General features: G+C 70.4%; 57 protein-coding genes (1 of these 57 cut by a window edge). 27 read left to right on the top strand and 30 right to left on the bottom strand.

Translation table 11 applies throughout. The features are described from left to right. A protein-coding gene (locus MMF94_RS37675) for a pirin family protein (protein WP_241042261.1) crosses the window boundary here: on the bottom strand, positions 1–65 show its beginning. The gene continues 679 nt to the left of window position 1, outside the view; only the first 65 of its 744 coding nucleotides appear in the window; the start codon lies at positions 63–65; the stop codon falls past the left edge of the window. 80 nt (positions 66–145) lie between these two features. Between MMF94_RS37675 and MMF94_RS37670 the strand changes: the two genes are divergently transcribed. The 5 genes from MMF94_RS37670 (at position 146) to MMF94_RS37650 (ending at position 5,041) form a co-directional block, all read left to right on the top strand. Continuing rightward, a complete protein-coding gene (locus MMF94_RS37670) occupies positions 146–1,399 on the top strand; it encodes a PucR family transcriptional regulator (RefSeq protein ID WP_241042260.1) in 1,254 nt (417 codons plus the stop codon). A gap of 151 nt (positions 1,400–1,550) precedes the next feature. Then, entirely contained in the window at positions 1,551–2,483 is a 933-nt protein-coding gene (locus tag MMF94_RS37665; protein WP_241042259.1) for an ACP S-malonyltransferase, read from the top strand. Continuing rightward, entirely contained in the window at positions 2,480–3,466 is a 987-nt protein-coding gene (locus MMF94_RS37660) for a beta-ketoacyl-ACP synthase III (protein ID WP_241042258.1), read from the top strand. The genes MMF94_RS37665 and MMF94_RS37660 overlap by 4 nt, the downstream gene beginning before the upstream one ends. Positions 3,467–3,510: 44 nt before the next feature. Next, a complete protein-coding gene (locus MMF94_RS37655; RefSeq protein ID WP_241042257.1) occupies positions 3,511–3,753 on the top strand; it encodes an acyl carrier protein in 243 nt (80 codons plus the stop codon). Between the two features lie 34 nt (positions 3,754–3,787). After that, the gene (locus MMF94_RS37650; protein WP_241042256.1) at positions 3,788–5,041 is read left to right on the top strand and encodes a beta-ketoacyl-[acyl-carrier-protein] synthase family protein; all 1,254 of its coding nucleotides are present in this window, start codon (positions 3,788–3,790) and stop codon (positions 5,039–5,041) included. 48 nt (positions 5,042–5,089) lie between these two features. Here the strand turns inward: MMF94_RS37650 and MMF94_RS37645 are convergent, their stop codons facing one another. The 3 genes from MMF94_RS37645 to MMF94_RS37635 all read right to left on the bottom strand — a co-directional run bounded on the left by MMF94_RS37645 (position 5,090) and on the right by MMF94_RS37635 (position 7,812). Further along, positions 5,090–5,578 (bottom strand): DUF3145 domain-containing protein, encoded by a 489-nt coding sequence (locus MMF94_RS37645; RefSeq protein WP_241042255.1) that lies wholly within the window; start codon positions 5,576–5,578, stop codon positions 5,090–5,092. A 213-nt stretch (positions 5,579–5,791) separates the two neighbouring features. Beyond that, positions 5,792–6,706, bottom strand: coding sequence for a right-handed parallel beta-helix repeat-containing protein (locus MMF94_RS37640; RefSeq protein WP_241042254.1), 915 nt, complete (start codon positions 6,704–6,706; stop codon positions 5,792–5,794). A 65-nt stretch (positions 6,707–6,771) separates the two neighbouring features. Then, positions 6,772–7,812, bottom strand: a complete 1,041-nt coding sequence (locus tag MMF94_RS37635) for an MBL fold metallo-hydrolase (protein WP_241042253.1) — start codon at positions 7,810–7,812, stop codon at positions 6,772–6,774. 201 nt (positions 7,813–8,013) lie between these two features. Between MMF94_RS37635 and MMF94_RS37630 the strand changes: the two genes are divergently transcribed. Together MMF94_RS37630 and MMF94_RS37625 are read left to right on the top strand one after the other, a co-directional pair. Then, positions 8,014–8,268 carry a helix-turn-helix domain-containing protein gene (locus MMF94_RS37630; RefSeq protein ID WP_241042252.1) on the top strand — a complete coding sequence of 85 codons (255 nt, stop codon included), beginning with the start codon at positions 8,014–8,016 and terminating at the stop codon, positions 8,266–8,268. Between the two features lie 302 nt (positions 8,269–8,570). Next, entirely contained in the window at positions 8,571–8,954 is a 384-nt protein-coding gene (locus MMF94_RS37625; RefSeq protein ID WP_241042251.1) for a VOC family protein, read from the top strand. A 29-nt stretch (positions 8,955–8,983) separates the two neighbouring features. Here the strand turns inward: MMF94_RS37625 and MMF94_RS37620 are convergent, their stop codons facing one another. From MMF94_RS37620 to MMF94_RS37610, 3 genes are read right to left on the bottom strand one after another with little or no spacing between them, the layout of a single operon-like run. Then, entirely contained in the window at positions 8,984–9,637 is a 654-nt protein-coding gene (locus tag MMF94_RS37620) for a methyltransferase family protein (RefSeq protein WP_241042250.1), read from the bottom strand. Further along, entirely contained in the window at positions 9,634–10,350 is a 717-nt protein-coding gene (locus MMF94_RS37615; RefSeq protein ID WP_241042249.1) for a cation diffusion facilitator family transporter, read from the bottom strand. Before MMF94_RS37615 ends, MMF94_RS37620 begins: the two co-directional genes overlap by 4 nt. Next, positions 10,347–10,724, bottom strand: a complete 378-nt coding sequence (locus MMF94_RS37610; RefSeq protein ID WP_241042291.1) for an ArsR/SmtB family transcription factor — start codon at positions 10,722–10,724, stop codon at positions 10,347–10,349. The genes MMF94_RS37615 and MMF94_RS37610 overlap by 4 nt, the downstream gene beginning before the upstream one ends. Positions 10,725–10,904: 180 nt before the next feature. Here MMF94_RS37610 and MMF94_RS37605 point away from each other — a divergent pair, with 180 nt between their 5' ends. The 4 genes from MMF94_RS37605 (at position 10,905) to MMF94_RS37590 (ending at position 13,436) form a co-directional block, all read left to right on the top strand. Then, positions 10,905–11,288 carry a hypothetical protein gene (locus tag MMF94_RS37605; protein ID WP_241042248.1) on the top strand — a complete coding sequence of 128 codons (384 nt, stop codon included), beginning with the start codon at positions 10,905–10,907 and terminating at the stop codon, positions 11,286–11,288. A 344-nt stretch (positions 11,289–11,632) separates the two neighbouring features. Beyond that, positions 11,633–12,049, top strand: a complete 417-nt coding sequence (locus MMF94_RS37600) for a TlpA family protein disulfide reductase (RefSeq protein WP_338104414.1) — start codon at positions 11,633–11,635, stop codon at positions 12,047–12,049. A 34-nt stretch (positions 12,050–12,083) separates the two neighbouring features. After that, positions 12,084–12,752 (top strand): DsbA family protein, encoded by a 669-nt coding sequence (locus tag MMF94_RS37595; RefSeq protein WP_241042247.1) that lies wholly within the window; start codon positions 12,084–12,086, stop codon positions 12,750–12,752. 12 nt (positions 12,753–12,764) lie between these two features. Continuing rightward, entirely contained in the window at positions 12,765–13,436 is a 672-nt protein-coding gene (locus MMF94_RS37590) for a vitamin K epoxide reductase family protein (RefSeq protein WP_241042246.1), read from the top strand. Between the two features lie 9 nt (positions 13,437–13,445). Here the strand turns inward: MMF94_RS37590 and MMF94_RS37585 are convergent, their stop codons facing one another. Then, positions 13,446–13,835 carry a hypothetical protein gene (locus MMF94_RS37585; protein WP_241042245.1) on the bottom strand — a complete coding sequence of 130 codons (390 nt, stop codon included), beginning with the start codon at positions 13,833–13,835 and terminating at the stop codon, positions 13,446–13,448. Between the two features lie 190 nt (positions 13,836–14,025). On the opposite strand from MMF94_RS37585, the gene MMF94_RS37580 reads away from it, so the two are divergent. Next, entirely contained in the window at positions 14,026–14,406 is a 381-nt protein-coding gene (locus tag MMF94_RS37580) for a hypothetical protein (RefSeq protein WP_241042244.1), read from the top strand. Between the two features lie 39 nt (positions 14,407–14,445). Here the strand turns inward: MMF94_RS37580 and MMF94_RS37575 are convergent, their stop codons facing one another. Beyond that, the gene (locus MMF94_RS37575; protein WP_241042243.1) at positions 14,446–17,019 is read right to left on the bottom strand and encodes a Pls/PosA family non-ribosomal peptide synthetase; all 2,574 of its coding nucleotides are present in this window, start codon (positions 17,017–17,019) and stop codon (positions 14,446–14,448) included. Positions 17,020–17,534: 515 nt separating this feature from the next. Between MMF94_RS37575 and MMF94_RS37570 the strand changes: the two genes are divergently transcribed. Beyond that, on the top strand, positions 17,535–17,861 hold the full coding sequence (locus tag MMF94_RS37570) for an ATP-binding protein (protein ID WP_241042242.1): 327 nt from the start codon (positions 17,535–17,537) through the stop codon (positions 17,859–17,861). Here the strand turns inward: MMF94_RS37570 and MMF94_RS37565 are convergent. Both MMF94_RS37565 and MMF94_RS37560 read right to left on the bottom strand, forming a co-directional pair. Continuing rightward, the gene (locus MMF94_RS37565; protein ID WP_241042241.1) at positions 17,842–18,543 is read right to left on the bottom strand and encodes a response regulator transcription factor; all 702 of its coding nucleotides are present in this window, start codon (positions 18,541–18,543) and stop codon (positions 17,842–17,844) included. The genes MMF94_RS37570 and MMF94_RS37565 overlap by 20 nt on opposite strands. 180 nt (positions 18,544–18,723) lie before the next feature. Continuing rightward, the gene (locus MMF94_RS37560; protein WP_241042240.1) at positions 18,724–18,927 is read right to left on the bottom strand and encodes a hypothetical protein; all 204 of its coding nucleotides are present in this window, start codon (positions 18,925–18,927) and stop codon (positions 18,724–18,726) included. Positions 18,928–19,170: 243 nt separating this feature from the next. Between MMF94_RS37560 and MMF94_RS37555 the strand changes: the two genes are divergently transcribed. The 6 genes from MMF94_RS37555 (at position 19,171) to MMF94_RS37530 (ending at position 24,827) form a co-directional block, all read left to right on the top strand. Beyond that, a complete protein-coding gene (locus MMF94_RS37555; protein ID WP_241042239.1) occupies positions 19,171–19,725 on the top strand; it encodes a hypothetical protein in 555 nt (184 codons plus the stop codon). 55 nt (positions 19,726–19,780) lie between these two features. Further along, complete coding sequence (locus MMF94_RS37550) at positions 19,781–20,551, top strand: YcnI family copper-binding membrane protein (protein ID WP_379660511.1); 771 nt, start codon at positions 19,781–19,783, stop codon at positions 20,549–20,551. Between the two features lie 217 nt (positions 20,552–20,768). After that, on the top strand, positions 20,769–21,188 hold the full coding sequence (locus MMF94_RS37545; RefSeq protein WP_241042237.1) for a hypothetical protein: 420 nt from the start codon (positions 20,769–20,771) through the stop codon (positions 21,186–21,188). Positions 21,189–21,335: 147 nt separating this feature from the next. Continuing rightward, the gene (locus MMF94_RS37540) at positions 21,336–22,106 is read left to right on the top strand and encodes a DUF5134 domain-containing protein (protein ID WP_241042236.1); all 771 of its coding nucleotides are present in this window, start codon (positions 21,336–21,338) and stop codon (positions 22,104–22,106) included. Between the two features lie 195 nt (positions 22,107–22,301). After that, the gene (locus MMF94_RS37535; RefSeq protein WP_241042235.1) at positions 22,302–23,606 is read left to right on the top strand and encodes a PepSY-associated TM helix domain-containing protein; all 1,305 of its coding nucleotides are present in this window, start codon (positions 22,302–22,304) and stop codon (positions 23,604–23,606) included. Between the two features lie 501 nt (positions 23,607–24,107). After that, the gene (locus tag MMF94_RS37530; protein ID WP_241042234.1) at positions 24,108–24,827 is read left to right on the top strand and encodes a FadR/GntR family transcriptional regulator; all 720 of its coding nucleotides are present in this window, start codon (positions 24,108–24,110) and stop codon (positions 24,825–24,827) included. 55 nt (positions 24,828–24,882) lie between these two features. On the opposite strand, the gene MMF94_RS37525 is transcribed toward MMF94_RS37530, so the two are convergent. From MMF94_RS37525 to MMF94_RS37505, 5 genes are read right to left on the bottom strand one after another with little or no spacing between them, the layout of a single operon-like run. Continuing rightward, a complete protein-coding gene (locus MMF94_RS37525; RefSeq protein WP_241042233.1) occupies positions 24,883–25,548 on the bottom strand; it encodes an ABC transporter ATP-binding protein in 666 nt (221 codons plus the stop codon). Then, on the bottom strand, positions 25,548–26,351 hold the full coding sequence (locus MMF94_RS37520; protein ID WP_241042232.1) for an ATP-binding cassette domain-containing protein: 804 nt from the start codon (positions 26,349–26,351) through the stop codon (positions 25,548–25,550). Before MMF94_RS37520 ends, MMF94_RS37525 begins: the two co-directional genes overlap by 1 nt. Then, a complete protein-coding gene (locus tag MMF94_RS37515) occupies positions 26,348–27,205 on the bottom strand; it encodes an ABC transporter permease (protein ID WP_241042231.1) in 858 nt (285 codons plus the stop codon). The genes MMF94_RS37520 and MMF94_RS37515 overlap by 4 nt, the downstream gene beginning before the upstream one ends. After that, positions 27,202–28,296, bottom strand: coding sequence for an ABC transporter permease (locus MMF94_RS37510; RefSeq protein WP_241042230.1), 1,095 nt, complete (start codon positions 28,294–28,296; stop codon positions 27,202–27,204). The genes MMF94_RS37515 and MMF94_RS37510 overlap by 4 nt, the downstream gene beginning before the upstream one ends. Further along, entirely contained in the window at positions 28,284–29,900 is a 1,617-nt protein-coding gene (locus tag MMF94_RS37505; RefSeq protein ID WP_241042229.1) for an ABC transporter substrate-binding protein, read from the bottom strand. The genes MMF94_RS37510 and MMF94_RS37505 overlap by 13 nt, the downstream gene beginning before the upstream one ends. Positions 29,901–30,777: 877 nt before the next feature. On the opposite strand from MMF94_RS37505, the gene MMF94_RS37500 reads away from it, so the two are divergent. Further along, positions 30,778–31,401: a superoxide dismutase gene (locus tag MMF94_RS37500; protein ID WP_241042228.1), complete on the top strand. Its 624-nt coding sequence runs from the start codon at positions 30,778–30,780 to the stop codon at positions 31,399–31,401. A gap of 214 nt (positions 31,402–31,615) precedes the next feature. On the opposite strand, the gene MMF94_RS37495 is transcribed toward MMF94_RS37500, so the two are convergent. The 3 genes from MMF94_RS37495 to MMF94_RS37485 all read right to left on the bottom strand — a co-directional run bounded on the left by MMF94_RS37495 (position 31,616) and on the right by MMF94_RS37485 (position 37,051). Then, positions 31,616–35,533 carry a vitamin B12-dependent ribonucleotide reductase gene (locus MMF94_RS37495; RefSeq protein ID WP_241042227.1) on the bottom strand — a complete coding sequence of 1,306 codons (3,918 nt, stop codon included), beginning with the start codon at positions 35,531–35,533 and terminating at the stop codon, positions 31,616–31,618. A gap of 149 nt (positions 35,534–35,682) precedes the next feature. Continuing rightward, positions 35,683–36,147, bottom strand: coding sequence for a transcriptional regulator NrdR (gene nrdR / locus MMF94_RS37490; protein WP_241042226.1), 465 nt, complete (start codon positions 36,145–36,147; stop codon positions 35,683–35,685). Positions 36,148–36,331: 184 nt separating this feature from the next. Further along, on the bottom strand, positions 36,332–37,051 hold the full coding sequence (locus tag MMF94_RS37485) for a hypothetical protein (protein ID WP_241042225.1): 720 nt from the start codon (positions 37,049–37,051) through the stop codon (positions 36,332–36,334). A gap of 276 nt (positions 37,052–37,327) precedes the next feature. Between MMF94_RS37485 and lexA the strand changes: the two genes are divergently transcribed. After that, the gene (gene lexA / locus MMF94_RS37480; RefSeq protein ID WP_241042224.1) at positions 37,328–38,122 is read left to right on the top strand and encodes a transcriptional repressor LexA; all 795 of its coding nucleotides are present in this window, start codon (positions 37,328–37,330) and stop codon (positions 38,120–38,122) included. 36 nt (positions 38,123–38,158) lie between these two features. On the opposite strand, the gene MMF94_RS37475 is transcribed toward lexA, so the two are convergent. From MMF94_RS37475 to MMF94_RS37455, 5 genes are all read right to left on the bottom strand, one after another. Beyond that, complete coding sequence (locus MMF94_RS37475) at positions 38,159–39,139, bottom strand: hypothetical protein (protein WP_241042223.1); 981 nt, start codon at positions 39,137–39,139, stop codon at positions 38,159–38,161. A gap of 11 nt (positions 39,140–39,150) precedes the next feature. Continuing rightward, positions 39,151–40,632: a GTPase HflX gene (gene hflX / locus MMF94_RS37470; RefSeq protein ID WP_241042222.1), complete on the bottom strand. Its 1,482-nt coding sequence runs from the start codon at positions 40,630–40,632 to the stop codon at positions 39,151–39,153. Positions 40,633–40,709: 77 nt separating this feature from the next. Beyond that, positions 40,710–41,588 carry a diaminopimelate epimerase gene (gene dapF / locus MMF94_RS37465; protein ID WP_241042221.1) on the bottom strand — a complete coding sequence of 293 codons (879 nt, stop codon included), beginning with the start codon at positions 41,586–41,588 and terminating at the stop codon, positions 40,710–40,712. Between the two features lies 1 nt (position 41,589). Further along, a complete protein-coding gene (gene miaA, locus MMF94_RS37460) occupies positions 41,590–42,510 on the bottom strand; it encodes a tRNA (adenosine(37)-N6)-dimethylallyltransferase MiaA (RefSeq protein ID WP_241042220.1) in 921 nt (306 codons plus the stop codon). Continuing rightward, a complete protein-coding gene (locus MMF94_RS37455; protein WP_241042219.1) occupies positions 42,507–43,235 on the bottom strand; it encodes a class III extradiol ring-cleavage dioxygenase family protein in 729 nt (242 codons plus the stop codon). The genes miaA and MMF94_RS37455 overlap by 4 nt, the downstream gene beginning before the upstream one ends. 1,001 nt (positions 43,236–44,236) lie before the next feature. Between MMF94_RS37455 and MMF94_RS37450 the strand changes: the two genes are divergently transcribed. Then, positions 44,237–45,487: a DUF349 domain-containing protein gene (locus MMF94_RS37450; RefSeq protein WP_241042289.1), complete on the top strand. Its 1,251-nt coding sequence runs from the start codon at positions 44,237–44,239 to the stop codon at positions 45,485–45,487. Positions 45,488–45,538: 51 nt separating this feature from the next. Here the strand turns inward: MMF94_RS37450 and MMF94_RS37445 are convergent, their stop codons facing one another. Continuing rightward, positions 45,539–46,012 carry an Rv2732c family membrane protein gene (locus MMF94_RS37445; RefSeq protein WP_241042218.1) on the bottom strand — a complete coding sequence of 158 codons (474 nt, stop codon included), beginning with the start codon at positions 46,010–46,012 and terminating at the stop codon, positions 45,539–45,541. A 53-nt stretch (positions 46,013–46,065) separates the two neighbouring features. Then, positions 46,066–47,541 carry a tRNA (N6-isopentenyl adenosine(37)-C2)-methylthiotransferase MiaB gene (gene miaB, locus MMF94_RS37440; protein WP_241042217.1) on the bottom strand — a complete coding sequence of 492 codons (1,476 nt, stop codon included), beginning with the start codon at positions 47,539–47,541 and terminating at the stop codon, positions 46,066–46,068. 63 nt (positions 47,542–47,604) lie between these two features. Between miaB and MMF94_RS37435 the strand changes: the two genes are divergently transcribed. After that, entirely contained in the window at positions 47,605–48,573 is a 969-nt protein-coding gene (locus MMF94_RS37435; protein ID WP_241042216.1) for a TAXI family TRAP transporter solute-binding subunit, read from the top strand. 16 nt (positions 48,574–48,589) lie between these two features. Here the strand turns inward: MMF94_RS37435 and MMF94_RS37430 are convergent, their stop codons facing one another. Beyond that, positions 48,590–49,999 (bottom strand): sensor histidine kinase, encoded by a 1,410-nt coding sequence (locus MMF94_RS37430; protein ID WP_241042215.1) that lies wholly within the window; start codon positions 49,997–49,999, stop codon positions 48,590–48,592. A gap of 3 nt (positions 50,000–50,002) precedes the next feature. Beyond that, positions 50,003–50,707 carry a response regulator transcription factor gene (locus MMF94_RS37425; protein ID WP_241042214.1) on the bottom strand — a complete coding sequence of 235 codons (705 nt, stop codon included), beginning with the start codon at positions 50,705–50,707 and terminating at the stop codon, positions 50,003–50,005. 129 nt (positions 50,708–50,836) lie between these two features. On the opposite strand from MMF94_RS37425, the gene MMF94_RS37420 reads away from it, so the two are divergent. From MMF94_RS37420 to MMF94_RS37405, 4 genes are all read left to right on the top strand, one after another. After that, complete coding sequence (locus tag MMF94_RS37420) at positions 50,837–51,565, top strand: amino acid ABC transporter ATP-binding protein (RefSeq protein WP_241042288.1); 729 nt, start codon at positions 50,837–50,839, stop codon at positions 51,563–51,565. A gap of 62 nt (positions 51,566–51,627) precedes the next feature. Beyond that, the gene (locus tag MMF94_RS37415) at positions 51,628–52,527 is read left to right on the top strand and encodes a glutamate ABC transporter substrate-binding protein (protein ID WP_241042213.1); all 900 of its coding nucleotides are present in this window, start codon (positions 51,628–51,630) and stop codon (positions 52,525–52,527) included. A 72-nt stretch (positions 52,528–52,599) separates the two neighbouring features. Continuing rightward, on the top strand, positions 52,600–53,250 hold the full coding sequence (locus MMF94_RS37410) for an amino acid ABC transporter permease (protein ID WP_241042212.1): 651 nt from the start codon (positions 52,600–52,602) through the stop codon (positions 53,248–53,250). Beyond that, positions 53,247–54,128 (top strand): amino acid ABC transporter permease, encoded by an 882-nt coding sequence (locus MMF94_RS37405; protein WP_241042211.1) that lies wholly within the window; start codon positions 53,247–53,249, stop codon positions 54,126–54,128. The genes MMF94_RS37410 and MMF94_RS37405 overlap by 4 nt, the downstream gene beginning before the upstream one ends. A gap of 25 nt (positions 54,129–54,153) precedes the next feature. Here the strand turns inward: MMF94_RS37405 and MMF94_RS37400 are convergent, their stop codons facing one another. Both MMF94_RS37400 and MMF94_RS37395 read right to left on the bottom strand, forming a co-directional pair. Further along, positions 54,154–56,109 (bottom strand): S9 family peptidase, encoded by a 1,956-nt coding sequence (locus tag MMF94_RS37400; protein WP_241042210.1) that lies wholly within the window; start codon positions 56,107–56,109, stop codon positions 54,154–54,156. Positions 56,110–56,146: 37 nt separating this feature from the next. Then, positions 56,147–56,608: a hypothetical protein gene (locus MMF94_RS37395; RefSeq protein WP_241042209.1), complete on the bottom strand. Its 462-nt coding sequence runs from the start codon at positions 56,606–56,608 to the stop codon at positions 56,147–56,149. Positions 56,609–56,764 lie beyond the last annotated feature (156 nt).

Genomic DNA, 56,764 nt, shown 5'->3' with positions numbered 1-56,764 from the left:
GTCCGGGTGCGCATCCGGTCACCTGCCCGCCGCACCTCCACCGACGGGGCGAGGGGCCTGCCCATCCGAGCCTCCTGTAGCGGAACGTCTGCGCCAACGCCCGTCGGTCCCACGGTGTTCCTACCGGCGTGCGATGCTGCCGAGCGTGGCACGCGGCGGAGCGAGCACGGAGGCGGCGCGGTCCGGATCGGCCGCCGTCTCCCCGGCCACGCTGCGCAAACTCGAACTCGCTGCCGGTGACCTCGCGCTAGCGTGCCTGGTAGCGATGGAGGAACACCAGCCGTGGTTCGCCCGGCTGCCGGCCGAGCAGCGCTCGGCGGTGCTGTTGGTCACCCAGACCGGCGTGGCCAACTTCGTCGCCTGGCTCGGCGAGCGGGGGCAGTCGATCCGGCTCACCGCGGAGGCCTTCCGCATCGCCCCGCGAGACCTCGCCCGGCGGCTGAGCCTGCGCCAGACCGTCGACCTCGTCCGCATCGCCACCGACGTCTTCGAGCGGCACCTCCCGCCGCTCGCCGCCGACGAGGACGAACGGCACGCCCTCGTCGAGGGGGTCCTGCGCTTCGGCCGCGACATCGCCTTCGCCGCGGCAACGGTGTACGCGGGCGCGGCCGAGACCCGCGGCGCGTGGGACGCCCGGCTCGAGGCCCTCGTCGTGGACGCCGTGGTGCGCGGCCCGGATGCCGACGGCGGGGCCGACGACGCGCTCGTCTCCCGGGCCTCCACGCTGGGCTGGGACCCGGACGTGGCGGTGCGGGTGGTGGCCGGCAGCCCGGCCCCCGACACGGCCGCCGAGCGCCTCGGCGAGCTGCGCCGTCAGGCAGCCAGGGCGGGCCGCTCGGTGCTGGTGGGGGTGCAGGGCAGCAGGTTGATCCTGCTGCTGTCCGAGCCCCCCGCCGGGAGCGGACCGGGGAGCGACACCGGCGAGGACATCGGCGGCCTCGTCGACGCCTTCGGAGCGGGCGCGGTGGTGGTCGGCCCGGTGGCCGGCGAGCTCGCCACGGCCCATTGCAGTGCCCGCGACGCGCTCTCCGCGCTGCGTGCCGCGCCGGGATGGCCCGATGCCCCGCGGCCGGTCGCCGCCGACGACCTGCTGCCCGAGCGCGCGCTGCGAGGCGACACGGCGGCCCACCGCAGGCTGGTGGAGTCGATCGTCATCCCGCTCGAGACGGCGGGCGGCGAGCTCCTGCACACGCTCGCCACGTACCTGGAGGGCGGCGGGGCGCTCGAGGCCTGCGCGAGAACGCTCTTCGTGCATCCCAACACCGTGCGCTACCGGCTGCGCCGCATCTGCGACCTCACCGGCCGCAGCCCGTTCGACCCGCGCGATGCGCTGGTACTGCGCACCGCCGTCATCGCGGCGAGGCTGACCCTCGGGCGAGATCCGGGGGCTTCGGCGTGAGGTGCGCAACGCCTACAACACAAAGGGAATGGGCAGTGACTTACCCGACGAGTGACCGGAGCTGCGTTGGAGGAAACCTCCAAATCCCGGGGCCGGAGTTGGTGCGTGCCGGTATCCCCGCGGCGTCCGCCGCCGGTGTTCCCTGGTTCTCGTGATCGCGTTGCTCGCACCTGGTCAGGGGTCCCAGACTCCTGGCATGCTCGCCCCCTGGCTGGATGATCCGACGGCAGCGGAGACGCTCGCCAGATGGTCCGCCACCACCGGCCTCGACCTCGGCCATCTCGGCACGGACGCCGACGCCGAGGAGATCAAGGACACGGCCGTCACCCAGCCGCTGGTCGTCGCCGCTGCGCTGCTCGCCGCCGCCCGGCTCGGCGGGCGCGCGGAGCTGCCCGCCGCCGCGCCCGCCGCGGGTCATTCCGTCGGTGAGCTCGCCGCAGCCGCCGTTGCCGGGGTACTCACCGCGGACGCCGCCGTCGCGCTCGCCGCCGTGCGTGGGCGCGCCATGGCCGCCGCCTGCGCGCTCGAGCCCACGGGCATGAGCGCGGTGCTCGGTGGGAAACCCGACGACGTGCTCGCCCGGCTCGACGAGCTCGGCCTCGACCCGGCCAACCGCAACGGCGCGGGGCAGATCGTCGCGGCCGGCCCCGTGGCGGCGTTGGCGGCGCTCGCCGAGAACCCGCCGGAGCGGGCCCGTGTGAAGCCCCTGGCCGTGGCCGGGGCCTTCCACACCCGGTTCATGGCGCCTGCCGAGGAGACGATGCGCTCCCACGCGGCCGAGGTCTCCCCCGCCGACCCCACCCGCCCCCTGCTGTCCAACGCCGACGGCACGCTCCTCTCCGACGGGGCAGAGGCACTGCGTAGGCTGGTCGCCCAGGTCACGCGGCCGGTGCGCTGGGATTCCTGCATGGCCACCTTGCAGGAGCTGGGTGTCACCGCCGTGATCGAGCTGCCGCCGGCGGGCGCGCTCGTCGGGCTGGTCAAGCGCGACCTCAAGGGCACCGCGACCGTGGCCCTCAAGACTCCGGACGACCTCCAGGCGGCCGTCGACCTGATCACCGAGCACGCGGGGGCAGAAAAGTGACGAAGCTGAAACTGGCATCCACCACGGCGGGCGCCCGGATCCTCGGACTGGGCAGCGTCCAGCCCGACAACGTCGTCACCAACGACGACCTGGCCCAGCGGATGGACACCAACGACCAGTGGATCCGCGAGCGGGTGGGCATCGAGAGCCGCCGCATCGCGGAAGAGGGCACGCTGCTGGTCGACATGGCCGCAGAGGCCGGGGCCCGCGCCGTCAAGGACTCGGGGCTGACGCCGAACGAGATCGACACGGTCATCGTCGCCACCTGCACCATGCCCACCCCGATCCCCAACGCCGCCGCGCAGACCGCCGACCGCATCGGCATCCCCGCGCCGGGAGCCTTCGACATCAACGCCGCATGTGCGGGGTTCTGCTTCGGGATGGGCACGGCGGCCGATCTCGTGCGCGGGGGCAGCGCACGCAACGTCCTCGTGATCGGCGCGGAGAAGCTGTCCGACTGGCTCGACTGGACCGACCGCTCGACGGCGATCATCTTCGCCGACGGGGCCGGCGCGGCCGTCCTCGGACCGGCCTCGGACGAGGCCTCCGTCGGCGTCGGGCCGCTCGCATGGGGCAGCGCCGGTGACATGTCCCAGACGATCCACATCAAGCCGGACAACAACGCGCTCGCCCAGGAGGGCCAGGCCGTCTTCCGGTGGGCCACCACCAAGATCGCCCCGGTGGCACTACGGGCGATCGAGCTCGCGGGGCTCACCCCGGCCGACATCGACGTCTTCGTGCCGCACCAGGCCAACCTGCGCATCGTCGACGCCGTGGCCAAGCGGCTGCGCGCCAAGGGCGCCCGCGATGACATGGTGGTGGCCGACGACATCCGGCACTCCGGCAATACTTCGTCGGCGTCGATCCCTCTCGCGCTCGACCACATGCGCGCTGACGGGCGGCTGCGTTCGGGCGACACCGTGCTCCTCGTAGGCTTCGGCGCGGGCCTGTCCTACGCCGGCCAGGTCGTCGTCTGTCCCTGACCTCCGATCCGACGACTCCAGTTCCCACCAGAAGGAGAACCACCGTGGCTGACAACACCGAGATCCTCAGCGGCTTCGCCGAGATCGTCGAGGAGGTCGCAGGTATCGACCCCGCCGAGGTGACCGTCGAGAAGTCCTTCGTCGACGACCTCGACATCGACTCGCTGTCGATGGTCGAGATCGCGGTGCAGGCCGAGGACAAGTTCGGCGTGAAGATCCCCGACGACCAGCTGGCCGAGCTGAAGACGGTCGGCGACGCGGTGGACTACATCGCGAAGAACCAGTGAGGCACCTGTACGCGGCCGTTCCTGCGGAGGCAGCATGAGCACAGCTCCCGACGTCGTCGTCACCGGGCTCGGTGCGACGACCCCGCTCGGCGGTGACGTCGCGTCGACGTGGGAGGCGCTGCTCGCCGGCCGGTCGGGCGTCCGGCGCATCGACGACGCCGACCACGAGTGGGTGGAGCGCCACCAGCTGCCTGTGAAGATCGCGGCGCCGCTGGCGGTGGCACCCACCGAGGTGCTCCCCCGCGTCCAGGCGCGCAGGCTCGACCGGTGCGAGCAGGTGGCGCTGGTCGCGGCCAAGGAGGCGTGGACCCAGGCCGGTCTCGGTGATCGCGACAACATGCAGGTCGACCCCGAGCGGCTCGCCGTCGTGGTCGCCACCGGCATCGGCGGCGCGGTCACGCTGCTCGACCAGGACGACCTGCTGGAGAACAGCGGGCTGCGCAAGGTCTCACCGCTCACCGTGCCGATGCTGATGCCGAACGGCCCCGCGGCCTGGATCGGCATCGAGTACGGCGCGCAGGGCGGCGTCCACGCTCCCGTCTCGGCGTGCGCCTCCGGTGCGGAGGCACTCGCGTGGGCGCTGCGGCTGCTGCGTGGGGGCGAGGTCGACGTGGTCATCGCCGGCGGTGCGGAGGCCTGCATCACCGGCATCACCGTGGCCGGCTTCGTGCAGGCGCGCACGCTCTCGCAACGCAACGACGAGCCGGAGCGGGCCTCCCGTCCGTTCGACGTCGACCGCGACGGGTTCGTGCTCGGTGAGGGCGCCGGGATCATGGTGCTCGAACGTGCCGACTTCGCGGCGGCGCGCGGAGCCACGGTGCACGGCAGGCTCGCCGGTGCCGGGCTCACCTCCGACGCCTACCACATCACCGGTCCCGAGCCGGAGGGCATCGGGCAGTCGCGGGCCATCGCCAAGGCGGTGCGCGACGCCGGGCTGGAGGCGATCGACGTCGGCCACGTCAACTGCCACGCCACGTCCACAGTGGCCGGCGACGTGGGTGAGACGCGCGCGGTGCGCAAGGCCCTGGGCGACCACCCGGTGCTCACCGCACCGAAGTCCGCGCTGGGTCACATGGTGGGTGCAGCCGGGGCCGTGGAGAGCATCATCACGCTGCTCTCGGTCAAAGAGGGCGTGATCCCGGCGACGCTGAACCTCGAGAATCTCGACCCGGGCGTCGAGCTCGACGTCGTGGCGGGTGAGCCGCGCAAGGTCGACCTCGAAGCGGCCGTGTGCGACTCGTTCGGGTTCGGCGGCCACAACGCCGCCGTCGTCTTCACCGGAGCGTGAGCGAGAGCGTTGCCCCGCCAGAGGCGACGGCAACGCTCTTCTCCCGCCTCACCCCACCTGGTGCAGCCAGGTGACCGGGGCGCCGTCACCGGCGAACCGGAACGGCTCCAGGGCGTCGTCCCACGCCGAGCCGAGGAGGTCGTGCATCCGGGTGGGCAGCTGGCTCGCCGGCACCTCGGCGAGGAGGGCCCGCAGCCGGTCCTCCGCCACCACGATGTCGCCGTTGGCGCTCGTCCGCCCGGACCACAGACCGAGCGTAGGAACATGACAGAACCGTTCGCCGTCCACGCCGAAACTGGGCTCCTCGGTCACCTCGAACCGAAGCATCGGCCAGGCACGCAATGCGCCCGCAATCGCGCCACCGGAGCCGGCCGGACCCGTCCAGCTGCATTCCGCCCGCATCTGACCGGGCACCGCCGGTTGGGTAGCCCACTGCAGGGACACTTTTGTCCCGAGCACGCCTGATATCGCCCACTCGACGTGCGGACAAACCGCAGTCGGCGACGAGTGGACGAAGACCACGCCGCGTGCGTTCACTGCAGACCTCCAACGTCGACGAGGATCGTCTTCCCCTACGTCCTCACGCCGTGGCAGCCCGCTCATGCAACCGGATCGTTCCCGGTTTTGTTGTGGTGATCAGTCTGCACGAACCTGCGACGACACGGCCAGCACGCCGCGACGGGTGGGCGTGTCGTGCGACGAGCGACAGATCCGTGACGCTGCGCTATCGAATTACCCCCGTGCGGTAACTCATCGCTGCGGAAGAGGCCCACCATCGAGGTACATGTTGTCCTCCAGAACCGCTCGGCGTGACACCCGAAGGGGAATGTCCCCGGCCCCACGGCGGAATCGATTCCCGGTGATGACCACATCGGTCATCACCGCGGAGGGCGAATCCTGCTGCACCGTGTATCGACCGCCACCGAGGACGTTTCCCCTGATCACCACGGGGCCGTCGGCACGCCGACCCGCCTTGTCGGGCGCCAGCAGCACCGCACTCGCCCGCCCGGGGCCATCACCGAGCTCGATCCTGTTGTCCTCGACGAGGACATTGCTGCCCGTTCCCCGGAGCACCAGCGCGTGAGCATCGCCACCCGGTGTCGGCGCGAAGTCGTGCACGTTGCTATTGCGGAGCCGCGCCCCTTCGCCGAGCCGGGCGCCATCATGCGTTACACCGACGATTTCGATCCGTTCACCGCTCCACCGGTCGCCGCCTATTGCCGCCTCGGGGAAGTCGCCGGTAAGCGTCACGTCCTCGATTCGCACCGAGCCCGCCGCCGTGGTGACGATCCCGTAGGGAGTGGCACCGTCCCCGGTCACACGGCTGCGACGCACCACCACGTCAGGGGCGTCCACCACGATCCCGCCGCGCACGTCCCATCCGTCCAGCACCGCACCGGCGACGGACAACGTGATCGAACCGCCGGAACAGAGCTCGCCGATCCCGGCGGGAAGACCCACGCTGCCCCGCTCCGGCGGGTTGTAGGGGCCGGCCGCATCGCACCCGACGGCAGCCGTCGGGGCGAGGGTGACGCTGGGGCCGGGACCACCGGGGAAGGTGCCTCCCTCGGTGGCCACGATCACGGCGGACACGGCGAGCACGCACGCCGCGAGGGCGAGCCCCGCACGCACGAGAACCCGACCCTGCCCACCCAACCCCTGCACGGCGCGAAGCGTACGACCGACGCATTTCGCTGTCCCCGCCGGGTTCTACAAAGAGTGAATTGTTATCACGTTGTGTAGTGAGCGATGCCGTTCTCCTCGCCGGCTGTCACAAGACCGCGCTCAGCCAGCAGATCGAGATGGACCGAGGTCTCCAGCGTCGCGAGCATGGCGTTGAACGGGTCGAGCTCGTCCAGGCGCCGGTCACGGCGGGTCCAGGGCAGCGCCTCCGCCACCTCGTACGCCGTGGAGCGTCCGGCCTGTACGGCACTGAGGGTCGCGTCGAGTCGCTTGGCGTGGTGGGCGAGCAGTTCGTCGACGCGCTCGTGCACGCGCATGCCGACCGGACCGTGCGCCGGAAGCATCGCCGCATCCGGACGTGCCCGTACGAGCTCGAGCGAGGCGATGAAGTCGGCCAGCGGGCGGGGCGAGGTCACCGCCTCGAACCCGATCGAGGGCGTGATACGCGGCAGCACGTGGTCGCCGGAGAAGAGCAGACCGCCACCGTGGTCCGCGAAGACCACGTGCCCCTGCGTGTGCCCCGGCGTCGCGAGCGCCTGCAGCACCCGTTCCCCGCCCGCGGCGGCGTCCAGCACGAACTCCGCGCCGTCCTCGATCCAGTCGTCGGGGAACTCCCACACCGTGCTGTCGTGCGGCGCCTCCCCTTGTGCCGCGATCCTCGGGAGCAGAGCCTGGCCGCCGGCGCGCCGCAATCGCCCCAGGTGGGCCGGGCCTCGCCGATCCGGCCCGTTGATCACCTCGAGCGCGGGCTGCTCCCCGCGCCCCAGCGCCACCCGCATGCCGAACTCCCGCCGCAGCACGACGGCCTGGGTGTAGTGGTCACGGTGGACGTGGGTGACCAGGAACCGGCGCACATCGCCCAGCCCGGAGTCCAGCCGGGCGAGCGCGCTCCGCAGAAGATCGTCCGCGCGGGCCAGCGCCCATCCCGAGTCGATGAGCGTCCACCCGTCGCCGTCCGCCACTGCATAGATATTGACGGCCCGGAGCCCGTCGTTCGGGAGCGGCAACGGGATGCGGTAGACACCGGGGGCGCAGCGGAACACTCCCGGAGCGGTCCAGTCACCGTCCGGTTCATCGTCGGGGATCACGCCCGCGACGATAGGCGTCTTGGCGTCACGGTGCGCGACGCTGCCCGGCCGGCCACGTACCCCCGGTGAGAGCGCCCACTTTTTTCAAGACCACTCTTCAGTGAACCTCGACGTACCCGAAAGTGTTGCAACCGTCCGTTAGTGTCCATCTCATTGCGATCAACAGCCCCCGTTCGGGGGTCACGAAGGAGGATGCGCACGATGGCTGCTGACGGAATGCGACACCCAGATCTGATGGGGGCGCCGTTCCTCACCGTGGCCGAGATCGCCCAGCGCATGCGGGTGTCGAAGATGACCGTGTACCGGCTCGTACACAGCGGCGAGCTACCGGCGGTGCGTTTCGGCCGGTCGTTCCGTGTGCAACGGGCGGCTGTGGAGGAGCTCATCCGCGCGGCGCGCTACGAGGCCGGGCGTGACGCCGTCGACGCCCACACCGCCGCCGCCAGGGCGAACTGAGGTCCGGTCGGAACACGCCGCGTACCGAACGGCACGGGGCAGGACGCGGAGCCCGGTTCTCTGCGCACGACCCGCACCACGGGCAGTCGCCACCTGGTGGGGCGTGTTCGGCGTCCGACGGCTCCCATGCCGGTGCGCCCGCGAGGCGCTGCCGGGGCAGCACGGTGCAGTGGCGCGAGCTGGTGCGCCCAGCGGAGCCGAGGAGCGCACACGCGGGCTGACTGCACGGTCGCGGGATCTCGGTTCTCGTCGGTGGCCGTCGCTACCGTGGCCCTCCACGTGCTCACTCCCGGGAGGCCCCGTTGCTCGACCACGTCTCGATCCAGGTCACCGACGTCAATGCCGCGGCGGCGTTCTACCTGCGGGTCTTCGCGCCTGTGGGCGTCCGCGAGGCGATGCGGTTCGACCGCGACGGGCAGTCCGTGGTCGGGCTGTGCGGACCGGACGGCCTGCCGCGGTTCTGGCTCGGGCCCGCGGGCACCGCGGCGGATCGGGAGGTGCATCTCGCCTTCTCGGCTCCCAGCCGCGCCGCGGTCGACGACGTGCACCAGACCGCTGTGGCGGCCGGTGCCCAGATCCTGCACGCGCCGAAGATCTGGCCGGAGTACCACCCCGGCTACTACGGCGTGTTCCTCAGGGATCTCGACGGCAACAACGTCGAGGCGGTGCACCACGGCGCCCCGTGACACGAGCACGTTCCGAGGTCCACGGCTCGTCACGCACCGGTGTCCAGTGGAGCCTTCGCGCCGGCCGGCCGGATGCGCCCCAGGCCAGGCACGAACCGGCCGGTCCTGGCCGCGTAGCGGGTGTAGGTATCGCCATGGACGCGGTGCAGGTAAGGCTCCTCGACGACACGCACCTGGATCTGCGCCGCGCCGATGAGGCAGGCCAAGGCGAGGACCGCGACGAGGGTGGGAGCCATGAGCGCGACGCCTGCGCAGACCGCGACCATGCCGGTGAAGGTCGGGTTGCGGATCGAGCGGAACAGCCCGCTGTTGATCAGCTCGGTGCGTTCGGTGTCGTCGACCCCGATCCGCCAGGAGGAGCCCATCGCGGCTTGGGCGAGCAGCACCACCACCAGCCCGGCCAGGCCCACGACGAGCCCGGCGGCGGCGAGCGCGGGGTGCGCGGGCAGCACCGGCGCGGTGATGCCTGCGAGCACCAGCGCGGGTGCCGCGAGCCCGAGGAGGAGCGCGATGGGGAACAGCACCCCACCCCACCAGGCCGGCGATCCTGGCCGGCCGGAGATGCCACGGAATCCGCTCGTGCCGGTCCGGCGGATCTGCAGCCAGGAGCGGACCCCGAACGCGAGCACCAGGCCGGCCAGGTAGAGCAACAAGGCCACCCAGGCCCAGCCCGCCGGGCTCATCGGGTCTCCCCCGTGCAGCAGGTGTCGGTGCAGCCCGGAGCGCATCGCCAGTCGCCATCGCCGCCCGGATCGTCATCGCGTTCATCGAGGCGGACGGGCGGGCAGCAGGTCTCGCCGCGCAGGGCTTGGCGGCCTTCCCGGACCGCGACGACGGCCAGGCCGAGAGCGACCACGGAGTCGGCCCACCACCAGCCGAACATGGAGTTGAGCACGAGCCCGACCAGCACCGCCGCGGACAGGTAGGTGCACAGCAGCGTCTGCTTGGAGTCCGCAACCGCGCTGGCCGAGCCCAGCTCCCGTCCGGCCCGGCGCTGGGCCCAGGACAGGAACGGCATGACGACCACACTGATCGCGACCAGCACGATGCCCACCAGCGAGTGCGCGGGCCGCTCGGCACCGATCAGGTTGCGCACCGCCTCGACCGAGACGTAGGCGGCGAGGGCGAAGAACGAGCCCGCTATCACCCGCAGCGCCACCTTCTCCCGCCGCTGCGGGTCGGGGCCGGCGAACTGCCAGGCCACCGCGGCGGCTGAGCTGACCTCGATCACCGAGTCCAGCCCGAACCCGATCAGCGCGATGGAGCCCGCGACCGTGCCGGCGGAGATCGCCACGACCGCCTCGATCACGTTGTAGGTGATCGTCGCCGCGACCAGCCACCGGATCCGCCGGTGCAGCACGGCCCGCCGGACGGACGTCACCCCTGGGACGCTCACGACGCCGCCTCGGCCGCATCCGCCACCGCGATCTCCGAGATGCCGGTGGGTTCGCCGTAGACGGGGCAGAGCGCCACCGCCTCTCCGGTCTGGACGAGCAACGCCTCGGCGCTGCGCAACAGGTCGATCAACTCGGGCCGGGTCAGCGAGTAGAACGACTGCCGCCCCTCGGCGCGATAGTCGATCAGCCGGCAGTCCCGCAAACAGGCCAGGTGCTTCGACACCGTCGACTGCGCCAACCCCAACGCCCGGGTCAGGTCCACCACCCGGGCCTCACCCTCGGCCAGCCGCCGGACGATCGCCAGCCGCGTCGGATCGCCGAGGGACCGGAACAACGCCACCGCCGGCCCGAGATCCCGCCCACAACAATCCATCGCCACAAGGCGATGCTAGCGCCGATTCGAGATCAATCGGAAGGCCGCGGGCACAGCTGGTGCCCGCCGCGAGGCGGCATCGCTCGTCCGGGCATCCCCGCTGGGGACGCAAGTACCGGCCCGCGCGAGGGAGAACCTTCGCAAACAGGACTTAGTGGTGCTTGTTACGCTCCGACCATCGTGACCCGCAGCCGGATCTCCAGCACCGCCAGTCCCGTGGCGAAGCGTTGGAGCCTGCTTGCCGTCATCGCGCTGGTGATCCTGACTCAGGCCTTTACGTGCCAGGCCGTCCTCGCCTCTCCTTCGGTCCCGGCCGCCGCGATCTCGTGCCAGAGCGACACCGGGCACGACGTCGTCTGCGAGTTCAGCTCTGCCGCTGTCGCCGGTCGCGACACGAGACGCGACGATCCCGGCACCCAGGTGGCGTTGCTCGCCGCTCTCGTCACGATCACGGCCGCTGCAGTGGCGCGATTCCTGGCCGCCGCCGGGCCCCGGGAGTGGGCACCGCGAAAGTCGCTTCGAGGTCGGCACCGGCTCATGGCCCTCTGCATCACACGTGTCTGATCAGACCAGAGGCATCCGGACGACCGGCAGCCCCGGCTCCCGATCATCTGCCTGAGCCATGCGCATGGCCCGCTTTTCGCGGGATGCCTCATGAACCCGCTCCGGACCCTCCACAGCCGTTTCCGCCGACCGAAGGCAAGCCTGTGACCGGCACCCATGTGATTCGACGTCGACGCTCCCTGGTCCACCGCGGCGGCCTCTGCGTTGCGGCTGCTCTCTTGCTGATCGGCTGCGGAACAGGAACCGACGCCGTCGCCGTCGGCGACTCGTTCGAGTTCGTCGCTCCCGGAGGCCAGACGACGATCTTCTACGATCCCCCGGCGAGCCGGGGCCGTGCAGGCGAAATGTCCGCGAAGAGCGTGACCGAGCCGGGCGAGCGCATTTCACTGTCCGACTTCGCGGGGCAGGTCGTCGTCGTCAACATCTGGGGCTCCTGGTGCGGTCCGTGCCGGGAGGAGGCGCCCGCACTGCAAGAGGTGCACGACATCGCCCGGCCATCGGGCGTGACCGTTCTCGGCGTCGCCGTCCGCGACGATCAGCAGGCAGCGGCCGACTTCATGCGTAATTGGAACCTGACCTACCCCTCGCTGTTCGATCAACCGGGACGCACGCTGGCGGCTTTTCGCGGCTTCCCGCGCAACACCATTCCGTCGACGCTCGTCCTCGACCGGTCGCATCGGGTCGCCGCCGTCTTCCTGACGACGGTTCGCGCATCCGAACTGCTCTCGGTCGTGCAACGAGTCGCCTCAGAACCCGCGTGAGCGGCGTCGTCCGCTTCCTCCAGAGAGGCCAACCATGACCAAGAACCTCAAAGTCACCGTCACTGTCGCGGCCGTTGCAGCGGCCGTACTCGCTCTCGTTCTTCTCGTGAGCCGGCCCAGCACACCGGCACCGGAGAGCGCAGAGGCATCCGCAGGCTCCCCCGTCTCGTCCGAGGTCCTGGTTCGGGAGAACAGCCACCGGCTCTCCACGGCGGCCGACGGAAGAGTGACACTCGTGGAGTTCCTCGACTTCGAGTGTGAAGCCTGTAGAGCCGCGTTCCCGCTGGTCGAACAGCTCCGCGACGAGTACGCAGGCCGAGTCACGTTCGTCACCCGGTACTTCCCCATCCCCAGCCACGCGAACGCCGAGAATGCGGCGGTAGCGGTGGAAGCTGCGGCCCGGCAAGGTCGGTTCGAGGAGATGTACCAGCGGATGTTCGAGACCCAGGCCCAGTGGGGTGAACAGCGGGAATCCAAGGTCGACGTCTTCCGCGGCTTCGCTGCCGACATGGGGTTGGACATGGCTGCGTACGACCGTGCGGTCGCCGATCCGAACACTCTCGAACGGGTGCTCGCCGACAAGCGCGACGGGGAGGCCGCCGGAGTCCAGGGCACGCCGACCTTCTACCTGAACGGCGTGCAGCTCAGGGTGCGGTCCGGAGACGACTTGCGTGCAGCGATCGACCTTGCTCTCAACCGGTAGGGGTGAGTCGACGTGACTTCCACCGATGCGGACACCCGCGAAGCGAGCACTACGGCTCAGCGTCACAGAAACGTCGCAGACACCGGCCTCGTCACATTCCTGTCACGCGCAACCGCGTGGATCCTGACGGCGGGCGGCGCGCTCGGCACCGTCGCCGCATTCGCGCTCATCCTCGACCGTATCTCGCTCCTGAAGGACCCCGACTTCGTACCCAGCTGCAGCATCAGCCCGCTGCTGTCATGCGGTTCGGTCATGACATCGCCACAGGCCGAGGTTCTCGGGTTCCCCAACCCATTGATCGGCGTGGTCGCGTTTCCCATCGTGACCACCATCGGTGTTGTCACGGTCGTCGGCGGCGCCGTTCCACGATCGGTGTGGCTGGGACTGCAGTTGGGCGCTGCCGCCGGCCTCTTCTTCGTGCATTGGCTGATCGGCCAGAGCCTCTACAGCATCGGCGCCCTGTGTCCGTACTGCATGATCGTGTGGGTCGTGACGATCACGATGTTCTGGTACGTCACCTTGCACAACCTGACTGCAGGTCACCTACCGATCCGCGCGAGATGGCAACAAGCAGCAGCGCACATCGCGCGTTACCACAGCGCGATCCTCAGCCTCTGGTTCCTCGTGATCGTCGCATTGATCGCCGTCCGATTCTGGCCGTACTGGGTGGGGCTGGTCTCGTGACGCCCGCCGTCACCCTCCGGTCCGGGCAGCACGGCGCAACGTGAACGCTGCGAGCCGAACGGTCAGCGCGTCGAGCACGAACCCGGCGAACGACCAGAGGCCCACCGGGTTGCCGTGCGCGCCGCCGAAGCCCACCAGCGGGCCGATCAACGGCACCAAGAAGCTCGCCACTCCTATCGCCCCGACGATCGCAGCGGCCAGCATGATCTCGCGGCGAGGACGGAGGAGCAGAGCGACGACGCCGGCCACGGCAGCAGCCGCAAGCACCCACGAGACGGCATTCGCAACAGGACCGGCTGCGGCCTCCAACGCCAGCACAAGGTGCACCGCACCGGTTGCGGCCCAGACAGCGGCTACGACTTTGCGGCCACCGCTGGGCAGGGGAGCGTGATCGGACATGGCGGACATCTTGCCCTTCGGATCTTCGAGCGGAACGTGAGCGGCCGAGAGTGAACGCCACGGTGTTCGAGGCCGTCGACGACAGCCGTCCACCGTAGTCGCCCCGCCGCGCTGCGCGGCCTGCCCGAAGCGTCGCTATCACCGCGCGTAGAATCGAACATTCAGGACGAAACACGTAGGAGCGTGGCGCATGACGAGGCTCACCTTCGCCATCGGCGGGATTCTCACCGCGTTGGGGATCGTCGCGTACGTCGCGACCGGGGCTGCCAGCATCACCGCGCTCATCCCCACGTTCGTCGGCCTGCTCCTACTGGTCTGCGCCGCCCTCGCGCGCAGGCCGGCGCTGCGCCGCCACAGCATCCACGCCGCACTGGTCGTCGCCGTGCTCGGTGCGGGTGGATCGCTCATGAACGTGGTCAAGCTCGGCGATGTATTCGCCGGCACCGCCCAGCGCCCGTCAGCGATTGTCGTCAGTACGATCATGTTCGTTCTGCTGGTGATCTACATCGTCATGGGAGTGCGGTCCTTCATCGCCGCACGCCGCTCCCCGGCGCCCACGGAACGTCTCTGAGTCTCATTCTCGATGTGAGGCGCGACGATCCTTGCCGGATCAGGCTCGGGCAAGCGCTCCCGGCCCCGGTGCCGATCCGCTCTGGGCGGCTCGGATTTCCTGAGCCGGGTTTCCGCTCCACACTGCGTTCCGCGGCATTTCCTCGCCCTTCATGAGGAACGAGTCGGTCGCGAGCACCGCACCGTCGCCGATCGACGTGCCGTAGTGGACGAAGGCGCCGACCCCGAGCGTGCACCCGGTGCCGATCACGATGTGGTCGGACTTGAAGGTGCCGTCCTCCTGCGAGTGGCATTGGATCTTGCTGGACGCATTGAGCGTGCAATGATCGCCGATGGCGACGAGGGTGCGCTCGGTTATCGTGGCACCGTCGTCGAAGACCCCTCGACCGATCCGGACGCCGAGCAGGCGCCACACCAGGCTCTTGAACGGGGTTCCGTTGAGCACCTGGAGGTAGGCCACCGCGGGCACCTTCCAGAATCGTTCATGGCGCCAGAAAGCAGGGTCGTAGATAGAGCAGAACCGCGGCTGCAGGTTGCGGAAGCGCGCGACAATACGCTCGACCAGTATCCAGTAGGCGATGGTGAACAGAAGCGTGATGGCGCCGACCAGCCCGATTGCAGCCTCGTTCCTCCTGTCATAGAATTCCAGGATCCCGGCAAGCAGGAGAGTGAGCCCGAGAGCGTATATCCAGCGGACCAACAGATATAGCGCCATGGTGACGACGTTGTGCCTTCTCTTCGCGGCGAGTCGACGATGCAGTCCTCCATCTGCAACCATGTCGTCGTACATGCCGTCCCGCTGGACGGAGCGCGGGATCGCGAAGCTGGGCGATCCCAGGAGCCCGGTGTTCTTCCGAATCTCGCCGGCAACGGGCACCATCACCTTGGTGGCCAGAAGGCAGTTGTCGCCCACAGTGCTCTGCGCGGGGTAGGGGATGTTGTTCCCCAGAAAGCTGTTGGACCCGACCGTCGCCCGGGAGAGACGGAAGGACGTGTTGGAAAACTCCGCATTGATGATCGAGAGACCATCGGCGACCACCGTGCCGCTGCCGACAGTGGCCAGGTATGGGCTCTCGTGCCGTACCTCCATGCCGAAGTTCGACCCGGTCTGCACCACCGCCGGAAGGTCGTAACCGATCCATCGCAGATAATGGACGACGAGGTTGCTGTCCCCGAAGAGCCAGGTGAAAAACCTGACATTGGTCATTCGCGCAATCGCCTTGTGGATCCCGTAATGGAAACCGTAGAGCGGGTAATCCCGATCGGGCTTGATCGCGAGATTCAGCAGGCGTGGCACGGAGCCGACGACGAGTAGGCCCAAGATCACGAATCCGAAGAAGAGCACCGTGCCGGCGATCAGGATGTCGACGTAGTACGTCCACGCCGAGAACACTGCCGACGCCGGGTTCAGGAGCCCGTTGAGCTGCGGAACCTCGACGAGCAGCAGGATCACGCCACCAACGGCCAGCGGCACGTACACAGCAAACGCGATCAGCAGTTGCGCGAACCCGTACAGAGCGCTTCTCAGGCTGCCACCGTCAGCGCGGGTGACCGTGCAGTAATCGACCTCGGCCGGTTGCGCAGGGGACCCGTGCCAACGCTCACCGGCCGGCACGGCTTGCCCGGCATGCAGCGACGAGGAGTGGCCGAGCTGAGTGCCGTCGCCCATCGACACATCGATGTCGACCACCGTCATCTCACCGACGAACACGTTCTTTCCCAGCGTGACCACGCCGGTCTGAATCATGCCGTTGTGAGCGCGATAGCAGGAGATGAACGAGTCCTTGCGGACGACCGTACCCGCCCCGATCGTGAGCAGGTCGGTGCAGACAGGGATGTTGCGGGAGAAGATCGCGACACCACGGCCGATCTTCGCGCCCAACGCCCTCAGATAGAGGTTGAGCAGTGGCGACGCCGTGCTCGATCGCGATCGGCCGCCGATGGCCACGAGGAGCGGGTTCGATCGGATCAAGGTCTTGACGATCCAGAATCGGACGTAAGCCAGGCTCCATACGCGGATCTCTCGGGGCTTCCACCGCCCGATCAGGATCCATTTCGCCGCGATCGGAAGCGTGCACATCCCGACAAAGGCCGCACCCCCGAACAGGACCGACCGCAAGTAGATCTCGCCCACACCGGCTGCAGCCGAGATCCAGGTATAACTCAGATCGCCGACGACACCGACGAGGTAGGAGTATCCGAGGAAGACGAGCAACTGCAACGCTCCGCACAGGATGTACTCCGCCCTGCGTGCGGGTGCCGCCTCCGCCCTCAGCGCCACGTTCCTTTCCAGGTCTTCTTCGAGAGGAGAAACGGGTGGGGCGAGCGCTTTCGTCAGATCACGTACCGTCGGATGGCGATAAATCTCCTTCATCGAGACGTTCGGGAGGTCCGGCCGCTTCCTCGCCCACGCACAGAACCGTGCCATCACCATGGAGTCGGCACCGAGATCGCCGAAGAAGTCGGCGTCCACTGCCACTTCATCGACATCCAGGATACCGGCCAACTTCTCCGCGAAGGCCTCGCCGATATCGATTCTCGAAACGATCCGCCCATTGTGAATGGGCGACGACTCGGCGAGGTCGACCGGAAATCCCTTGATAAGGTTCTCCACCGCATGAGCTCCTCTGGAAGAGATCGAGAAATGCCCCCGCGTTACGGATCCGACAAGCGCCCTCTCCCACCCCGCCCCGGAAGCGCCACATTTGACGAGGCCCAGCCCCATCGGGCTGACCAGGGCAGGCTGCTGCAGGTGGCACAGAGGCTTGCTCTACCCACCGTAGGTTCGAGTAGCGTTCAACAGTTAAGTGTCTGGTAAAACGATCACAAATATACGTTTACTTACCAGGCCGTGGGATCTGTCCCCCGATTGCATGTAACGAGGCCCAGCCGGCGTAACCCGCCCGGGCGTCCGCGGGCGACATGACGGTCGTCCCTGTCGTAGTGTCCGGCCGCGTTCGCAGCGGATGGGGCGCCCCTCGGACTCCCACGGGTGCAGTCGGCCGTCTCGCGCTGCAGAACCGCGACCTCCGCGTCAGCTCGAGGGGCTCCGGGGAGGAGCCCCTGGGCTCTACGGCTGCGATCCGGCAAGTACTCGCAGTCCTCATCGACAACGCGCTGACTCACGGCGTGGGCACCGTTGACGTCACGGTGCGCGATGCCCCTGACGCTGTGGCGATCGACGTGTCGGACGTGGGCTCGGGCATCCGCGAGCCCACGGATGTGTTGTTCGCGCGCAGGGCGGAACGGCGCAGCGGAAATGGAATCGGTCTCCCATCGGCCCGCCGCCTTGCCCAGGCCGAAGGTGGCCGGCTGTTGCTCGCCGGCCGGACCCGCCCACATTCACCCTCCTGCTTCCGGCCGCAGGAATTCTGGATGATCACGGTCGAGCTCGGGCCGTCGAGGACGATCAGCAGCCAGGACCAGGCGCGGGCGGTCACCCTTCACAAGGGCTGATCTCCAGCATGTATCCGTGGCCGCGAACGGTGACGATCTTCGGAACACGGACTGCCGCAGATGCGGCTCTCCCCATCTTCCGGCGCAGCGCAGCAATATGAACGTCGAGCGTTTTGGTCGGGCCGAACCAGTGCTCGTCCCAGACATCCGTCATCAGCGTCTTCCGGCTCAGCGCCGCCGCGGGCTCCGCGGCCAGGCGGGCGAGCAGGTCGAACTCCTTGGGACGCAGCTGCAGCTCCCGCCCGGCGACCGTCGCACGACGACGGGAGAGGTCGACGACCAGGTCACCCACCGGTCGCACAGACCGACCCGGCCCCTCGTTGCGGCGCAGATGCGCACGAACACGAGCAAGGAGTTCGCTGAGCCGGACCGGCTTGAACAAGTAGTCATCGGCCCCCGCATCGAGTCCGACCACGACATCCATCTCAGCCGATCGGGCCGTCAGCATGACTATCACGCAGGCAGGCTGAGCGTGGCGCAGCTGTCGGCAGACCTCGATTCCGTCGATGTCCGGCAGGCCGAGGTCCAGCAGCACGAGGTCGAAAGGCGTCACCGACGCCTGGGCGAGCCCCTTCTCTCCGAACCGCTCCCACACCACCTCATGACCGCGGACACGGAGACTCGAGGTCAGAACTTCTCCGATTGTCAGGTCGTCCTCAATGAGGAGCAGGTGGCCGGTCATGGCGATATTGTCGCAAGCAACACTGTTATTTCGCTGTATCGGAACCACTGATCTTCAGCGTGTTCACAGGCGCATTGGGAGACACTTAATATCGGGTGATCCATGACCTTCCTGGCGAGCAACATACCGACTCATGTCAGGCAGCACCGAAGCCCCTGATCCGGTGCCAGAACCGGATCGTCAGGCGTTCAGCGATGCGGCCCGCGCGGCGACCACCGGGATGCACCCGCGAGGCGGGCTACCGTGGGCGACGATGTCGGCTCCGGGGCGTTCCTGGGTGAGCTGGTCCTCGGGCACGGACAGCGCGTTCGCCCTGCACGTGGCGAGGGCGTCGACGGCCTGCTGACGAGCATCGACGCCCGGACGGAGCGCGTCCCGGTGCATGTCGGCCCCACGCGCTCGTGCGGGCACAGGCACGGGCTCTGCGGCCGCCGCTTCGCACCGTCGCTCTTCCCTGGCCGTGCCCGCCTGCGACACCAGGACCTCGGAGGACCCGGGCCGCAGCGCGAACCCACGGACGGCGCATGGCCGGTTGTGCACGGGTACGGGTCTGCCGGACCTTCACCTGCTCGCGCCCCACCATGAACACCCAGCGACTTGCGGTTGCCGAGGCTACGTTCTGCCCGTATGAGCAGCGACGAGGCCGGAGGCAGCCAGGGGATCCTGCGTGGCGTCGTGCTGGCCGGAACGACCTCATTGCTCACCGCGGCCGGACACCTCGCAGGCGGCGGCACGATTCCGTCGCTTGCGCTGCTGATTCTCTTGTTCCCGCTGCTCACAGGGGTGTTCGTGGCCATCGCTCGGCACGTCGCCGGCGTGGCGGGCACCGTTGTACGACTCGCCGCGGGCCAGGTCGTCCTGCACTACCTGATGGTGCTGATGCACCCGACCCACGCTGTTGCGGATCCGATGGCGATGTCGAGCTGGCGGATGCTCGGGATGCATGCCGCGGTCACCGTCGCCACCGCCGTGGCGGTGCGTCACGCCGATGCCGCGATGCTCGCGGTAGGTGCCGTACTGCGCCGGGTAGTGCCACGACGGCTCGTCCTTCCAGCCGTGCAGTGCCCGCTGCCGAGAGTGGTCGTGCCCGAGCCCGCGGTCCCCGCGCATCTGGCGCGAGCTCTCTCAGTCGCGCATATTCGCCGTGGGCCTCCGGTGGGGTCCTCAGCGCTCCAGCATTGAGCGCTTCGCACCCTGCCCCTCAGTCCGATAGCGCGCCCGTTCTCCGGAGTCATCCATGGCCAGACCCTCCACAGCGGAATTTCCCCCGTCCGAGTGTTCTGCGAGCCGAACCGCACGTCGCGCCATCCCGCGTGTCGCTGCTGTCGTCACCGTCGCCGGAGCAGTTGCCTTCGTCGGCGCCACCCCGGCCTTTGCCCACGTCACACCGCAGCCCGACACTGCGACGCAGGGCAGCGAGACCGTCATCGCTTTTCGTGTGCCCGATGAGTCCGATGTCGCAGACACCATCGCCCTGTCGGTCACCATGCCCACCGATCATCCGATCACCTCGGTGTCCACCACGCCCATTCCGGGCTGGAACGCGACCACGAGGACGGTCCCGCTCAATCCGCCGGTGCAGGTCGACGGTGAGACGCTCACAGAAGCCATCGGCTCGGTCACCTGGACCGCGGCCCCCGGTAACCGCATCGCGCCCGGGCAGTACCTCGAATTCCCGGTCCTGATCGAATTCCCGACCGGCGTCAGCGAGGTGATCCTGCCGACCAGTCAGACGTACGACAACGGTGAGGTCGTCGACTGGAACCAGCCGCCGAATCCCGACGGCTCCGAGCCCGAGCGGCCCGCCCCGAGAATCATGCTGACCGCCGCCACTCCGACTGGGCGCGATCAGAGCGCGGCTCCTGGGAGCGGGAACGGTCCACGTGCCGGCGAGACCGACTCCACCGCTCGTTGGCTCGGCGGCGCCGGCCTGCTTCTCGGAGCGCTCGGTCTCGGCGTCGGTGTCGGCGCCCTCCTGCACGCCCGCCGCGCAGCGAAAAGAAACTGAACCCGGCGCGATCGAACTCCGGCCGCGCGCTCGGCCGCCGCGGCGTTGGAGCAGATCCGGAGGCACGATGAAACATGATCGAGCCAGACCCCGATTTCGACGCCCCTGGGCACTCGCGGCGGCCCTCCTGAGTCTTCTCGCGACTGGATGCCGAGGTCCGGAACTGGCGAGCTATCCGGGGCCTCCCGAGGGGGTTCGCCTGATCGCCGAAGAATTCTTGAAGCCTGACGCGAACCCGTTGGCGCTCACCCTGGCTCTCGAACCGGCGTACGAAGACTACGCCGCCGTCTTCGACGAGGAGGTGCTCGCCGCCGCACGGATCCACTACGACGGATTCTGGGCGAAGCCGTCGTGGATCGTGTCCCCCGCGCCGGGCCAGACCGAGTTCAGGATCGAGATGGCGACGAGCGAACAACTCGCGGCCGGGACCGGCGCCGCGCCCCAGTTCCCGGGCGGTTACCGAGCGATCGCGCCGCATTTGAAACCCGGACTGACGATCTATGAGATCGTCTTCGTCGCACCCGGCCAAACCAGCGGCGTGATTCTCGACGGCCTGGTGCACGTCAACGGGAAATGGCGAATATTCCCCGCCCCATGGCGCGTGCTCACCGTGGACGAACCCGGCCACCGGCACTAGCCGGCAGTGCCGGCCGATCGCGAGATCGCCGCGGTCCGCCGCGGCCGGCGGCCCTTCATGCGCGGCCCGAAGTGAGATGTGACCGTCGGTGTGGAACCAGCGACCGACAGATGACGACCTCTTCTACCGACAGTAGAGGAGGGTGATGTGTTCGCGTCCCACACGCTGATGATCGCGTTCACGCTCGTGTTCGCCGTGACGGGCCTGTACTCACTGGTTCGGTTCGCCGGGCTGGTCTCCGGCGCGGCGACCGACGGTGACCGTGTCGCGGAGCTGACGCACCTGTTGATGAGCTTGGCGATGATCGCCATGACGTGGGCATACAGCGGCGGCCCGGACACCGCGAGCGGAATCCTGCAGATCGTGGTCTTCGGCCTGCTCGGGCTGTGGTTCCTGGGCCGTATCGCCAGGCCCGAACCCGGACACGGCCGCATCGCGACGGCCTACCACCTCGTCATGTCGGCCGCGATGGTGTGGATGGTCGCCGCCATGCCCGTTCTGATGAGCGGATCCGGCATGCGCATGGACATGTCGTCGGGAGGCGGCGCGCACGCTGACCACGCCTCGATGGCGGGCATGGACGACATGCCGGGAATGCACAGCGCGAACGGTCCTGACGGGATGGATATGAGTGCCGTGGGCGGGCCGCCGACCTGGGCTCGTGTGGTCACCTACGCGTTCGTCGTACTTCTGGTCGCCGCGATGGCGATGTGGTCGTCTCGGCTGTTCCGGCCGGCTGCTGCGCAGGTCTCCCCGTCCGACGTCCGGTCGTCCGTGCCGGCCTCCGGCGCAGCGACAGCCGTCATCACCCGAACCGCATCATCCGGTGTCGCGCAACTGACCGGACCCCGGCTCGACGCCGCTTGCCACCTGCTGATGAGCCTCGGCATGGCCGCAGCGCTGCTCGCCATGCGCTGAGCAGCCTCCCCCCGTTCTCGACCGGATCGATGGGCCGCTCCGTCGCGGCCGGTGCGTCCATGTCCCCCACCCCCGACCAGAAGGCCGGCGATGTCCGAGATCCTCGATCACCCGACACCCGGCGGTTCCGCGCCACAACCGCCGATGTCGACAGCCCCACAAGCCCGCGGACGCAGCGCATGGTGGTGGTCCGGCTTGCGGCCGCTGGTGTTGCGGCTGCATTTCTATGTCGGGCTGTTCGTCGGGCCGTTCCTGCTGGTGGCCGCAGTGACGGGGTTGGCGTACACCGTCACGCCTCAGCTCGAACAGCTCGTACACCACCAGGAGCTCACCGTCCCGATCCGGGATCAGCGGGTGGACCTGCAACGGCAGGTCGCCGCGGCGGCCGCCGCGGTGCCGGCCGGCACGATCACCGAGATCCGGCCGCAGAGCACTCCCGACGGCACCACGCGGGTCTCCTTCGATGCGCCCGGAGTCCGTGACGGATACACGCGCACCGCTTTCGTCGACCCCTACACCGGCGAGGTCCGCGGCGTGCTGGACACCTTCGGGGAATGGCTCCCGGTCCGGGCGTGGTTCGACGAGCTGCACCGCACACTGATGCTGGGCGACGTCGGCCGCGTCTACAGCGAGCTGGCCGCGAGCTGGCTCGGCGTACTCGCGCTGAGCGGCCTCACCCTCTGGTGCGTCCGCCACCGCAACCGCCTCCGGGTCCGCCGCACGCTGCTGCCGCAGGGATCAGCGCGAGGCCTCACCCGCTTGCGCTCCTGGCACGGGTCCGTCGGGCTGTGGGCGGCCATCGGCATGCTGTTCCTGTCCGCGACCGGCCTGACCTGGTCGCAGTTCGCCGGCACCAACGTCTCCGATCTGCGGGAGGCCCTGAACTGGTCGACTCCCTCGGTCAGCCAGACCCTGTCCGGGGGCACCGCCGGCCACGGTTCGTCGGGCACCGATCCGGCGCAGATGGCCGGCACGGCCGACCGCGTGCTGACCGCGGCCCGAGCGGCCGGGTTGTCCGACCCGGTCGCCATCACTCCCGGCGACGGCGAGGCCTGGGTCGTCAAGCAGGTACAGCGGTCGTGGCCGGAGAAGCAGGACGCCGTCTCCGTCGACCCCACGACCGGCGCGATCGTCGACGAGCTGCGCTTCGCGGACTGGCCACTCGCGGCGAAGCTCGCCCGCTGGGGCATCGACACACACATGGGCCTGCTGTTCGGCGTCGCCAACCAGATCATCCTCGCCGTCCTCGCCCTCGGCATCATCTGCCTCGTCGTCTGGGGCTACCGGATGTGGTGGCTGCGCCGCCCCACCCGCAGCGCCGCGATGCCCGGCCCGGCCGGCAACCAGCGACCGGGCACCGGCGCCGTGCTCGTGGTCGGGCTCGTCGCCGTGGCCGCCGGAGTCTTCCTCCCGGTCCTCGGCGTGTCCCTGCTCGCGTTCCTGCTCGCCGACGCCATGTGGATGCACTACAGATCCCGACCCGCGGGACACGGCGTGTGACCAGCCTCATGAAAGAACGCTGATCCGACAACCCCGGCCTTTCTCACGGGTCAGGCGCCCTTCCTGCTGAGCCCTCCGACGAGCAAGCCCTGTGACCGACGTACGACCGTTGCCGGAGGTGATGGCGGCAGCGACTGCGTGACGTTGCAGTCGCTGCCGCCGCCGCTGCGTGGTCTCGGAACGACCCAATCGGTCGAGCGCACTTCTGAACCAGGCTGATTGCCCGTCGTCGCGGTACGAGCGAGCGCCCGGCCGCGTCGTCGTTCTCGACCATGCCCGCGTCGCGGACGGGACCCCCCGCGGACTCGATCTGGCGCGCGGAGCAGGCCGCCAGCTCGCCAGCTCATGCGCGTACTTGGCAGTTGCAGATAACTTGCAATAAGGTGGCCGAGAGCTGATGCCGCCCGATAGGGCCGAGACCGGAAGCGCTACCCGCTCGTCGGGCCGCCCTCGTCCGCAGGGCGGACAGCCTTCCCAGCGACTCGACCTCGGGAACGGGCCATGGAATCTCACGAGGACGACCACCAGCTGCTGGTCACCCCGGCTGCGACCGCCGACACGTTCGACCGCACCACGGCACGGCGGGCGCCGATGATGATCGTTGATCAGGTTCGAGCTCTGATGCGCGCGGGACTGCTGGTCGCGGGAGATCGCCTACCGTCGGAGCGCGAGCTCGGCGACCGGTTCGGTGTCAGTCGGGTCACCGTGCGGGAGGCCCTGCGCACGCTGGAGACGCACGGGCTGGTCACAATCCGGGTCGGCATTCATGGTGGTGCGTACATCACCGCCCCGACCGGGGTCCGGGTCATCGAGAGCATCGCTGACGTGCTGGCCCTCTCGGTGAACGAGGCCGCCGACGTGGTGGAGGCGCGGCAGGCATTCGAGTTGGGGATCCTGCCGGTCGTGTGCGACCGCGCAGATCAGAACGACATCCAGGACCTGTTCGCGATCTGCGATCGCTCCGAGGCAGTCCACTCGACCAACGGCGACCTGGGATCGCTCTCGGCCGAGTTCCACATTCGCGTCGCAAGAGCGAGCCACAATGCGGCGATCGAGCTGTTGGCCCTCTCGTTCTACAGCCCCCTGCTCATGATGTCGAAACAGGCGGGCGGCCCCCCGGAGACCGGAGAGTTTCGAAGCTTCGTGAGTGCCGTCGCCGAGAAGAACGTGCGCGGCGCAGCGACCATCATGAACCGCCTCCTCGCCCACGGCGGCGTGTAGGTCGGATTCGCCCTGATCGCACCGGCCATCACGACCTGCTCTGATCAGGCGACGGTCAACGGGGCGGCTCCAGACTTGTCAGCTCCGGAGTCCCGATCGTGGAGAGATCGGCCCATTCGAGGGTGCGGTCGGCCACCACGTCGAGCAGTGGTGGATCGTGGGATATGGCAAGCACTCCGATCCCGGCCGAACGTGTTTCGGCGAGCAGCAGGTGCCAGATTCGAGCCTGGGTGACCGCGTCCAGGCTGGCGCTGATCTCGTCGGCGATGATGAACCGCGGCCGGGCCAGCAGAGCGCGTGCGAGGTTCACCCGCTGCAGCTCGCCCCCGCTGATCTCATGGGGGAACCGGTCGAGCCACTGCGGCGCGACGAGGGCCTGGTCGAGCCCGTCGATGTCCGTCCGCGACGCACCGGTCTCAGCGAGGATCTCGCGGACCGTCCACCGCGGATTGACGGCCCGCTCCGGGTGTTGCAGCACGAGCTGCACGGGATGCGCGCGCCGCGCCTGGTTGTCGGGGCGAGCGGGCGCGCCGTCGACGGTGACGCTCCCACGGTCGGGCTGTGCGAATCCGGCCAACAGGCGACCGAGGGTGCTCTTGCCCGTGCCGCTCGGGCCGCGTAGGCCGACGACCTCGCCGTCCTCGATGCGAAGGGACACCCCGCGCACGATCCAGGGCAGCCTGGTGTCGTAGCGGAACCACAGGTCGTCGGCGTGCAGCATCAGGCCTCCGTGGCCACTCGGAACCCGTTGTCCGGCAGCGCCTGCCAGAGCGCGCGACTGTGGGGATGGGCAAGCCGGGATCCGTCGCCGCTGAACGACTGTGGGTCGGCCACCTCGATCGTCCGGCCGTCGTGACAGATCACGATCCGGTCGGCGATCTCCAGCGCACCGCGCAACTCGTGGGTGATCAGGACAACGGCAGCGCCGGAGTCGGCCAGCTCCCGGAACTCGGCGAGGATCGCTCGCGCGGCCACCGGCTGCAGGCCGGGGGTCGGCTCGTCGGCGAAGATCAGACGGGGACGGCTCATCGTGGCCATCGCGACCAGGACCCGGCGGATCATGCCGCCGGAGAGCTCGTGCGGGTAGCGGCGCAGCACCTCTGGACCCAGTCCGCGCCGCTCGAGGGCTTCTGCGGCCGCCCGCCGCGGATCAGCGAGGCCTGCCAGCCGGGCCGAGCGCCGCACCTGGCGTCCGATCGGGGCGACGGGGTCAAGGAAGGTCACCGACTGCGGAAGCAGCATGATCTCGCGCCCGGCGAGCCGCCGACGAACGTCCTGGTCCGCGACTGCCCCGTCGAACACGACCGTGCCGGATTCCTGGACGTTCGGCGGGAGCAGGCCGAGCACAGCATGGGCCAGCAGGCTCTTGCCCGCCCCGCTCGCTCCGACCAGCGCCACCACCTCCCCCGCGTCGGCCGTCAGGTCCATCCCGGCCAGCGCTGTGACGACCCGGCGGTGCAGGCCCCGCTCGTACTGGACGAAGGAGACCCGGAGGTCGTCGATGCGAAGCAGCGGTGCGGTCACAGGTGGTGGCTCCTCGGGTCGAGGAGCACCCGGCAGTTCTCGCCGATCGTGTCGACCAGCTTGACCACGACAAGCAGGCACAAGCCGGGCAGCACGGCGAGCCACCAGGCGCCCGCCGTCAGGTAGCGCATCGACTCGGCGAGGAGCACCCCGATCGACGGTTCGGCCGGGTCCACTCCGAGACCGAGGAACGACAGGGCCGCCTCGTGCAGGATGGCGTGCGGGAACAGCAGCACCGTCCCGACGAGGAAGTGGCCGGCCAGGTGCGGCACCAGATGCCTGCGCGCGATCCAACCTCGGCCCTTGCCGAGGCTGCGGGCGACCGCCACGTAGTCCGACGAGACCACCTCGGCGGCCTTCCCACGCAGCACCCGCGTGAGGGTGGGCCAGTGCGTCACCGCGACGGCGATGATGACCGCCTGCGTGCCGCCACCGAGCGCGAAGGCCAGCAGGATCAGCAGCACGAGGTGCGGCAGGGCCAGGAACAGGTCGACGAGCCAGGTCACGGCACGGTCGACGAGCCTCCCCCCGACAGCTGCCGCGCAGGCCAGCACCACGGCGATCAGGGCAGAGATGACCGCCGCGGTCGTGCCGACCACGAGGCTCAGCCGCAGCCCGGAGAGCACCCGCGCAAGCATGTCGCGCCCGAGCCGGTCGGTGCCGAAGACGTGCTCCCACGAGGGGCTCAGGTTGCGGTCGGTGAGGCTGGTGGTCTGTGCGGCATCGGTCGCCAGGGTGCCGGCCACCACGACACCGAGGACGAGCATCAGCGACAGCCCGATGTAGGCCAGGGTCCGGCGGCGACGGTCTGCGAGCAGCCCGGTCCGGTCGGCGATCATGGTGTGCGCGGTCATCGAGTTCCCTCGCCGAGGGCCGGTCGGTCGACGGGCAGGCTCGTGTCGGTGCGCCTCGCCCGGTGGGTGCCTGCCGTTGCGGGGTTCCGTCCCACCCGTGGATCGAGGCGAGCGTGCACGAGGTCGCCTGCAGTGTTGCCGGCGAAGACGAACACCGTGGTGAACAGGGCGATCCCGAGCAGCAGTGGGACGTCCTGTCCCAGCGCGGCCGCCGTGGTGGCCGCTCCGAGCCCCGGGTAGGAGAAGACCTGTTCGGCGAGCACGGAGCCACCGAACAGCTCGCCGAGGGAGGCGAACTGGAGCAGCAGAGCGGGTGCGGCCGCGTTGCGCAGCACCCGGTGCACGACGAGCCCCAACGTCGACTCGCCCTGCGCCCGCGCGAAAGCGACGTAATCGCCGGCCATGGCTTCGATCACCGCGTGCCGGGTGTGCAGAACCACCGGGGCGATCCCGACGATGGACAGCGTCACGGCCGGGAGGATCAGGTGGTGCAGCCGGTCCAGCAGGCTCACCTCGCCGGCCAGTGTTCCGACCGGCACCGCGCAGCACAGCGGCGTCCACTGCAGCGACACCGAGAACACGTAGAGCAGGAGCAGCCCCACCCAGAACGTCGGCGCCGAGGCCAGGGTGTAGGCCCACCAGCAGATCACGCGGTCGGCCAACCGGCCACGGCGGACCCCGGCGATCACCCCGAGCCCGAACCCGATCACCCCGGACAACAACCAGGCCACCGCCATCAACGCGAGGCTGGTCAGGAACTTCTCGCCGATCACGTCGGCGACCGGCTGGTTGAAGGTCGACGACCAGCCCAGATCGCCCTGCACGATCTGCCCGAGCCAGGCGCCGAACCGCTCCAGCGGTGGGTCGTCGAGGCCCCAGCGCTCGGCGATCTGCGCCCGCTGCTCCGGCCCGATCGCTGCCACGTCGGCGCCGACGTAGGCGTTGACCGGGTCGACCGGGGAGTTGACCATCAGGACGAACGAGGCCGTGGCAACCGCGACCAGCAGCAGTGCCAGCCGCCCGAGGCGCGAGAGGACGAACCGGCCCGCCGCCACCCACCTCGCGGACGGGCCGGTGTTCAGCAGGTCCAACGCCAGCCTGTGATCCCGGCCGTGATCGGCCATCCGTGCCCGTGCGGCTCGATCTGAGGCTTGCCGATGTCCAGGCACTCGTCGACGTAGTAGGTGTGCTGGAGGTTGACCAGCCACGCCCACGCCGCGTCGCCCGCCGGCCCGAAGCCTTGACCGTTCGCATCGAGTTGCGCGGCCTTCCAGAACGCCATGGCGGCCTGCGGATCGGTGGCGCCCAGAGCCGCGTCGAGGTTGGCGTCGACGCTCGCGTTCGCGTAGAAGCCGGGATTCCAGTACTCGATTCCGGCCTGCTTCGAGGAGTACAGGTTGTACATCTCGGTCGGGTCGTGGCTCCCCCAGCCGAACAGCACCGCGTCGGCATGCAGCCGCGAGTCGATCACATCCCAGCTGACACCGTTGGTGACAACCTCGATACCGACCGGGCGGAGCATGTCGGCAGCCGACAGCGCGAGCCCCTGGCGCAGGGTGTCCTCCGCCGGGTACAGCAGGCTGAACGCGGCCCGCACCCCTCCTCTCTCACGGATGCCGTCGCCGTCCGTGTCGGCCCAACCCGCTGTGTCCAGGATCGCGCTCGCCCGCGCCGGGTCGTAGCCGGTGATCGCTGATCTCGGCTCGTACCACGGCAGCCCGTCCACCGGACCGGTCGCCGGCGATCCGTAGCCCTCCAGCACGCCGTCGACAAGGGCCTGCCGGTCGATCGCGTAGTTGACGGCCCGCCGGATTGCGAGATCGGCGGTGACGTTGTTGCCGATCGGCTGGCCATCGGCGGTGGTCCGCCCGGTGTCGGGGACGGTGGGGAACATGATCCCCCGGTTGTCCACCGACGTCACCGGCACGAGCCGCATCCCCGCCACCGTGGCGGTGGCCAGCGACGACGGCACCGCCGCCATGTCCACCTGACCCGCACTCGCGCTCGCCATCGTGGCGTCCTCGCCCGTGAACACGAAGACGATCCGTTCGAACGCGGGCTTCGTGCCGTAGTAATCGTCGTTGCGCTCGACGATCAGCTGCTGGCCCTGGTCCCACTGGACGAACCGGAACGGGCCGGAGCCCACCGGGTTGCGGGCGTAGTCGGGACCGTGCGCGTGCTGCGGCACGATCCCGAGCGAGACCAGCCGGTTGACGAACGTGCTCTGCGGCCGGATCAGCCGCAGCTCCACCGTGTCGCCGTCGATCGCAACGGCCTCCCGCAGCACCGTGACGTCGGTGAGGCCACCGCTCCTGCTGGCAGCGGTGAAGCTGTACGCGACGTCCTGAGCGGTGACCGGCGAACCGTCGGTGAACCTCGCGTCGCCACGAACGTCGACCGTCCACACGAGACCGTCCGGGCTCACCGTGTATCCGGTGGCGAGATCGTTGACGATGTTCAGGTCCGCATCGCGTGTCAGCAGCGTCGACTGGAACAACGGCGAGCCGTAGCGGCCCCAGCCGAGCGTGGGGTCGTAACCCTCTTCGGACTCGCCCCCGATCGCCAACCTCAGCTCGGTCGGAGCGGGTCCACCACCGGACGGGCTCCCTCCGCCCGCGCACGCCGAGGACACCAGCACCACCACCATGAGCGCGAGCATCGCGCGCGTCGCCCGCAACAGCCCGACAGCCGGCATGCAACTCCCCCCAGACGACATCACCACGCAACGGAGAGCATCGGCAGGACGGCCCGCGGATCGGGTTAGCCCACCGAGCCGCTCACAGAGCGAGCGGGACTCGCCGCTGCACGACGAGCCCCGCAGACGCTCCGATGTCGAGCTGCCAGAACGATCACCGGAGCAGGCCCTGATGCTCTCAGCCCAAAGCGGCTGTTGCAAGTTCTTGGCAACTACCTTGTGCTGGCGAGGCGTGTAGTGATCGGCTGCACGGAACCGGCAGGGGTCGGCCATGGCCGCGCCGGGTGCAGGCCGTCGAACGAGAGGACTGCGGTGCCACGCCTCCAGCCGGCCAGGCCCCAGGATGCGCCGCTGCCGGCCGCGCTGAACGAACAGTTGATCGTGGACGAGGGCCACGAGAACCCGCCGCGGGGCGAGCAGTTGGCGGCCGCCGATCTAGCAATCAGACGCCGGGCGCACGCGCCGGCCCCGGTCACGCGGCTTGCCCCCTACCGGATGGTGAACGGCCTCGGGCCGCCGCCGATCCGCACGGTGGGCAAACCGCAGCGGAGCACCCAACTCCGGGAACCACCGGAACGCCTGGGCATGTCGCTCCCAGTCGCAGCCCGAACACTCCGACGACACGTGTGTCTCCAGCACCGACATCACACCACTGCATCCATCTGGTATTTGCAAATCGTCTGCAGCTAGCGTGCCGTGCCGGTGACACCGTTGTCGAGGACTGTGTGGCCCGCCCCTCGACGTACATGCCGCCTGATCGTCACTGGGCACCGAGGACGAGCGACCTCCGCCGTTGGCGGCCTCAGGATGCAAGCAATAGGTTGTTGCCAGCTACTTGTGACTGATGGCGACCACTCGAGCTGCCGGAGGACCCGACATGGCCCAGTACACGCTTCCCGATCTCCCCTACGACTACAGCGCGCTGGCACCGCACATCGCGCCCGAGATCATGGAGCTGCACCACTCCAAGCACCATCAGACCTACGTGACCGCGCTCAACGGCGTGCTCGACAAGCTCGCGGCGGCCCGCGACAGCGGGAACTTCGACGCGATCGTCGGACTCGAGAAGACACTCGCGTTCAACCTGGGCGGCCACGTCAACCACTCGATCTTCTGGAACAACCTCTCCCCCGACGGCGGCGACAAGCCCGACGGCGAGCTCGCCGCGGCCATCGACGACGCCTTCGGGAGCTTCGACGCCTTCCAGGCCCACTTCACCTCGGCCGCCACCACGATCCAGGGCTCCGGCTGGGCCATCCTCGGCTGGGACGCCCTCGGCGGCCGGTTGCTGATCCACCAGCTCTACGACCAGCAGGCCAACCTGCCCGCCGGCCAGATCCCGCTGGTCATGCTCGACATGTGGGAGCACGCCTTCTACCTGCAGTACAAGAACGTCAAGCCCGACTACGTCAAGGCCTGGTGGAACGTCGTGAACTGGGCCGACGCCCAGAACCGCTTCCAGGCGGCGCGCTCGGGCGCGGGCAGCCTGATCACGGTCTGAACGACCGGCTGCCGGGTGGCGCCTCGGCGTCGGTCGAGGCGCCACCCGCACGGCCGCACAGGCCTTGCCCGATATCGACGTCGTTCTTGTTGCACCGGAGGATCGTGACCTCCACCGGAGGTGGTGGGAGCGGCGAGACGCCGCCCCCACCACCCGGAGGTTCGCGCTACTCGGATGCGACGGGAAGTCGCATCCAGCGCGATTCCGCCTGCTGTCAGCTGCAGCCGCTGGTGGAGCCGCAGCCCTCGCAGAGGTAGCAGGAGCCCGCCGGACGCATCTTCGTGCCGCAGGTCATGCACAACGGCGCGTCGGCGGCCTTGCCCAGCCGCAGCTCCAGAAGCTCGGTGGAGCTGCCGACCTCGACCGGAGCGGGCGCGGCGCCCGGGGTGTGCTCGGCCTCCTCGGCCGCCGGTGCGGCGTCGACCGAGGACCGCAGGCCCTCCACGTCGACCTCGCCGTAGCCCGTGGAGTAGTCGGTGCCCGCCACCTGCTTGGTGCGCTCGTCGGCGGAGAAGATGCCGAGCTGCGCGCGCTTCTCGTAGGGCAGGTGGTCCAGCGCGAGCCGCCGGAACAGGTAGTCGAGCACGCTCGTGGCGATGCGGACGTCCGGGTCGTCGGTCATCCCGGCGGGCTCGAACCGCAGGTTGGAGAACTTCGAGACGTAGAACTCGAGCGGGATGCCGTACTGCAGGCCCACCGAGATCGACATCGAGAAGGCGTCCATGACACCGGCCAGGGTGGACCCCTGCTTGCCGAGCTTGACGAAGATCTCGCCGAGCCCGTTGTCCGGGTAGGACCCCGCCGTCAGGTAGCCCTCGGCGCCACCGACGGTGAAGGAGACCGTCTCGCTGGGGCGCTTCTTCGGCAGCCTGCGGCGCACCGGACGGGCCTCGACCGGGGCGGGGGCCTCGGCCTTCTCGGTGGCCTTGGCCGACTTGCCCGCCGAGAGCGGCTGGCCGACCTTGCAGTTGTCCCGGTAGATCGCGAGCGCCTTCAGGCCGAGCTTCCAGCCCTCGAGGTAGATCTTCTCGACGTCCTCGACGGTGGCCACCTCGGGCATGTTGACCGTCTTGGAGATCGCCCCGGACAGGAACGGCTGCACCGCCGCCATCATCCTGACGTGGCCCATCGGCGCGATGGACCGCTCGCCCATGGCGCAGTCGAACACCTCGTAGTGCTCGTGGCGCAGCCCGGGCGCGTCGATGACATGACCGTGCTCGCCGATGTACTCCACGATCGCCTCGACCTGCTCGTGCTGGTATCCCAGCTTCACGAGCGCCCGCGGCACGGTCTGGTTGACGATCTGCATGGAGCCACCGCCGACCAGCTTCTTGAACTTGACCAGCGCCAGGTCGGGCTCGATGCCGGTGGTGTCGCAGTCCATCATCAGGCCGATGGTGCCGGTGGGAGCGAGCACCGAGGCCTGTGCGTTGCGCCATCCGTTGCGCTCCCCGATCGCGAGGCACTCCTTCCAGGTGCTCGTTGCGAGCTTGTGGACCGGGCTGCTCGCCGGGAAGGTGCGGACGTCGTCGTTGGCCGCCGCGTGCTTGCGGATCACGCGCTGGTGCGCCTCGGCGTTGCGGGCGTAGCCGTCGTAGGTGCCGACGACGCCGGCGAGCTCGGCCGAGCGCTTGTAGGCCGCACCGGTCATCAGCGAGGTGATGGCCGCGGCGAGGGCCTGGCCGCCCTCGGAGTCGTACGCGTGGCCGGTGGCCATCAGGAGTGCGCCGAGGTTGGCGTAGCCGATGCCCAGCTGGCGGAACTTGCGCGTGGTGTCGGCGATCGGCTCGGTGGGGAAGTCGGCGAAGCAGATCGAGATGTCCATCGCGGTGATGATCAGCTCGACGGCCTTCCGGAACCGCGCCGCGTCGAACTGGCCGTTGTCGCCGAGGAACTTGAGCAGGTTCAGCGAGGCGAGGTTGCAGCTGGAGTTGTCCAGGTGCATGTACTCCGAGCACGGGTTGGACGCGGAGATCCGGCCAGACTCGGGACAGGTGTGCCAGTCGTTGATCGTGCCGTCGTACTGGATGCCCGGGTCGGCGCACTCCCACGCCGCCTGCGCGATGGTGCGGAAGAGCTTCTTCGCCGGAACCCGGTCGATGACCTCTCCGGTCATGCGAGCACGCAGCCCGAACTCGCCGTCGGCCTCGACGGCGCGCATGAACTCGTCGGTGACACGCACCGAGTTGTTGGCGTTCTGGTACTGCACCGACGTGATGTCGCTGCCGCCGAGGTCCATGTCGAAGCCCGCGTCGCGCAGCACGCGGATCTTCGCCTCCTCCTTGGCCTTGGTGGCGACGAACTCCTCGATGTCGGGGTGGTCGACGTCGAGGACGACCATCTTCGCCGCGCGGCGCGTGGCGCCCCCGGACTTGATGGTGCCCGCGCTGGCGTCCGCACCGCGCATGAACGACACCGGGCCGGAGGCCGTGCCGCCCGAGGACAACAGCTCCTTGGACGAGCGGATACGCGACAGGTTGAGCCCCGCGCCGGAACCGCCCTTGAAGATCAGCCCCTCCTCGCGGTACCAGTTGAGGATCGACTCCATCGTGTCGTCGACGGCGAGGATGAAACAGTTGTGCACCCGCAGGCCAGCGGCGAGAAACTCGCCGGACTCCGTCTGGATGTCGTAGACCTCCTGCTCGCCGCGCTCCTCGATCCGTGCGATCTCGAGTCGCTTCACAGCGCGGGCCGAGAGACCGGGAAGCTCGAACGACTCTTCGAGCTTTGCCTCCTTGACAGGATCGATGAACCCGATCTCGTCAGCGAAGGCGCGGCGGTCGCCGGCGTTCTGGATGCGGATGCACCACAGGTCGTGCCGATCGGGCCGAGGTTCGGTCTTGCGTCCCACGCGGGCAAAGATCCCGAACCGGCCGAGCAGGGCCTGGACGCCGCGGATCAGCTGTTCGCTGATCATGTCCATTCCGACGAGCGTGGAGCTCTCACGCCTCGACACGTATCCCTCCGCCTGGAACAGGCTACGGAGGTAGCAGGCGACGACAGGCAGCGGAGCCGTGAAGAGATGGGCGGGCACTGTCATCTCGACACCGCGCGTCCGCAGCCCCCAGCGATCGACGAACTCGGAGAGCACGTCTCCGTAGAGGCGTGTGCGCCGGCAGTCGAGCGAAGTGTCCTGAGTGGCCACCTTGCGCTCGTGGCGGTGCACCCCCGGGAACACCGCGTCGAGGGCAGCTCCGACCCAGACCCGCTCGGCCTCGGTGACCGTCATCGCCTCGATCGTGAGCGATCGGTTGGTGCCCGTCTCGTACCGGCCGACGAACCCGTCGCTCTGCAGCCAACCGGCCAGCGACGCCTCCGCGAGCTGGGCGACCTCGATCACCGACTCGCCGTACGAGTGTGTGCGGTGCCATTCAAGCTGGTCGCCCGGGCGCAGCGTCCCTGCCTCGACCCAGCGGCCCGTGCCGGGCCCGGTGCTCTTCCACACCACGTGGTCGGGCGTGACGTCGAGCTGGTGGCCCGCCTTCGTGTGCAGCCGGATGACCTCGCGCACCCCGTTGGCCTTGGTGGCGACGACGCTGGTGAGTCCGTGCGCGTCGAACACCTTCGTGCCGACGGCGTCGCGCTCGACCAACTCGCCGATCGGGACGAGGCCGGCCGGAGTGCTGACCATGGCGTCGTACGGAAGACAGGCGCTGACCTGCTGCGGAGAGTTCGTGCCAACGTTGAACCACACCGGCGAGTTGAAGCTGAACACCTGGTGCAGCAGCATCCAGGTGAGCTCCTGGGCGAAGACCTCGGCGTCCTCCTCGGTGGCGAAGTAGCCGTGCTCCAGGCCCGAGCGGTGGTAGACGCCGACGACCCGGTCGATCAGCTGCCGCAGGCTCGACTCCCGTTGGGGCGAGCCGGCAGCGCCACGGAAGTACTTGCTGGTGACGATGTTGGTGGCGTTGACGGACCAGAAGTCGGGGAACTCGACGCCGCGCTGCTCGAAGTTGACCGTGCCGTCACGCCAGTTGGTCATGACGACGTCGCGGCGCTCCCAGCTGACCTCGTCGTAGGGATGGACACCCGGCGTGGTGTAGATCCGCTCGACGGTGAGGGCCGCCGCCCTGCCCGACTTGCCCTGGGCTTTCTTCCCTCGCCCTGATGCCGTTCCGACGGTCTCGGTCATGCTCTCCCTCTCCTGCGCGCTGCCGGTGGCTGGGTCACCGGCGCGCGTTGCGAATGCTTCGGCTTGCTGTGCGGGGTGTGCAGATGTGTTCTCGGTCGATGCCCGGACGGCGGCGGCTCGAATGGAGCGAGGCGCCGGGGTGCGGGACTTCAGTCGGCGGCTTGACCGCTGCCGGGCGTGCGGAGCTCGGCGATCTCCTTCTCGAAGTCCTCGATGGACGAGAAGGAGCGGTACACGCTCGCGAACCGGAGGTAGGCGACCTCGTCGAGCTCGCGCAGCGGGCCGAGGATGGCGAGCCCGACCTCGTGACTCGGGATCTCGGCGGTGCCGCCCGCACGGACGGCCTCCTCGACGCGGTGGGCGAGCTTCTGCAGCGCGTCCTCGTCGACGGGGCGACCCTGGCAGGCTCGGCGAACTCCGTTGACGACCTTCTCGCGACTGAACGGCTCGGTGACCCCGCTGCGCTTGACGACGGCGAGCACGGCCTCCTCGACCGTGGTGAACCGACGACCACACGCCGCGCAGGACCTTCTGCGCCGCGTGGCCTGGCCGTCGTCGACCTCACGGGAGTCGATCACGCGACAGTCCGAGTACCGGCAGAACGGGCAGCGCATCGGACCGATCCCTTCCCCACAGTTCTCCCGGCGCGAACGCCGCGAGACCCACCCCCGTGAACGAACAACACGAGTGTAACCACAACATGTAGGGGTGGGGGAAGCCGGAGGCCCCATACGTGCCGCCATCTGTCCTCCTAACGAGTACCAGCAGTACTCGGTGCGGCGCGGCGGACGCCGAGTGTCAACCCTGTGGCACGCGCAGTACCTGGCCGGGGTGCAGCTGCACCGAAGTGAGGGAGTTGGTGGTGACGATCCGCTCCGTGAGCGCCGCCAGCTGGGGCCCCGACGCCGTGGGCGCAACGCCACGAGCCACCTCCCAGACGGTGGCCTCGGGCCCCACGGTGACCGTGGTGGCGACCGCAACGGCCGGGCCACCACCCACGTCAGCCCGGGACTCGGCCACGACACCGCCCAGCTGCCCGAGCCCGACCACGACCGCCGCAGCGACCACGGTGAGACCCGTGGCGGCCAGCGCGCGGCGCACCCTGATCCGAAGCGGCAGCCCAGCACCGCCACCCCGAACCCGCCGCGCCAGCAGCCGCTGCCCCGACGAGAGCAGCCGCACCGCAGGCCACGCCGGACGTGGCAGCGCGGCCGGCCGCACGATGATCGGCACCGCCACCGGGCGCACCGGGCGCGGACCACGCGACCCCCTCCGCCGCCCGTGCCATGCGGACCCGCCGACCCTCCGGCGGTCGGCAGCGCGAAACCGCCGCTCGGCCCGTGCCGCGGCGGCATCACCCGGGCCGTCCGGCCGGTCGTCCGGCTCGACGACGCGAAAGCGCGACCACTGCACCCCCGGCGGTGTCAACGTCGCCACCCGCCCGTCACCCGACGTCTGAAGGCGTCCCCCACCGGAACGAATCTCGGCCGGCCGCCCGATCTCGTCGTGCTCGTTCATCGCCGCCTCGCCTCTCAACGTTGTGCCAATCAACGCCGTGCTCGTCGAGCAGCCCCACCGCTGCCCGCGCGACTCAAACAACCGTTCGAACGAACGTCTGTGCGATGTCTACCACCGGGCACCGACAGAATCGAGAAAAGTGGGCGTGTCGTTCGAACATGCGTTTGGCGGAGGACGGGATCGGGGCTACCGTCGTGCCGACCACAACGGACACCGCGTCGCAACCACGCCAGCGCGAGAAGGCCGCCGGCAGCGACCACCGAGGAGGCACGACGAATGGCACGGGACGAGCCCGGCACCGGGGCCGGTAGCGAGGCCGGCCCGGACACACCCGGCGGCGTCAACGCGACGCTGAACGGCAGGTCGGCACAGGTCAGCACGTTCCCCGACCCCCCGACCAACCCGGCGGGGCTCACCCCCCGCCAGCGCAAGGTGCTCGAGGTGATCCGCGACTGGGTCGAACGGTTCGGCTACCCGCCGAGCGTGCGGGAGATCGGTGACGCCGTGGGCCTCACCTCCACCTCCTCGGTGCACCACCAGCTGCGCACCCTGGAACGCAAGGGCTACCTGCGCCGGGATCCCAACCGCACGCGCGCGGTGGACGTGCGGGGGCCGGACGACACGCCGGTCAGCGACGACGTCGTGACCGCGGGCACGGTCACCACCGAGAGCACCACCTCCGACGAGCTCCGCCCGGCACCCGCCTTCGTGCCGCTCCTGGGCAACATCGCGGCTGGTGGGCCGATCCTCGCCGAGCAGGCCGTCGAGAGCGTGTTCCCACTCCCCCGCGAGATCGTCGGCGAGGGCACGCTCTTCCTGCTGAACGTCCGTGGCGACTCGATGATCGAGGCCGCGATCACCGATGGCGACTGGGTGGTCGTCCGGCAGCAGCCCGTGGCCGAGAACGGCGAGATCGTCGCCGCGATGATCGACGGCGAGGCCACGGTCAAGACGTTCAAGCGGCGCGACGGGCACGTGTGGCTGATGCCGGCCAACCCGGCGTACGACCCGATCGCGGGCGACGACGCCACCGTGCTCGGCCGTGTGGTGGCGGTTCTGCGCAGGCTCTGACAGCAGCCCGGGCAACCGGGCGCTACGGGTCCCGGCTCAGCGACGGCGCAGGGCGATCGCCCCCGCCAGCATCAGGAGAACCCCCGCGACGGCGCCTCCGCCGAGGGCGGCAGGCAGCCACGGCGGGGTGGGCTCGTCCGCCGCCTCCGGCGCGCGGACGGGCGCCGAGGGACCGTTGGTCCCAGCGCGCGCGGCGGCGAGTGCCACCGCTCCCGGCACGGCGCGGAGCTCACCGGTGGCTCCGCGGCTCTCCGACCCTGACAGCAGCGTGCCGTCGCGGTCGAACGCCAGCGCCTCGCCTTGCGGCTCGTCAGGCAGCGGCACGCGCACGGGCGTGCCGCTGAGCGCGCCGACGAAGTCTCCCCGGGATACGGGGTAGAGCCAGGCGTCGGTGTAGGTGCGCAGGGCGACCACCGAGCCGTCCACACTGACCGCGGCCCCGGTCACCACGCGCGATCCGATCTCTCCGACCGGTCCGCCCTTCGTGTCCGACGACGGCAACGTCACCTCGCCGACGCGTACCAGCGGGGTGGGTCCGGCGCCCTCGGGCACCTGGGCAGTGCGGTACACACCGGCCGGGCGCCCCACCTCCTTGGTGATCACGACGGGGCGGCCACGCGCGTCGATCAGCAGGGCCTCCGCATCGTGCGGACCGTCGGGGTAGGTGAGCCGGTGCAGCCGGCTCTCCCCCTGCGGCGGCAGCACCACCACGGCGACGGTGTCGCGGCGCCGCTCGTTGTCGCCGGTGTCGGCCACCCACAAGGACTCGTCCGGGCCGACGGCCAGATCCTCGGGGTCGAATGGGTTCACCCCCGCGCTCCGCGAGTCGACCACGGCGCACGTGTCCGGATCGATCTGGTGCAACTCGACGCGGGTGCCCCCGTCGCTCATCGCCCACAGCGCATTGCTCGCGACGGCCAAGCCCGACAGCTCGGCGAGCCGCGGATCCTCCACGGCACACTTCACCTGCGGAGCGGCTGGTGGACCGGCCAGGGACACCGTCAGGACCCCTGCCATGAGCAGTCGGATCAGTGTGCGGCGCCGTCCTCGAGGGGGACACCGGCGAGCGCGAAGGGCAGCACGGCCGTGGCCAGCTCGGCACCGACCCTGGCGCGCAGCCGGGTGCCGTGCGGGGTGTGGTCCTCCGCCAGCACCTCGCCCTCCGAGTGGATCCGGGCCACCAGCGAACCCTGCACGTAGGGAACCAGGAGCTCCACGTCGACCTCGGGCCGCGGCAGCAGCTCGGCGAGCCGCTCGCGCAGCTTCTCCACTCCGTCGCCACGACGGGCCGAGACGAACACGGCGTCCGGGAGCAGGTGGCGCAGCCTCGCGAGCTGCAGGTCGCCTGCCGCGTCCGTCTTGTTGACGACGAGCAGCTCCTTGGGCATCGCGCCCGCGTGCTCCTCGCCGATCTCGACGAGCACCTGGCGGACCGCCTTGATCTGGTCCTCCGGGAGCGGGTCGGACGCGTCGACCACGTGGACGAGCAGGTCGGCGTCAGCCGTCTCCTCCAGCGTGGACCGGAACGCCTCGACGAGCTGGTGCGGCAGGTGCCGCACGAACCCGACGGTGTCGGTCAGCGTGTAGGTGCGTCCGTCGGCGGTGGAGGTGCGGCGCGTGGTGGGGTCGAGGGTGGCGAACAGCGCGTCCTCGACGAGCACACCGGCGCCCGTGAGCGCGTTGAGCAGGCTCGACTTGCCGGCGTTGGTGTAGCCGACGATCGCCACCGACGGGACCTCGTTGCGGTTTCGGGAGCCGCGCTGGGTGGCCCGCACCTGCCGCATCCCGGCGATCTCGCGCCGGAGCTTCGTCATGCGATGGCGGATGCGGCGACGGTCGAGCTCGATCTTGGTCTCACCGGGGCCACGGCCACCGATACCGACGCCGCCTGCGGCGCGGCCACCGACCTGGCGCGACAGCGACCCACCCCAACCACGCAGGCGCGGGAGCAGGTAGGACAGCTGTGCGAGCTCCACCTGCGCCTTGCCGTCCTTGGAACGGGCGTGCTGGGCGAAGATGTCGAGGATCAGGCCGGTGCGGTCGATCACCTTGACCTTGAGCTTCTCCTCCAGCTGACGCAGCTGGCCGGGCGAGAGCTCGCCGTCGCAGATCACGGTGTCGGCGCTCGCGGAGACCACGGAGTCGCGTAGCTCGTCGACCTTCCCGGTGCCGATGAAGGTGGCCGGATCGGGCTTGGAACGGCGCTGGATCAGGCCGTCGAGCACCTGGGAGCCGGCGGTCTCGGCCAGGCGCGCCAGCTCGATGAGCGAGGCCTGGGCCTGCTCGGCGCTGCCTTCGGTCCAGACCCCGACGAGCACGACGCGTTCGAGGCGCAGCTGCCGGTACTCGACCTCGGTGATATCGGTGAGCTCGGTGGACAGCCCCGCCACGCGGCGCAGAGATGTGCGCTCCTCGAGATCGAGGTCGCCTCGTGTGGCGTCGGCGGAACGAGCGTCGGCGCCGTAACGGCGCGGCTCACCAGTGGTGGCGGACAGGACGGGTTTAGTCATCGTGGGATTCATGCTCCCATGCCAACGCCCCGGCTGTCTGGTTTGTTTCTACGCGGAACATCGCGTGTCGGATGCGGTCAGCTGCTCACCCGAGCGGGCTCCTGGCCTGCGGCCTCCCACCATGACCTGGTCAGCTCGCCGTGGGCCACGAGAACGGCAGGTCCGTGCAGCACGGTGGTGGCGGCCTCGACGGTGACCCGGAGGCGGCCGCCGAGGGTGTGCACGGCGACCGTGCCGGTGTGGCGGCCGGTGTCGCGCAGCGCGGCCACGACTGCGGCGACCGTGCCGGTGCCGCAGGAGCGCGTCTCCCCCACACCCCGCTCGTGCACACGCATCGTCAGCTCTCCGTCGGGACCCCCGCCGGCCGCGACGAGCGGGGAGACGAATTCGACGTTCACCCCGTGAGGGAACAGCGCTCGGTCGTAGCCGGGGGCGACGGTGAGATCGAGCGCGGCGATGTCGTGGCCGGTGACGCACGCCAGGTGGGGGTTGCCGACGTCCACGGCCACACCGGGGAAGAACGCGCCGTCGACGCTCGCGGTGCTGGACTCCCCGACGATCGCGGGCCCCATGTCCACCGAGATCTCACCGTCGGGGCTCGTGGGATCCATCCGGACGACGCGCACGCCGCTGCGGGTGCCCACCGGTGTCTCGCCGCCGCTGAGCCAGCCGGCGTGGGCGAGGTAGCGGGCGAAGACGCGCACGCCGTTGCCGCACATCTCGACGACCGTGCCGTCGGCGTTGCGGTAGTCCATGAACCACTCGACGCCCGGCACCGGAGCGGGTGCGTCCGTCAGCGCCGCCCAGCGCACCACGCGCAGCACACCGTCGGCGCCGAGGCCGCGGCGGCGGTCGCAGAGCGCGGCGACCCTGGCGGGGGTGAGGTCCAGGGTGGCGTCGGGGTCGGGCAGCACGACGAAGTCGTTCTCGGTGCCGTGGCCCTTGCTGAACTGCACGTCACGAGCCTACTTGGGCCGCCAGCACGGCCATGGCGCGGCCGAGGAGGCCGGGGGCGGCGGCGTCGAGCCAGTGGATGCGGGAATCGCGACGGAACCAGGAGCGCTGGCGGCGCACGAACCTGCGGGTGGCGCGAACCGTCTCCGCCGCGGCGCAGGAGTGGTCTCCCGCTCCGTCGAGAGCGGCGATCACCTGCTGGTAGCCCAGCGCACGTGACGCGGTGAGCCCGTCACGCAACCCCTGGCCGAGCAGCCCGCGGGTCTCGTCGACGAGCCCGGCGGCGAACATCCGCGCGACCCTGCGTGCGACGCGGGCGTCGAGGTCGGCGGTGTCGCGTTCCACCCCGAGCATCACCGCGCCGTAGCGGGGCGCACCGCCTGCGGGCAGCCGCGCCGGGAACGGGCGGCCGGTCAGGGCGATCACCTCCAGGGCCCGCACGATCCGCCTGCCGTTCGTGGGCAGCACGACCGCGGCCGCCTCCGGGTCGACCTCGGCGAGCCGGGCGTGCATCGCCTCGGGCCCGCGCTCGTCCAGCTCGGCCGAAAGCGCCGCGCGCAGCTCCGGATCGGTGCCGGGGAACTCCAGCTCGTCGACGACGGCCTGCACGTACAGGCCGGAGCCGCCGACGAGCACCGCGGTGCGGCCGGCCGCGCGAAGTCGCTCCACCACCTCCCGCGCCGCGCGCTGGTAGGCCGCGACGGACGCGACCTGCGTGACGTCGAGGACGTCGATCAGGTGGTGCGGGATGCCGGCGCGTTCGGCCGGTGAGAGCTTCGCGGTGCCGATGTCGAGGCCGCGGTAGAGCTGCATGGCGTCGGCGTTGACGACCTCACCACCCAGCTCGGCCGCCAGCGCGAGGCCCAGGTCGGACTTGCCCGTCGCCGTCGGCCCGACGACGGCGACCAGTGGTGGCGCGTTCACCGCAACGGCGCCCAGACCGCCACGTGGTAGGCCACGCCGTACGGGATCGACGAGTGCAACAGCTCCCCACGCCACCGGCCTCCGGCGGCCGCGGCGGCGAGCACCTGCCACGGCGCGCGACCCGCGGCGAGCAGCGCGGTGGCGAGTCCGGCGTCGAGGTGGGCCAGCACGTCGGTGTCGGCGTCCCGCAGGGCCGCCGCGACGGCCGCGTCGAACGGACCCGCGCGCTCGTCGAGCAGGCCGGGGAGCCTTTCGCTGTGGGTCGCGGCGCCGTCCCCGACGACGAGCAGGCCGACCGGCTCCGGGTCGGCCACGGCCTCGGCGGCGAGCGCGGCACCGAGCGCCGCACACGAGGCCGGGGTTTCGCCGGGAGCGACGAGCTCACCCCGGATGCCGGCCGGGACGCCCGCGGCCGCCGCCATCCATCCGGCGATCAGCAGCGGCAGCGGGAGCTCGGGGTCGATCGGCGCAGCGGCCGAGGCGGGATCGAGCTGCACCGTGACGTCGACTCCGAAGCCGGCGAAGCTGCCGCGGGCAGGCGGCCTGATGGTGCGCCTGCCACCCGCATCGGCGCCCACCACGATCCACCGCTGCGAGGCCGCCCCCAGACACACGGCCGCGCCGACGCACGCCGCCCGTAGCTCTGCTGTCTCGGCTGCCGCACCCGTCGCCAGCTCGGGAACGAGCAGGGGCGGTTCGGGCACGACGGCGACCAACGACAGCACGGTCGAAGCCTAGGCTGCAGTTCTCGACCAGCACGTTCGGGCGCGACTCGCCGATTGGTACAGGCCGCTGGCTGCGCAGCGCCCGCGCGGGTTGTTCCGGTCGGCCCGCCGAACTGTTTCAATCGCGGGACGACCAGCGGTCACGAGGACCGGGAACGGTCGCTGTGCACGGCTCCGCCCACGGGCGGGGCGCCCGCCGTCCGCGGCGGGCCGAAGCAAGGAGGACGACGGTGTCGGAGCAGCAGGGGACGGAAACGCCACACACGGCCACAGAGGGCGAGGCCACCGGGCCCACCACCGAGGTCGAGCAGGCGGCAGCGGCGCAGCCGGCGGCCCAGGAGCAGTCGGTTCCGGCAGGTGATGCGGACGCTGATCCAACCGGCGCTGACGCCGTCGAGACCCCGGCCGCACAATCCCCGGCCACGCAGACCCCAGCCGCCCAACCCCCGGCAGCCCAGCCCCAGGCGGCACGGCCATCGCCGCTGGAGTTCGGGCAGGGTCGCGGCTCAGGCGCCGGGGCCGAACCGGGAGCCGGCGTCGAGGCAGCAGCCACGCCCCCGGCCGAACCGGCTCCCGCAACCGAGCCGGTCTCCACGCCTGCGCCCGAACCGACGGCCACCCCGGCGACCGAGGCGACTCCCGCCCCGGCCGAAGCCGGCGCCGAGGCAGCGGCCGAGCAGACGGACACACCGGCAGCCGCACAGGACCCCACGCCTGCGTCCGAGCCGACGGCAACTCCGGCGCCCGCCGCTCCGGAGCAGCCCCGGCCCGCGCCGCCTCGCCCGGGCCCGGCCGCGACGCCCGCCCCGCCGCGGCCCAGCCCGGCCACGGTCGCCGGCGCAGCGCACCCGAGCCCGGCCGACGTCGCGAACGCGCCGCACCCGAGCCCGGCCGACGTCGCCAACGCGCCGCACCCGAGCCCTACCGACGTCGCAAACGCGCCGCACCCGCAACCGGTCGTCTCACCGGCGGCTGCGAGCGGCACAGCCACGGACGCGCCGGTGCCGGTCGCCCAGCCCTCCCCCGTCGCCAGTGCGAGCGTCGATCCGGGCCGCTGGGGCCGGGTGGACGCGGAGGGCACCATCTACGTCCGCACGCCCGACGGGGAACGGGTCGTCGGGTCCTGGCAGGCCGGGGCGCCCGAGGAGGGGCTCGCCCATTTCGCCCGCCGGTTCGACGACCTGCTCACCGAGACGGAGCTGCTCGCGGCCCGCCTCGCCGCCGGAGGTGGCGATCCGAAGCACGCGCTGAGCAGCGCCAAGACGCTGCGCGACGGGCTGGACGAGGCCACCGTGGTCGGCGACCTGGTGGGGCTGCGCGACCGGCTCGACGAGCTGATGGCACAGGCCGAGGAGGCCGTGACCGCGGCCCGGTCCGCCCGCGACGCCCAGCGTGCCGCCGCCGTGGCTCGCAAGGAGGAGCTCGCCGCGGAGGCCGAGACGCTCGCCGCCGAGGCCACGCAGTGGAAGCAGGCCGGCGACCGGTTCAAGGCGATCCTCGACGAGTGGCGCTCGATCCGCGGCATCGACCGCAAGACCGACGAGCAGCTGTGGAAGCGGTTCTCGAAGGCCCGCGAGTCGTTCAACCGTCGCCGCGGCTCGCACTTCGCCGACCTCGACCGCCAGCGCGCGTCGGCGAAGGCTCGCAAGGAGGAGCTGGTCGTCGAGGCGGAGAAGCTCAGCGACTCCGACGACTGGGGGCCCACCGCGGCCCGCTTCCGCGACCTCATGGCCGAGTGGAAGGCCGCAGGCCGCGCCCAGAAGGACGCCGACGACGCGCTGTGGCAGCGGTTCCGCACCGCGCAGGACTCGTTCTTCGCACGCCGGTCCGGCACCTTCGCCGAGCGGGATGCCGAGTTCTCCGCCAACGCGGAGGCGAAGCGGGCCCTGCTCGCCGAGGCCGAGAAGATCGACGTGTCGGATCCGGGTGGAGCCCGCGCCGCCCTGCGCCGCATCCAGGAGCGCTGGGAGGAGATCGGCAAGGTTCCGCGCGACGACATCCGGCCGCTCGAGGCGGGCCTGCGGGCCGTCGAGGAGAGGGTGCGCGATGCCGCCGAGCGGCAGTGGCGGCGCACCGACCCCGAGGCCGAGGCACGTGTGGCGCAGTTCCGCGAGCGGGTGGCTCAGTTCGAGGCGCAGGCGGAGAAGGCCCAGGCGGCCGGCGACGCCCGGCGCGCCGAGCAGGCCCGGAGCCAGGCCGAGCAGTGGCGCGAATGGCTCACCACCGCGGAGCAGGCGGTGCGGCAGCGCTGACGGACGCCCGGGGGGCCGTGCGCTCCCCGGGCCACCGGGCCTGCCGGTGGGTCAGCGACGTCCGGCGATCCGCACCCAGCACACGGTGAGCGTCACCACGGCGAGCACAGCCAGCACGAGCCCCACGCCGGGCCCGGTGGCGCCCACCGGCGCCCCGACCTGGCGGGACCAGATCGCCCACACCCCGGTGACCACGGAGATCCCGCAGCCCACCGCGGCCAGCCAGGCCAGTCCCCACCACCGGGTGGCGAGCGCCAGTGATGAGACGACCAGGCCGAAGCCGAGCGAGGTGTAGGTGAACAGGCGCGGCAGCACCCCGAGCCGGGGCTCGAGGCCGGCGAACACCTCCCACCCGCGGATCGAGCCGGTCCACGGCAGCATCAGCGCCCCGATCAGCACGAGTATCGCGATCGACACCGCCAGCGCGGTGGGGCCGGGGTCGATCTGACGCTCGATGCGCCTGCCCGCCCGGTCCAGCTCCTGGTCGAGGGCCGCCAGCTCGTCGGGGACCTTCCGCTCGTTCATCGCTCTTCCTCCCTCACCGCTCGATGGCCGCGCCCGATCAGCTCGTGCGTCGTTCACGTGCGGGTACCGCATCCGGGTGCGGCCGCCACCGGTTCCGGGGCGCCGAAGACCGGCAGGCCGAGTGTGGTGGGGGCACCGCCGGGCCGGGTGCCCGCCTCGTGCGCATCACCGGCACGCGTGCGCCGGTGGGACAGCACAGGACCATCGGCCACCAGGTGGTGCGGTGCCCCGTAGCCGACGGCGACCTCGACGACGTCGCCGGGCCGGATCGCGGCGGGACCCGCCTCTCCGGGGGCGAAGTGCACGAGCCGCCCGTCACGGGCGCGCCCGCTCATCCGGCGGGTCACGCCGTCCTTGCGTCCCTCACCCTTGGCCACCAGGACCTCGACGACCTGGCCCTCGAACGCCCGGTTGGCCGCCCAGGAGATCTCCTCCTGCACGGCGACGAGCCGCTCGTACCGCTCCTGCACGACGGCCTTGGGCAGCTGGTCGGGCAGCGTGGCGGCGGGTGTGCCGGGCCGGGGCGAGTACTGGAAGGTGAAGGCGCCCGCGAACCCGGCAGCGCGAACGACGTCGAGGGTGGCCTCGAAGTCGGCGTCGGTCTCGCCGGGGAACCCGACGATGATGTCGGTGCTGATCGCCGCATGCGGGATGGCGGCGCGCACCTCGTCGATGATCGACAGGTAGCGCGCCGACCGGTACGAGCGGCGCATCCGTCGCAGCACGTCGTCGGAGCCGGACTGCAGGGGCATGTGCAGCTGCGGGCACACGTTGGGCGTCTCGGCCATCGCGGCGATCACGTCGGACGTGAAGTCGCGGGGGTGCGGGGAGGTGAACCGCACCCGTTCGAGGCCGTCGACGTCGCCGCAGGCCCGCAACAGCTTCGCGAAGGCGCCCCGGTCGCCGAACTCGGCTCCGTAGGAGTTGACGTTCTGTCCGAGCAGAGTCACCTCGAGCACGCCGTCGGCCGCGAGCGCGGAGACCTCGGCCAGCACGTCGCCCGGCCTGCGGTCCTTCTCCTTGCCCCGCAGCGACGGGACGATGCAGAACGTGCACGTGTTGTTGCAGCCGACCGAGATCGACACCCATCCGGCATAGGTGGACTCCCGCCTGCTCGGCAGCGTGGACGGGAAGACCTCGAGCGACTCGGCGATCTCGACCTGGGCGACGGCGTTGTGCCGCGCCCGCTCCAGCAGGACGGGCAGGGCGTGCACGTTGTGCGTGCCGAACACGACGTCGACCCAGGGAGCACGCCGGACGATCTCGGCGCGGTCCTTCTGCGCGAGGCAGCCGCCGACCGCGATCTGCATGCCGGGCCGGGCGTCCTTCACCGGACGGAGGTGGCCGAGGTTGCCGTAGAGCCGGTTGTCGGCGTTCTCGCGGACGGCGCAGGTGTTGAACACGACGACGTCGGCCTCGTCCGAGTCGGACTTCCTGTACCCCGCCGCCTCGAGCAGCCCGGCCATCCGCTCGGAGTCGTGCACGTTCATCTGGCACCCGTATGTGCGGATGGCGTAGCTACGGCTCACAGATTGAGGGTAGGCCGCCGCCGGGCGGTCGACCGCATCGGCCGGGCACGGCAGGATGCCCCCGTGGCGGGGGGGCGTGAGGTGGACCGGCGTTCCGTGCTGCGCTGGCTCGGCGCTCTCGGCCTGCTCAGCACGCTTCCCGGCTGCTCGTCGCCCTACGCCGGTACGCGGCTGACCCTCGCCACGGGCGGCACCCAGGGCGTCTACTTCGCGCTCGGCAACGCACTCGCGGACGCCTGGCAGCAGAAGCTGGGGTTCGAGACCCGGCCCGCTGTGCTCTCGACGGCCGGTTCGGTGGACAACCTGCGGCTCCTCGCGGCGGGGGCGGCCGACGTGATCTTCAGCCAGGTGGACACGGCCGCCGACCAGCTGGAACGGTCCGCGCCCGGTGATCCGCGCGCCCCGCGGGCGCTCGCCCGGATCTACGACGACGTCGTGCACGTCGTGGTCAGGGCCGACTCACCGGCCACCACACTCGCAGGCCTGCGGGGAGCCAAGGTCTCGCTCGGCGCCCGCGACTCGGGCGTCTACGTGATCGCCACGCGGCTCCTGGGCGTGGCCGGGCTGAACCCGGACACGGACCTGCAGGCCGAGCAGCTCGGGATCAACGAGTCGGTGGCCGCGCTGGAGAGCGGTGCGATCGACGCGTTCTTCTGGTCGGGTGGGGTGCCCACCGACGGGATCAGCCGGCTCTCGCAGGCCCTGCCGATCCGGCTGCTCGACCTCGAGGACGTGGTCACGCAGGTGCGCGAGGCCTTCCCCGCGTACGCGCCCGGCACCGTCCCGGCCGCGACCTACGGCATCCCGGCGCCCGTCACCACGCTGCTCGTGCGCAACTTCCTGCTGGTGGCCGCCGCGATGCCGGACGATCTGGCGAACGCGCTGGTGAGAGGGCTGTTCGAGGCGCAGCCGGCCCTTGCCGTGGCGAGCCCGGCGGCTCTCACCATCGATCCCCGCGCCGCCATCGGCACCCAGCCGGTGCCGTTGCACCCGGGCGCGGAGCGGTTCTTCCGCATGACGAAGGCCATCTGACCTCGTTTCCGCGGCACTAGCCGCCCACGGGGTCCCCGGGCTCCTCCGGGGGCACCCGGCGCAGCCGTGCGATCACCTGCAGGCCTCCGCCCGCGGGGAGCTCCAGCTCCAGCCCACCCCCGGCGATCTCGACGGTGCGGGCGGCGATCGCCAGCCCCAGCCCGGAGCCCTCGACGTTGCTCTGGCCCGGGCTGCGCCAGAACCGGTCGGTCGCCCGCTCCAGCTCGTCCGGAGCGAGGCCCGGGCCGGTGTCCCGCACCGCGATCTCGACGTGGGAGGAGGTCACACCGGTGCGCACGGTGATCGCGCCGCCCGGCGGCGAGAACTTCACCGCGTTGTCCAGCACGGCATCGAGCACCGTCTCGATCGCCCCGACCGGCGCGGCCGCACTCAGGCCGCGCTCTCCGCAGCGGACGAGCCGCAGGCCGGTGTGCTCCGCCAGCGGACGCCAGGCCTCGATCCGGTCCGCAACGGCGGGGTCCACCTCGACCGCCACCACGGGCGCGGTGCGTTCGGCCCGCGCCAGCGCGAGCAGCCCGTCGAGCAGTGTCGAGAGCCGCTCCGCTTCCTCCAGCGCGGCGATGTGGTCCTCGACGGCGGTCGCGTCGACCCGCCCCTCCAGGTTGGACAGCCGCAGGCGCAGGGCCGTGAGGGGGTTGCGCAACTGGTGGCTCGCATCGGCGACGAAGGCCCGCTGGGCGGAGTACGCCTGTGTCACCGTCTCGGCCATGCGGTCGAAGGAGACCGACAGCCTGCGCAGCTCCGGCGGTCCGGACCCGTCGGCCACCGGCTCGGCCTCGGCCCCGGCGAGCACCGCGGCGGCGACCCGTCCGGTGCCTTCGTCGAGCCTGCGGACCGGGCGCAGGATCCACCGGACGATCGGCAGCGCGACCAGCACGGCCAGCACGAGCGCGAGCAGCCCGGCGGCCGCCACCACCGACCACACCCGCACCTCCTCGGCACGCAGGGCGTCGGTCGGCGAGACCGTGACAGCGGCCCCGCGGACCTCGGCATCGACCAGCACCGGCTCGGCGAGCACCAGCGGCCGGTCGTCCCAGGGCAGCAGCGGCGGGTACGACTCCGAGCGCCGGTTCGCGAGCGCGAGCTCGACACGCCGGCGGCCCGCGTCGTCGAGCACTGGCGGCGGCTGCCGCGAGGTGGCCACCACCCGGCCGCCCCGGTCCACCACCATCACCGCGACGCCGTAGACGGAGTCGTAGCGGCGTAGGTCGGCCTCCAGCCCCGACGTGTCCGCCTCGGTGATCGGGCGCTCCGCGAGCGAGGCGTAGAAGATCGTGTCGGTCAGCCGGTCGGTGAAGAGCTCGAGCTGGTTCGCCTGCGCGTTCGTCAGGGCCAGCGGCACGCCCAGCCCCACGGCCAGCATGCCGACCAGGAACAGCACGATCACCAGGAGCCGGGCGCGCACCCCCTACTCCGTGCCGTTGAAGGAGGGTCCGTTGTCGGGCACTCCCAGCCGGTAGCCCACGCCCCGCACGGTCTGCACGAGGTCGGCCCGGCCGAGCTTGGTGCGCAGCGTGGCCACGTGGACGTCGAGGGTGCGGTTGGCGCCTGCCCAGGTGCGGCCCCACACCTCCGCCACGATCCGGCTGCGCGGGCACACCGCGCCGCCCGAGCTCGCGAGCAGCGCGAGTACCTGGAACTCCTTGCGCGTGAGGTTGACCGGCCTGCCTGCGACCGTGACCGAATGGCGGTGCAGGTCCACGCTGACGTCGTCGATCACCACCACGTCGTCCGGGCCGGCGGATCCCGCGGCCGGGACGACCCGGCGCCGGCGGTAGACGGCATGTACCCGTGCGAGGAGCTCGCCGATGTCGTAGGGCTTGACGAGGTAGTCGTCCGCCCCGGAGTGCAGGCCGAGGATGCGGTCGTCGACCTCGCCGCGAGCCGACACGACGATCACCGGCACCTCGCTGACCGCCCGGATCTCCCTGCAGACATCCACTCCGTCGATGTCGGGCAGACCGAGGTCGAGCAGCACCACGTCGACCCCGGCCAGATGGTCGACCACCCCGCGGCCGTGCGCGAGCCGCGTGGTCGTCATCCCGTTACGGTGCAATGCGGGCCGCAGTGCAGCGGCCACCCGATCGTCGTCTTCAACCAGCAGGATGTGCAATTCCCCCACACCTTCTCGCCGAGCGTTATCGGAGCGAAACCCTATGGGTTGCTCAAGGTGCTGGACTGATGCGTCCGCATCGTCCTAGCGTCCCGCCATGCCCGGAGGCCTACAGTGACCAACACCGCCATGATCCGCATGGCGTCCGTCGACAAGCACTTCGGCGAGCTCCACGTCCTGCGCGACATCAACCTCGAGGTCGACAGCGGCCAGGTCGTGGTGGTGCTGGGCCCGTCAGGATCCGGCAAGTCCACGCTCTGCCGGACGATCAACCGGCTCGAACCGATCGACAGCGGCATCATCGAGGTTGATGGTAAGCGCTTGCCGGAGGAGGGCAAGGCCCTCGCTGCGCTGCGCGCCGACGTCGGCATGGTCTTCCAGAGCTTCAACCTGTTCGCCCACAAGACGATCCTCGAGAACGTCACCCTCGGGCCGACCAAGGTTCGCAAGACGTCGAAGGCTGCCGCCGCGAAGGACGGTCTCGCGCTGCTCGAACGCGTGGGCATCGCCAACCAGCAGGACAAGTACCCGGCCCAGCTCTCCGGCGGCCAGCAGCAGCGCGCGGCCATCGCCCGAGCGCTCGCCATGAAGCCCAAGGTGATGCTCTTCGACGAGCCGACATCCGCCCTGGACCCGGAGATGGTCCAGGAAGTGCTCGACGTGATGACCACACTCGCGGCAGACGGCATGACGATGCTGGTCGTCACCCACGAGATGGGCTTCGCCCGCCGGGCCGCCCATCGGGTCGTGTTCATGTCCGACGGCGAGATCGTCGAGGACGCGGCGCCCGACGCGTTCTTCTCCAACCCCTCCTCCGACCGCGCCAAGGACTTCCTCGGCAAGATCCTCACGCACTGACAGGCCGCTCGCCCGGCCCGCACGGCCTCGTTTCTCGCACCGACGGAAGGACCTGCACCACCATGCGTCTCGCTCACATCACCCGGATCGCCGCGGTCGCGGCGGCCGTGGTGCTCGCCGCCACCGCCTGTGGGGACCAGTCGTCCTCGCTCGGGGGCTCCTCGGGTGCCGCGCCGTCGGTCGCGCAGGGCGCCTCGTTCCCGGCCGGTTCCACGATGGAGGCCCTCAACAAGGCACAGACCATCCGGGTCGGCACCAAGTACGACCAGCCGCTGTTCGGCCTGAAGGGGCTCGACGGCAACCCCGCGGGCTTCGACGTCGAGATCTCCAAGATCATCGCGGCGAAGCTGGGCATCCCGGCCGACAAGATCACCTTCACCGAGGCGCCGTCCGCCGTGCGCGAGGAGGTGATCGAGCAGAACCGCGTCGACATGGTCGTCGCCACCTACACGATCAACGACAAGCGCAAGGAGCGGATCAGCTTCGCCGGCCCGTACTACGTCGCGGGCCAGGACCTGATGGTGAAGAGCGACAACACCACCATCACCGGCCCGGACTCACTGCGCGCCGCGAACGCCAAGGTCTGCTCCGTGTCGGGCTCGACCCCGTCGGAGAACATCAAGAAGTACATCGACCCGGCGAACCTCACGCTGTTCGACGTGTACTCGAAGTGCGCCGACGCGCTGCGCACGGGTCAGGTCGACGTGGTCACCACCGACAACGTCATCCTCACCGGCCTCATCGAGCAGTCGAACGGGGCGTTCAAGCTCGTGAACCACAAGTTCACCGAGGAGCCCTACGGAATCGGCATCAAGAAGGGCGACGTCGCCTTCTGCGAGTTCATCGACCAGACGCTCAAGGAGGCGGAGGCCGACGGCAGCTACAAGGCAGCCTGGGACTCGACCGTCGGGAAGGTCACCCCGGAGGTCCCGCCGCTGCCCGCCGCCGGCGCCTGCAGCTGATCTCTCCGGAACCGGGGTGCCGACCATGCCGGTCGGCACCCCGGTGCCGTTCCTCGGTGCGAAAGGGGTGTTGTGGGCGTCATCGTCGAGCAGTTCCCGCTCTACGCGCAGGGTTTCCTCCAGACGCTGCGCATCTGCCTGTTCTCCGCGATCGGTGCGCTCGTCCTGGGCACGATCCTGGCCGGCTTCAGGGTCTCGCCGGTGCCACCGCTACGCATGGTCGGCGCGGCCTGGGTCACGGTCTTCCGTAACACCCCGCTGGCCGTGGTCCTGTTCGCTGTGGCGTTCGGGCTGCCCGAGCTGGGCATCAACGGGTCCTACTTCTACTTCGGCGTCATCGGGCTGACCTGCTACACGGCCGCCTTCGTCTGTGAAGCCGTCCGCAGTGGCATCAACTCGGTGTCCGCGGGGCAGGCCGAGGCCGCCCGTGCGATCGGCCTGACGTTCAGCCAGTCGCTGTCGCTGATCGTGTTGCCCCAGGCGCTGCGCACCGTCGTGCCCCCGCTCGGCAGCGTGATCATCGCCATGATCAAGAACTCGGCCATCGTCGGCGCGTTCGGTGTCGGCGGCGACCTGTTCGCCAACGGCGTCCAGCTCACCTCCGCCCAGGGCTACGCCGCTGCGGGCGTCCTGGCCGGTGTGCTCCTGGGCTACCTGCTCCTGACCATCCCCGGCGGCATCCTGCTGGGCGTACTCGAGCGGAAGGTTGCGGTGGCTCGATGACCACCTCCGTCCTCTACGACGCACCGGGGCCCGTCGCCCGGCGCCGCACCCTGATCTCCAGCAGCGTCGCCGGCGTCATCGTGCTGGTCGTGATCGCTCTCGTGATCATCCGGCTGGCGGGCCAGGGCCAGTTCTCCGGTGAGCTGTGGGGCCCGCTGATCAACCCGTTCAACTCCGACTTCGCGGCGGTCTGGCGGCTGCTCGGCGAGGCCCTGGTCGCCACGCTCGTGGCCGCGGCGCTCACGCTCGTGTTCTCGCTGGTGATCGGCACGCTCTTCGCGGTCAGCCGCATCACGGCGAACCGGTACTACCGCTGGCTGGTCGTCGGGGTGATCGAGTTCCTGCGTGGCGTGCCCGTGGTGATCGCGATCTTCTTCGCGGCCAGGGTGCTGCCCGAGGTAGGGCTCGACCTGCCGATCCTGTGGTACCTGGTCATCGGGCTGACCGCCTACAACTCGGTGATCATCGCGGAGATCATCCGGGCCGGTGTGGCGTCACTGCCACGGGGCCAGGCCGAGGCGGGCTACTCCCTCGGGCTGACCAGGGGTCAGGTGCTCTCCTCGATCCTGCTGCCCCAGGCGTTCCGGGTGATGCTCCCCGCGCTGATCAGCCAGCTCGTGGTGATCGTCAAGGACACCTCGCTGGGCTTCATCATCAGCTACGAGGAGTTCGTCCGGACGGCGAACATCATCATCCAGACGCTGCACAACCCCATCCAGATCTACGCGATCGTCGCTCTGATCTTCATCGTCATCAACTACGCCCTCGGCAAGCTCGCGGAGTACGTGGAGCGCAGGCTCTCGCGGGCGAGGCGCACGGCCGCGGCGCCGGCCGACCCGGCGCTGATGGACACCGGGGGCGCCACCGGCGGAGCGTGACGCCCTGCGGCGTGTGTGGGCACGCTCAGAGGTTCTCCACGACCACCGGCTCGATCCCCTCGTCCGCGGGCAGCTCGAAGCCGAGCACCTGGGCGTAGAAGCTCAGCTCGGCGTCGAGCGCCCGGCGGATGTTCTCCGCGCGCCGGAAGCCGTGCTGCTCACCGTCGAAGAGCAGGTAGGCGACGGGGAGCCCGCGCTTGCGCAGCGCCTCGACGATCAGCTCGCTCTGGTTCGGCGGCACGATCTCGTCCTCACTGCCCTGCAGGACGATCAGCGGGCGGTGGAATCGGTCGACGTGGTGGATCGGCGAGCGCTCCTCGTACACCTGGCGGGCCTGCGGGTACGGGCCGACGAGCCGATCGAGGTAGCGACTCTCGAACTTGTGCGTGTCGGCGGCCAGCGCCGCGAGGTCGGCCACGCCGAAGAGGTCGGCGCCCGCCGCGAACGGGGTGTCCTCGCGGGCCAGCGCCGCGAGCGTCGTGTACCCGCCGGCCGATCCTCCGCGGATGCACAGCCGGTTGCGGTCGACCCGTCCCCGCTCCGCCAGCCACTGCGCGGCCGCGATGCAGTCGGCGACGTCGATCACGCCCCACTCGCCGAGCAGCTCCTCCCGGTAGGCGCGTCCGTAGCCGGTGGACCCGCCGTAGTTGACGTCGACGACGGCGAACCCGCGGCTCGTCCAGTACTGGAGGGCGAGGCTCAGCACGGGCACGGCCGCCGACGTCGGACCGCCGTGGATCACCACGATCAACGGCGGCAGCTCGCCCTCCGGGCCGTGGTACTGCTCGTGCGCCGGCGGGTAGAAGAGCGCGTGCGCCGTGCGCGGCGTGCCCGCGCCGTCCACCGACGGGAACGAGATCGGCTCGGGCACCGACAGCATCGACGGCCCGATGCCCATGTCGCGCGGCGGGCGCAGGACTTCCAGCGTGCCTGCGGCCAGGTCCACGAGGTACACCCCCGGCTCCGCCACGGGGCCGCCGGCGATGACCGCCACCGTGCCGGGGCCGGCCGGCTGCACCGCCGTGATCACCGAGAACCCCAGGTCCAGCTCGGCGAGTGAGCCGTCGGGCTCGCGCACGACAAGGGCGTCGAAACCCGAGCGGCGGCGCACGAACACCACCCGGGCGTCGGGGAGCACCGTGTAGTAGGCCGAACCCAGGCCGAACCCCACCGAACCGATCTCGGCCTCCTCGCGCACCACGGGCTGGATGTCGGCCCCGGGCACCCAGCGGTAGAGGTTCCACCAGTCGGTGCGGTCGCTGATGAACCACAGCGAGCCGTCCTCGTTCCACCGTGGCTCGAACACCGACTCGCCGTGGCCGCCCGCCACCACCGTCTCCTCGCCCGTACGGAGGTCGCGGACCAGCAGCTGCGTGTCGTCCCACGGCATCGACGGGTGGTCCCACTGCACCCAGGCGAGTGAGCTGCCGTCGGGGCTGATCCGGGGCGAGGCGACGAAGTCCGGACCGGTGACGAGCACCTCCGGCTCGGACGGGGTGTGGGCCGCGATCCGGACGATCTCGTTGCGCACGTCGACCGCCGAGCTGCCCGCATGGTGCTCCCGGATGCAGGCGATCCAGGTGCCGTCGGGAGCGACGTCCCCCTCGGCGTAGCGGTCTGCGCGCGGCGCGGCCGGCTCCGGGGTGAGCGGCTCGGGGGCGGCCCCCGGGGCCATCCGGTACAGCCGCTGGTCGGCCCAGTCGCTGAACCACACGATCCCGTCGCGCACCCACCAGGCGGCGCCGCCGTACTCGTGCACCGCGGTGCGGGCATCGCGTCCGGCGGGCAACAGGTCGGCAGTGGTGCCGTCCTCTGCACGGCGCACCAGCTGCGTTCGGCCCGCATCGGTGGGCCGTCCCTCGGACCACACGATGTCGGCCCCATCGACGACGAGCCCGGAGAGCCGCACCGACGCGGCGACGACCTTCTCCGAGGTGATGGGGGTCGGCCAGGAACCGTAGGGACGCTCGATCGTCGGCACGGCCCTCACGCTAGTAGGACGCCGGATGAGAGAGCTGTCACGAGGCCCTCATCACGTGCTCACCGCCGACGCCGAATCTCGTACGAGTCGTCCCGCGCCGCGGGACCCGAGCGACGGAGTACATCATGCGCACACCGAAGAGCAGGACGTTGAAGGCCGCTGCCGTCGGCATCGGCGCTGTCGGCATCGCCGCAGCGATCGGCGTCGGTACGGCCGGAGCGAGCACGGCACCTGCGGAGATCCTCCCGGTGTCGAGCTCGAACTTCTCCAGCAACTTCTCCGACGACTGCAGCTCGGACTCCTCCAGCAACACGAGCTCCAACTCGTCCGGGAACTCCAGCTCGAACTCGTCGAACAACTCCAGCTCCAACTCCTCGGATAACTCCAGCTCCAACTCCTCCAGCAACACGAGTTCGAACTCGTCGAACAACTCCAGCTCGAACTCCTCGAACAACTCCAGCTCCAACTCCTCCAGCAACTCCAGCTCCAACTCCTCCAACGACGACGACTGACCACCCGCCGCGGGGGGGGCCCCCCCCCCCCCCCCCCCCCCCCCCCCCCCCCCCCGCGGGGGGGGGGGGGCCGCCCCCCCCCCCCCCCCCCCCCGCACCCCCCCCCCCCCCCCCGGGGGGGGCGCCCCCCCCCCCCCCCCCCC

Source organism: Pseudonocardia alaniniphila, from assembly GCF_022524485.1.
GTDB lineage: Bacteria > Actinomycetota > Actinomycetes > Mycobacteriales > Pseudonocardiaceae > Pseudonocardia > Pseudonocardia alaniniphila.
Note: the sequence above shows the minus strand (reverse complement) of the source record. Positions and strands in the feature narration are given on the sequence as shown.

Bases quoted from the DNA above. Each gene is read 5' to 3' on its own strand.
- MMF94_RS37650 (WP_241042256.1), top strand. From the start codon at position 3,788: ATGAGCACAGCTCCCGACGTCGTCGTCACCGGGCTCGGTGCGACGACC.
- MMF94_RS37630 (WP_241042252.1), top strand. From the start codon at position 8,014: ATGGCTGCTGACGGAATGCGACACCCAGATCTGATGGGGGCGCCGTTC.
- MMF94_RS37620 (WP_241042250.1), bottom strand. From the start codon at position 9,637: ATGAGCCCGGCGGGCTGGGCCTGGGTGGCCTTGTTGCTCTACCTGGCC.
- MMF94_RS37610 (WP_241042291.1), bottom strand. From the start codon at position 10,724: ATGGATTGTTGTGGGCGGGATCTCGGGCCGGCGGTGGCGTTGTTCCGG.
- MMF94_RS37600 (WP_338104414.1), top strand. From the start codon at position 11,633: ATGTCCGCGAAGAGCGTGACCGAGCCGGGCGAGCGCATTTCACTGTCC.
- MMF94_RS37595 (WP_241042247.1), top strand. From the start codon at position 12,084: ATGACCAAGAACCTCAAAGTCACCGTCACTGTCGCGGCCGTTGCAGCG.
- MMF94_RS37585 (WP_241042245.1), bottom strand. From the start codon at position 13,835: ATGTCCGATCACGCTCCCCTGCCCAGCGGTGGCCGCAAAGTCGTAGCC.
- MMF94_RS37580 (WP_241042244.1), top strand. From the start codon at position 14,026: ATGACGAGGCTCACCTTCGCCATCGGCGGGATTCTCACCGCGTTGGGG.
- MMF94_RS37565 (WP_241042241.1), bottom strand. From the start codon at position 18,543: ATGACCGGCCACCTGCTCCTCATTGAGGACGACCTGACAATCGGAGAA.
- MMF94_RS37560 (WP_241042240.1), bottom strand. From the start codon at position 18,927: ATGCACCGGGACGCGCTCCGTCCGGGCGTCGATGCTCGTCAGCAGGCC.
- MMF94_RS37555 (WP_241042239.1), top strand. From the start codon at position 19,171: ATGAGCAGCGACGAGGCCGGAGGCAGCCAGGGGATCCTGCGTGGCGTC.
- MMF94_RS37550 (WP_379660511.1), top strand. From the start codon at position 19,781: ATGGCCAGACCCTCCACAGCGGAATTTCCCCCGTCCGAGTGTTCTGCG.
- MMF94_RS37530 (WP_241042234.1), top strand. From the start codon at position 24,108: ATGGAATCTCACGAGGACGACCACCAGCTGCTGGTCACCCCGGCTGCG.
- MMF94_RS37525 (WP_241042233.1), bottom strand. From the start codon at position 25,548: ATGCTGCACGCCGACGACCTGTGGTTCCGCTACGACACCAGGCTGCCC.
- MMF94_RS37515 (WP_241042231.1), bottom strand. From the start codon at position 27,205: ATGACCGCGCACACCATGATCGCCGACCGGACCGGGCTGCTCGCAGAC.
- MMF94_RS37505 (WP_241042229.1), bottom strand. From the start codon at position 29,900: ATGCCGGCTGTCGGGCTGTTGCGGGCGACGCGCGCGATGCTCGCGCTC.
- MMF94_RS37500 (WP_241042228.1), top strand. From the start codon at position 30,778: ATGGCCCAGTACACGCTTCCCGATCTCCCCTACGACTACAGCGCGCTG.
- MMF94_RS37495 (WP_241042227.1), bottom strand. From the start codon at position 35,533: ATGACCGAGACCGTCGGAACGGCATCAGGGCGAGGGAAGAAAGCCCAG.
- nrdR (WP_241042226.1), bottom strand. From the start codon at position 36,147: ATGCGCTGCCCGTTCTGCCGGTACTCGGACTGTCGCGTGATCGACTCC.
- MMF94_RS37485 (WP_241042225.1), bottom strand. From the start codon at position 37,051: ATGAACGAGCACGACGAGATCGGGCGGCCGGCCGAGATTCGTTCCGGT.
- lexA (WP_241042224.1), top strand. From the start codon at position 37,328: ATGGCACGGGACGAGCCCGGCACCGGGGCCGGTAGCGAGGCCGGCCCG.
- MMF94_RS37475 (WP_241042223.1), bottom strand. From the start codon at position 39,139: ATGGCAGGGGTCCTGACGGTGTCCCTGGCCGGTCCACCAGCCGCTCCG.
- hflX (WP_241042222.1), bottom strand. From the start codon at position 40,632: ATGACTAAACCCGTCCTGTCCGCCACCACTGGTGAGCCGCGCCGTTAC.
- MMF94_RS37445 (WP_241042218.1), bottom strand. From the start codon at position 46,012: ATGAACGAGCGGAAGGTCCCCGACGAGCTGGCGGCCCTCGACCAGGAG.
- MMF94_RS37420 (WP_241042288.1), top strand. From the start codon at position 50,837: ATGATCCGCATGGCGTCCGTCGACAAGCACTTCGGCGAGCTCCACGTC.
- MMF94_RS37415 (WP_241042213.1), top strand. From the start codon at position 51,628: ATGCGTCTCGCTCACATCACCCGGATCGCCGCGGTCGCGGCGGCCGTG.
- MMF94_RS37405 (WP_241042211.1), top strand. From the start codon at position 53,247: ATGACCACCTCCGTCCTCTACGACGCACCGGGGCCCGTCGCCCGGCGC.